This window comes from Xenococcus sp. PCC 7305, assembly GCF_000332055.1.
Lineage (GTDB): Bacteria > Cyanobacteriota > Cyanobacteriia > Cyanobacteriales > Xenococcaceae > Xenococcus.
This window is the reverse complement of record NZ_ALVZ01000181.1, coordinates 1-41121: the sequence shown is the minus strand read 5'-3', so window position 1 is coordinate 41121 and position 41121 is coordinate 1. Positions and strand designations below refer to the sequence as shown.

Here is a 41121-nt window from a genome sequence, read left to right as displayed (position 1 = left end):
CTTCAAAGAGGCACTCGTAAAGGCTTTTTTCAAGATATCCTCTCTTTGTCCAAGTATCTACTATTCCGAAGTTGGCACCATCTCCTCGACTTTATGCTCGGCGATGCGGAACCAGAACCTTTCATCCCTGCAAATACTTCTTAATTTTTGAATTTGGAATTGCTGCAATGTTCGAGAAGTATTTTTCATGATCTCGGCTGAAACTGATGAAATACTGTATATTAGTCCAGCCTACGAGCAGGTTTGGGGAAGAACTTGTGAAAGTCTTTATGAAGATCCCCAATCTTGGTTATTTGCGATTCATCCCGAAGATTCTTTTAAAGCACTTGCCACCCTAGAAACTCAATTCCGCACTGGAGATGAATTCCAGGAAGAATACCGCATTGTCCGTCCCGACGGCTCGATCCGCTGGGTATCTGTAAATGCCTTTCCAATCCGAGATAGCTCGGGTAAAGTAAATCGCTTTGTGGGGATAGCTGAAGATATTACTCAGCGCAAATTAGCTAAACTAGCAATGCGTAAAAGTGAAGAGCAATTTCGCTTGACTTTTGAAATGGCTCCTATTGGCATGGCAATTACAGCGATTAATGGTCAGTTTAAAAGAGTTAATCAAGCTTTGTGTGAAGCTCTCGGTTATGAAGAGCAAGAGTTATTAAAACTTAGCTTTGCCGATATTACCTATAGCGAAGATTTGGAGCTTCATCAGACTCAACAAGAAGCACTGCTAAAAAATAAGGGATCTGACTTTCAAATCGAGACTCGATATATTTCTCGGGATCTCCAGATCGTAGATGCTTTGCTAAAAGTCGTCATAGTTCGCGACTCTAAAGGTCAACCATTACATTTCAACAATCAGATTGTTGATATTACCGAACGAAAACATATGGAGAAGCAATTACTCCATGATGCCTTACATGATTCTCTGACTGGTTTGCCCAATCGAGCTTTGTTTATGGATCGTTTAGATCATGAGCTGAAAAGAGCCAAGGCTCATCCGGATTATGTCTTTGCTGTCTTATTCCTCGATTTAGACCGCTTTAAAGTGGTGAACGATAGTGCAGGTCATTTAGTAGGCGATCAATTACTGATAGAGATTTCTCGAAGATTGGAAAAAACCGTCAATTTCACAGATACTGTGGCCCGATTGGGAGGCGATGAATTTACAATTCTGCTGGAAAATATTCATAATATCAAAAATGCGATCGCTGTTGCCGAAAAAATTGATCTAGCTCTTGGTGTTCCTTTTAAATTAAAGGGTTATGAATTGTTTACCTCTGCGAGTATTGGCATTGCCCTATCTTCTGAAGGCTACGAAAACCCCGATGAAATTATGAGGGATGCCGATCTGACAATGTATAGCGCGAAGGAACAAGGTCGGGCAAGATATGAAATATTTAACAGTTCCTTGCATGATCGAGCAATTACCCGTTTGCAATTGGAAACAGATATGCGTCGGGGAATTGAAAGAGAAGAATTTTTAATTTATTATCAGCCGATTAACTCTTTGAAAACTGGTAAACTTGCTGGATTTGAGGCTCTAGCAAGATGGAAGCACCCCGTGAGAGGGATTGTGTCTCCCGCCGAATTTATTCCCGTGGCAGAAGAAACAGGAACGATTATTCCTCTAGGAACTTGGATCATGGAAAGGGCTTGTAACCAAATGAAATTATGGCAGGAGCTATATCCTCAAAAATGCTCTCTCCAAATCAGTGTCAACCTTTCGGGAAAACAATTAAGAGACCCCTCATTACTCGAAAAAATTGACGGAATTCTTCAAAATACGGGTTTGTCGGGTGAGTATCTCAAAATAGAGATCACGGAAAGTAGTTTGATTGAAAATATGGAAGTGGCAACTCAAACCCTATTGGATATTAAAAATAGAGGTATTAAGTTGAGTATGGATGATTTTGGCACCGGATATTCTTCTTTGTCCTATTTACATCTTTTTCCCGTGGACATTCTAAAGATAGATCGTTCCTTTGTCCAAGATATTCAAATTAATAAGGGCAATTATGCCATTGTCAAGGCGATCGTCACTCTGGCCCATGTGCTAGAGATGGAAGTGATTGCCGAAGGGATTGAAGATTCCTTTCAATTAGAACAATTAAAATTGTTGAATTGTGAATATGGACAAGGTTATTATTTTGCTAAACCGCTAAGTAAACAACAAGCAGAGGGCTTGATTGCTAATTCGATTCCCATAATAAGTACTATTTAGACAGTAGTTTATTTCTCGGTAATCTAAGTTTTGACCGCTAAAAAAAATCCTGTGGCAATCATGAGCGCCCCCGCAGTCATATTGAGTCTTCTCTTGGCTCTAGAACTCTCAAAAATAAATCTAGCTCGATTTGCCAGATAGGCATAGACAAGTTTGGACCCACCCACTGCGATCGCAGCAACAACCATAATTATCCCCACCTCAAAAACGGAAACTTGAGATAAATCTAGGAAAGCAGGAAAAAAACTCATATAAAAGAAAATTGCTTTGTGATCGGCCAAAGTAATCAACAGCCCAGTCATAAAATTGCTTAGCCAAGATAATTCTTTAATTTCTTGCCCCTCTAGCAAATGCGATCGCTGATTCCCTGAGAGCGAGACATTGCGTGATCGCCACAATTGAATTCCTAACCAAATGAGATAGGCCGCACCGAGATATTTCACGATCATAAATAAACTACCCAGGGTTTCGGCGATCGCAGATAAACCGTAAATGGCTAAGATAATGAAGATAAAATCGCCAACTACGATCCCTGCAACAGTAATCAGGCCATGAGTAAATCCAGATGAGATAGATCTTGCCACCACAGCAAAGACACTAGGACCAGGGATCATAGCCAAAACAAACATCGTGCCAAACAATGCAAAAATACTGCTCCAGGTCATAACCCTCTTTCCTCATCCCTTATCCCTCGTCCCTCATCCCTTATCCCTCATCCCTTATCCCTCGTCCCTCATCCCTTATCCCTCATCCCTTATCCCTCATCCCTCATCCCTCATCCCTCATCCCTTACTTATCCCTCATCCTTTATTAAGTCGTATTTAGTTGAATTCTAAGCTCATTTTCAGGTAATACTGGGAACTTTAGTTTGGTGAGTACAATTTTATTGATATAAAATCTCCAAACCTATGAAAATTCATAAGTATTTCAATTTAGGATTATTGATTATATTAGGACTTTTGCTGGTTGTGGCACCAGCTAATGCCCAGGAAGCAGCTAGTAGTGGAGGCTTTAATCCCCAGGACATCTTACGCAATGCCCTCGAATGGGTAGATAGTCTGGGAGCAGTTGGCGCGATCGCGTTTATGCTAATTTACATTATCGCTACGGTTGCTTTCCTCCCCGGTTCGATTCTGACTCTGGGGGCCGGAGTTGTCTTTGGGGTCGTTCTAGGTTCTATCTATGTTTTTATCGGGGCGACCATTGGTGCAGCCCTAGCTTTTCTGGTTGGTCGTTATGTTGCTAGGGGTTGGATATCAAAAAAAATTGCGGGTAATGATAAATTTGCGGCGATCGATAAAGCAGTGGGCCAAGAAGGTCTAAAAATTGTTTTATTAACTCGACTTTCCCCAATATTTCCCTTTAACCTGCTGAACTATGGCCTGGGAGTCACAGGAGTTGCTTTCAAAGATTATGTTCTCGGCTCAGTAGGTATGATTCCCGGAACGATTATGTACGTTTACCTAGGTTCTCTAGCAGGTAATATTGCCACTATTGGTGGTGCTGACCAACCAACTAATCCCACGATTACTTGGGCAATTCGCATCATTGGGTTTATTGCCACCGTTGCCGTAACCCTATACGTCACCAAAGTTGCACGTAAAGCCTTAGACGAATCTATTTCAGTGAACAGTTAACAGTGAACAGTTATCAGTAAATTTTCAATTTTCCCCTATTCGAGGACAAGCAATTTTCAATTAATTATGAATATGCAAGAACACGCTACAACAATTTCTCCTCTAGATAAGTACAATCAAGAATTACTGAGTAATGTTCATCCGTCGGATTGGCAAAATCCTCAACCAGCAGATTTATACGACTTAGTCGTGATCGGTGCAGGAACGGCGGGGCTGGTCACGGCAAAAGGTGCAGGCGGTTTAGGAATAGGGTTAAAAGTTGCCCTGATTGAAAAACATCTCATGGGAGGTGATTGTCTTAATGTCGGTTGTGTACCGTCTAAATGTCTAATTCGTTCTGCCCGAGCTGTTGCCGATATCCGTGATGCAGGCCCTTTAGGAGTTAGTTCTTCTGGGGAGACGGCAATTGATTTTCCCGCGGTGATGGAGCGGATGCGACAAGTTAGAACCAAAATTAGCCCTGTGGATTCTGCCATTAGTTCCAAAAAAGCTGGGGTTGATATGTTCTTTGGCGAAGGTCATTTTAATAGTGATCAAACCATTACCGTCGGCGGACAAAAACTTAGATTTAAAAAAGCTGTCATTGCCTCGGGTGCTAGAGCCGTCAAACCCAGAATTCCTGGTATCGAAGATGTAGGTTATTTGACCAATGAAACAGTCTTTTCCTTGACCGAAGCGCCGAAAACATTAGCGGTAATCGGTGGTGGCCCTATTGGATGTGAACTGGCTCAGGCTTTTCAGCGGTTGGGCTCTCAGGTTATTTTGTTTCATCGTGGGCATCATGTTTTAAACAAGGAAGATCGCGATGCAGCGGAAATTGTGCAAAAGGCTTTAATTAAAGATGGCATTAGATTAGTCTTATCCTGCCAAATGGAAGGTGTGGAAAAAACCCCCGAAGGCAAGGAAATTCGCTTTAATTGTGATGGTCAAACAGAATCTATTGTGGTGGATGAGATTTTGGCAGGGGCTGGCAGACAACCGAATGTGGAAAGCTTAAATCTAGAAGCTGTGGGTGTGGAATATGATCCGAAAAAAGGAGTAATTGTTAATGACAATTTACAAACCAGTAATCCGAAAATTTATGCAGCGGGGGATATTTGCATGAATTGGAAGTTTACCCATGCTGCCGATGCCGCAGCTCGGATTGTTCTCAAAAATACGCTGTTTTCTCCTTTCGGTTTTGGTAAGTATAAACTTAGTGATTTGGTTATGCCCTGGGCGACCTATACTGACCCTGAAATTGCCCATGTGGGAATGTATGAAGAAGATGCGCAGGCGAACGGAATTGATTGTAATATTATCAAAATTGACTTTGATGATGTCGATCGCGCTTTAGCAGAGGGAGAGACTGAGGGTTTTGTTAAAATTCTCCATAAGAAAGGTTCTGATGAAATTATTGGGGCGACTATTGTGGCTCGCCATGCGGGGGAAATGATTAGCGAAATTACCACGGCGATCGTGCATAAAATAGGTTTGAGTAAAATGTCGAGTGTGATTCATCCCTATCCAACTCAAGCTGAAGCCATTAAAAAAGCTGCGGATACTTACCGTCGAACTTTATTGACCCCCAAGACCAAGAAGTTATTGGGTTTGCTAACAAAATTTTCTTAAGTATTTTTTTAATGCTCACTCTAAACCAATCGTGTAATGAAAATTTCCTTCGCCAACATTCTTGGTTAAAGTCTGCATGATTTGATTTGTATTATCGTAAGGCCCTGACATAAAATAGGGCTTTCCTTCACGACCAAAAGTTAATTTTAGTTGGTTGTTCCAAGTACCTAAATGTTTTTCGGTTTTCTGGAAATCTTTATGGGGTTTTAATCCTAACCCGGCAGCATAATCGATCGCGCCATAGACAATTGCCTGTGCTTGTTCTAAGGTAATCTCTTGATAACCTTCGGGAAATCCTTGAAAGGCCATTTCAATAAATTGTCGATATTGGACATCATCCATTTTTCGTTCACCTATGGTGTCTTTTAGTCCCAAGCACCAATAATCAATCAAATAACTGCAAATCACAAAACGCTTATAGCCTGTTTTTCTTGCCACCAAAACCATTCCTAACCCGCCGATACCCTGCTCGTCAAGCTCCTGATTATTTAACAAACGCCCTGCACAGCCAGCATTGACCAAACATTCGGCAATTGGCGCTAATTCTCCTGATTTTCCCTTGGCGATCGCTATTTGTTCAGCATTTTGCTTAATCACAGAATTAACTTGGGATGCTTTTAGTCCTAATTTACGGGCAATCTGCTTGGAGGTTAAACCTTTAGTGCGTAATGCTAAAATTTCTGATTCTGATTCTGGGGTCATGGGGAAAAGTGATTTGAGGATTATGACGATAGTCGGTAAATAGTATTATGATGCCTCCGAACATTTCTTTCTCAAGGCATTTATACTTTTTAATGAGGGGAATCACTATTTTCAGGCGTGATTATTTTCTATAATAAGATTTCTGATGGGGTGACAACAAACTAGGATGTAGAGCAGGGAAAGCTTTGATGAGTTGCGATCGCTGAAAGCTCTAGTCTCAATATAAGTGAAATACTGACATCTGAAGACTCCTTGTTTCTTTGCGCGAAACTTAACTATCGCTATGATTAAATTTATTAAAATCAGTGAAGCAAATTTAAAGTTTACTTCTTATCCTAATTTAAAGTTAGTTAGTGATTTTCTTTGTTTAGTATTTTTGATTACTTGGCTGATTTGGTGTGTGTATTTTAGTTATATTGATTCTTCATTAATTTGTCACAAGACTACTTTTAATCACGTTGATTGTGTTCTACAAGAATCATCGCTAATTAATCATCATTTAACTCAAACAAGCATTAACAATCTTAGGAAGGCAAATAAGTCTTTATTTAGTAAAAGTAGTGTCATTGCTCTTCAAACTAATCCCAATTTTCCATATTTTAAAATTATTGGCTTTCAGAAAACCTATTATTATCCTAGTAGCTCTTTTGCTTTAGTTAATTTTAAATATATACTACCTCAAAATTGGTTTAAGCCATCTCAACAACTTGCCAAAATTAATCAATTCATTAAAGGTGAGCTTAAAAACAAATTTCTAGCAGTAGAGCGCAGTCTTAATTGGATAGAGTTATTAATATTGGGATTTTTTACTCTTTTTATTCCCTTATTATTAATATTCAGCATAATAAAAGGTGTTGTCACTATGCCAATGAAAACTATTTACGAATTTGATGGCATTAATAAAACTTTGTTAGTTTCTCAAAGTAAAATATTTAAACCAAATATTATTAAGGAATATGGCTTTGATCAAATAAATCAAATTAGGTTAGAGACAGATGACTCTAAAAATATTATTAATGGATATATCATCCTACAATTTAATCCAGATTATGATTATCCTATTGGAGAGTTTATCAATGTTGAATACGGACAACAAAAATTTCAAATTATTCAGGAATTTATTACTAGATATAAATAAATTGATTACCAATTTGATTACCCAAACACTTATTTTTTATTATGGGTAAAACCTGTCTAACCAACCTAGATTAATGAATTTGAAGAACCTCTCAAGAAGCACAAATATCAAGTTATTACTGGCTTAATTTATTCAGGAGAGATCAGGCGAAGCCTAATACTGCGCGATCGCAGCTAAAAGCGCGATCGCACTGCACAATCCAGTAGACGCAGGCGTAAATAAGCTATCTATCAACGAAGAGCAAAAAGCTGATGTATCAAGACTTATTACTCATTACTTATTACCTATTACTTCCGCACAGCGCTACTAGTCATATATCCTAGCTTCTAATGCACTAGGATTCTCTTCGCAATATAGTTCAAAATCACTTTTTGGACTTTCGACAAAATCGCTTTTATGCATGAGATCACTAATCGAAATAATGCCTTTTAAACCATCTTGGACCACCGGAGCACGACGAGTTCGAGTATTAGCAAACAGGCGAGCTACATATTCTACACCTAAATTTGGCTGTACTGTAATGCAAGGTTTGGTCATAATTTCAAACACTCGCATTTTCTTGGGGTCATTGCCATAGGCCGCTACTTTATAGATAATATCGGTCTCGCTGACAATACCATAGGGATCGCGATCGCTACGAGGCTCTACAATCAAAGCTCGTAATCCTTTTTCCTTCATGACTTTTACTGCTTCGGCTACAGTGGCTGAGCCGCTAATAGTTACAACATTAGTCGTCATGATATCTTGGGCTGTCATCATAATTGCCATCTCCTCAAGGTCAAAATAATTTGGGAATTAGTCTTCATAAATCCGACATTCTGGAGCATCGGGATTGGCAGCGCAATATTCTTGCAAGGAGTTGTTGGGAGTTACTTTGCTCTGGCGCTTATGGGAAGCTGCTGCTTGCAGTTCTTCTACAATGTCCCAAGCCGCAGCACATTCAGGAGAAGTTTTCCCTTTAGCCGCACATATTTCCCGCGCATCTTCTCTGGCAGCGTCAATGCGATCCTCAAGGAAAAGCTGTACTTGTTCTTCCGCAACATCACTTTTTCTGAGAATGTCACTAACGGAAACTATACCCAAAAGTTTTCCTTCAATCACAGGCGCACGACGAGTTCGAGTATTAGCAAACAGGCGAGCCGCATATTCTACTCCTAAATTTGGCTGCATTGTAATGCAAGGTTTAGTCATAATCTCAAACACTCGCATTTTCTTGGGGTCATTGCCATAGGCCGCTACTTTATAGATCACATCAGTTTCGGTGACAATGCCATAGGGATCGCGATCGCTACGAGGCTCCACAATCAAAGCTCGTAATCCTTTTTCTTTCATGACTTTTACTGCGTCCGCCACAGTGGCTGAACCACTAATAGTTACGACACTCGTCGTCATGATATCTCTTACTCTAAGCATTTAAGTCTCAGTTTTTTGGGAATTATTATTAACTTATCTCATTGTATTTATTTCTAAGAGTTCAAAGCTATAGTCTCAACTGCTTCTCTAGAGCATTGCTAAATTGTTCATAGTTTGCTCTCCCGACCACGCGATCTACTTCTTGTCCATTTTTAAAAATTAAAACTGTCGGAATACTACGAATGTTGTATTGCTTAGCATTGTCTTTGTTTTGATCTAGATCGACTTTAACTACTTGAGCTTTTCCTTGATATTCGTCTGCTAGTTGATCCATAAGAGGAGCAATCAAACGGCAAGGTCCACACCAAGTTGCTGTATAGTCAACCACAACGAGATTTCCTTGATTAATTAGCTCCTTAAGTTGAGCTCCTTGAGCATATTCCGCTTTGATAGTTGTTGACATAATTAATACCTAAATATTTTGTTAAATTGTCTTGATAATGAACAGTTTTGCGCTTCCAAATCTTTATTACCTTTTTGGTCTTGTAAGCTTTTGTGCAAAAGACAAAGAGCTAGATGTTGCGTAACATCTCTCTTATCATAAACTTTAAAGACCTCGATGTGAAGTAAATTTCTATAATCAGCTCGACTGTTGTGATTTCCCAGAGCTATTTTCTAATTACCTATTCAGTTAGAGCTTTGGTCTAAAAATTATTCGCTAAGCCTAACTTTATTTAATAATTCCTGATTTTCCCGTTCCAACTGTTGTATTGTATGCTGCAAAGATTCAATTACCGTGTACATCTCCATCGGATCAAATATTTTCAAAAGACTTGTTTGCGTTACGATTCCTAGCTCTTTTCCCCAGTTCCAAGACACAACTAATCGTCTAATTTTTTGAGATTTCATGATTTGATGGGCAGCTAATAAAGAATCTTTTGGGCCAAGCAATAATAAGGGTGAACTCATGACCTCTTTTGCCGCGATTTGATCTAAAGATAGTTGTAACGTTTGGAATTTTACAAGATCCCGTTCAGTAATGATTCCTATAGGGTGTCTAATTTCTCTTTCTGGATCTTCAGAGACAATGACAACACAACTAACCCGATTTCTCGCCATGAGTTGAGCGATTTCTTTAATCGAGTGATAGGCAGTCGCGGTGACAAGGTTGCGACTCATGACATCAGAAACTCTCCTTAATTTCAGCAAATTTGCGGGTCGCATCGCATCGCGAATTGTCGCAGGGGAAATAACCCCGAGAAGCCGATCATTGTCATCGACTAAAGGTAAGTGGCGAATTTGATAGCGACGGAATAAAAATAGTGCGGCAAAAATATCAGAAAAGTTATCTTCTTTAAGGGTGACCACCGGATGGGTCATAACTTCGGTGACGGTAAGATTGGCAAAGGAGGTCATCGAAGCTGTCAGCTTAACAATATCTCTTTCAGTTAAGATGCCCAAGATTTTTTCATCTTTGAGAATTAAGGCACAACTAGAACGTAACTGATGACCAGACTTTTCCTCTACAGACATCTCTTGGTCAGATAAAACACAGCTACTACCTTGAGCCTGACTCATGATAGCGATCGCTTCGAGTAAGGGAATTTCCGGCGTAATAATAAGAGGGTTACGGTCGATTGTCGTTTCTAAATCGGGTGTGGCAAACAAGTTGCGATTCACTTCCACAATTTCCATCCTCAAGAGAAATGTTACGAGAAAAATCCTTCATTCCATATATTATTTCACATTGAGGCATTTAGGGTTTATGATAAGAGAGATGTTACGCAATAGTAGATTGTATGGACTTGAAAACAGTGCTTTGGGTGCAACAAAGGTTATTTGAGATCTGAAGCGCTAGTAGGATTCTTGACCTGAATTCGGGGATTTTTGCCATAAAGCCGATCTAACACCCGCTTAACAGAAATCTTCTGCCAATTACTGCCACGCTTAGTCCTATAGCCGTGTTCATTGAGCCAGTTAGCGATTTTCTGCAACGATTTCCCCGATTTATGATGACGGCGAATCAACTCAATGATTTCTTGCTCAGTCGGATCGTCTACTAACTTTCCCTTAACTGCTTTCTGACCAAAGGCAGGCGAGCCATAACCCGCATAACCCCCCTGTGCTGCTTTTGCTTGTCGTCCCCTCTCTAGGCGTTCCCATACAGGGTCAATTTCTGGATTTCCTGTATTCATCTCAAAACCCAATAAACAATGATCTCATTGTATTTTATCAAGATAAACTTATAAACAATATGGCAACTTACACAGTTAAGCTAATCAATGAAGCAGAAGGCATCAATGCCACTATCGAAGTAGCTGAAGATCAGTTCATCTACGATGCAGCAGAAGAACAAGATATCGACTTGCCTATTTCTTGTCATTCTGGCTCTTGTTCTAGTTGCGCCGGAAAACTTATCGAAGGCAGTATAGATCAATCCGATCAAGCTTTTTTAGATGACGAGCAGCTAGCCGCAGGATTTGTTCTTACCTGTGTAGCTTCTCCGACCTCTGACTGTACTATTATGACTCATCAAGAAGACGAACTTTACTAATTTATCTGTCTGCACTTTGCCGGGCCTTTAAACACCCCGCCCTTACTCCTTTGAGAATTGGGACGGGGTGCCATCTTGGTTAAAAGAATTATATTGATGATTTTAGGCAATTAATGCCGAAGAAAGAAAAACTATCCCAGTAGATACAATTGCTACACCTAATATAGGAATTAAATACTTAGCTGATACAATTATGCGAGCTTTATTAGCAATAAAATATATTCCGAGAGAAATTACTAGCTGAATCATGATAAAGCCAATCAAATAAGCAAACATCGGAGTGGGTTCTGCGCCAAAAATACCTTCCCCATAGGCGAAACCGTGAAATATTCCAGCTAATCCAGCTAGTCCAGAAATTTTCAATCCATAATTAAAATTTTTCTTGCGTTGACTTTTAATAGTCAATAAGATGCCAAACAAGACCACTGAAACCGCGATAACTATTTCCGGAATAGGTAAATTAATTGATAACAAATGTATGCCAGCACCAATACCTGTGGCGAGCACAAAAGCAATAGGTATTAAAATTCCTCCTGTTATTTTCAAGGCAAGCAAACCACTAGCAATTACAAAAGCTAGATGATCGAAACCAATTACTGGATGTCCAAAACCCGACATGATGCCTTCGAAGAAATTGGCGGGAAGCCTTCCATCAAGAGGGTGATGAGCCAAAGCTGGAGCTGTTATCAATAGTTGGATAGCAATAAAAGCTAATACTACTTTGCGTAAATAAGAATTCTGCTTCAATGATTTCATGTTTTATTTCCTCTATTTCACCACTAAGTTAAACATGTTAGAAAGCCGGATAATAGCTCAGCTTCGTTGAGATTGCGGCCAATAAATACTAATTCGTTATTGCGTAATTCCGTCGGTTTCCAGGGTTTTCCCGGTCTGCCATCCAAGGTCATATGAACTCCTTGAAAGACAAATCTGCGATCTTCATCATCAACATTAAGGATGCCTTTCATGCGAAAAATATCCTGCCCGATCGCCTGAACTAATTGATTGAGCCACTTATTTAGTTTCACACCATCAACAATTCCTTCATTCGCGATCGCGACAGAAGCGACAGATTGATCATGTTCATGGGCGTCTTCATCCAAAAATTGCGGGTCGATTGTGAGGGCATTTTTAAGATCGAAAGCTCCGATTCCCAAAACAAAGTCAATGTCTATATTGCAGTTTTGAGTAGACTGAATTTTTGCGATCGCGTTGAGGCTACGAATTTTTTTGATTAACTGTTCTCTTTCTGGATCACTAACCAAATCAATCTTATTGACCAAAATGACATCTGCAAAAGCAATTTGTTCCTGAGCCTCATTGCTTTCCCAATGGTTGTGAACGTATTTTGCATCGACAACAGTGACAATAGCATCTAGTTCTGTCTGTTTATATAAAATTTCATCGACAAAAAAAGATTGAATAACTGGGGCTGGGTCGGCTAAGCCGGTAGTTTCAATGACTAAATGGTCGAAACTATCACGGCGCTCCAGTAATTTACTGATGATGCGAATTAGATCTCCCCGCACAGTACAGCAAATACAACCATTATTCATCTCCACAATTTCTTCATCGGAATCGACAACCAATTGATTATCAATCCCAATTTCACCAAATTCATTGACAATTACAGCTACTTTCTTGCCATGTTCCTGAGTCAGAATATGATTTAGCAGAGTGGTTTTCCCCGCTCCCAAATAGCCAGTTAAGACAGTTACGGGGATTTTAGTTAGTCTTTTCCTTCTCATCATCCTGTTTACAATAAATTATTTCAGCAGTGCGCTGTTCCAATTCTTTGGGATCAATCAGTTCCGATTCAATTGCCAGGCGTTCCAAAGCGATTAGCCAGCGTTGATAATAATCCCAACTGGGATCGTCACGCTCATGTTCTGATTCCCATTCTTCAATAGAAGCAATTAACTCCTGACGAAAGTCTTCCCATTCATAGTGACCTTTCTTGGCCAATGCGAGGGCCATACCAAAAGCGGTACCTTCCCAGTCACGAGCAAATTGCAACTCGCCATTATTCCTTGGGGGTGATTCTTCGCTACCGAGCAGGCTAGTTGCGGCAAAATGTTCAAATCTTAATTGCATTGTAATTAATCGATAGTAGACAATTTTTTGTAGTTTAGGCCGAAACTAGAGCTACACCCATCATGGCTTCTGGCGTTACCAGTTTAGCTAGTTCAGCTTCACTCATCCCTTCTGTTCCCTCAGGTCTGGCCGGTAGCACAAACCAACGAATCTGTGCACTACTGTCCCAAAGACTAATAGTTACGTCTTCAGGTAATTCCACACCAAATTCTTGTAGTACCGCTCTGGGTTCTCTAGCTGCTCTCGCTCGAAATGTCGGGTCTTTAAACCAATAGGGAGGTAAACCCAAGGTTGGCCAAGGATAACAGGAACAAAGAGTGCAGATGACTATGTTATGCACTTGCGCCGTATTTTCGACAACTTTCATATGCTCTCCTTCTGCTCCAGACATTCCTATGGGCAAACCAATATCGGAAATCGCCGCATTGCAGTCTTCTAACAATTTGGCTTTGAACTCAGGATCGCTCCAAGCCTTAGCCACAATTTTTGCCCCATTAAAAGGACCCATTTCCGTCTCAAAATAATTGAGAACTTTGTTTACCGTTTCTCCTGAAATAACTCCTTTTTCAATCAGGAGTGATTCTAAAGCGCGAACGCGGGCAGCACTGTAGATTTCGCGATCGCTATCGTAACCAAAACCGTCATATTTAGTCATACTAGTTTAATTGTTTATCTGTTTGATTAGTTATGCAGCTTCTAGATAAGTTTCAAATAAATCGTTGTAGTAAACGTTATTTGGCTCTGCCATCTCTCCCCATAATTCAATGGCTTCAAATTTAACGTTATAAACGGGCATCGGCTTACCCAACCCATCTGTAGTTGGGAAAAAGTAAGTATAAGGAGCATCGTAAACCACATCAATAATGCCAATCTTCCCCTGGAGATTTCCTGGCAAACGGGTATGGTCTGTTGGTGGGATACTTTTGACGCGAATCTTATCTCCTACAGCAAATTTGGGTTTAGTCGCAATATCCCTTTCCGGGGAATCGCCTTCTCTGAGGTACTTAATTACCTGCTCATCGATCGCGGGTTCCAATTTATCAGGCAAGGGTGCATTGTCCAAATTGCCATCTTCTAAATAGAGTGCAGTTTTCGCGTCTAGTTCTTCTTCGGTAATATATCCTTCTTCGATGAAAAAGCCAGAAATTCCCCCTAACCATTTTTCGTAATAGCGAAATTTGAAGTAATCAAAGGGGTTCATCCCTTCTGCTCCCATACGGAGATGTCCCCAAGTCCAGGTGCTTTTAAAAGTTGTCGGGACTGTACTTATCGAATAGTCGGGGACAGAATCGGTATCTAAATGACTACTTAAGGCCATCATCGCCACATGAATACCGAAAATTCTTTCTTCCCAAGGCATAACAAAAACTCGCTTTTGGAATTCAATTTCCCCCAGGTTTTCGATACCTGCAATATTATGCTGTATTTTCATGCTGTTTACTATCTATGCTGATTGTTGATTTTGACGTGGCAAGTCTCTTTTCGGCAAAAACCTCCTTCTGCCGTCTGCCATCTTCCTTCTGCCTTCGTTTGACTTTATAAATCCATAGCCACCCGAAAACCGATAACTCTATTTAATAAATGCTCAGGATAGCCAGAACGATGGGCTGAACGACATTGGGATGGCTTATTTGCCCAAGAACCACCTCGAAGAGTCCGCCAGGCTTGATGGCCATTTTGAGCCCAAACTTTGCTATTGTTCGGCGCACCATGATAGTTTTCATGCCAGGGATCGGCACACCATTCACAAACATTGCCATGTAAGTCATATAGGCCGAAGGCATTGGGTATAAAACTACCAACCTTTGTTGTTTCTTTGCGGTAGGCAATTCCCTCTTCCGAAGCATAGACATAGTTACTAGCATAGTCGGCCAATTCACTAGTTAAAGTCTCGCCATAGGCAAAAGGGGTTTGCGTATTTCCTCGACAGGCATATTCCCATTCCGCTTCTGTCGGTAAACGGTATTGCTTTCCTGTATGAGCAGATAGGCGATCGCAAAACTCTGTCGCCTCCAACCAAGAAATACTATCTACAGGATGATTGTCACCTTTAAAATGAGATGGATTTGATTGTAACTTGAGGTTAATTTGAGGAAGCTTCGCGACTTTGCTCCATTGGATTTGAGTTATGGGATATTCGCCAAGAAAGAATTTTGCAACTTTGACTTTATGAACAGGACGTTCGCGATCGCTACTTTCTTTTTCTTGGGCAGAGGCACCCATGATAAATTCCCCTTGGGGAATAGACACCAAAGACAAAGTTTGGAAGTCGTCTAAATTCTCTATATAGAGCCTGGCATTATGATAAGTATGTTCTTTTTCTCGACCCAGGCGATTGACTTGAATAGTCGCAAAATCAAATCTAGGCAAATCTGATATCTCAGCCTCAGGTACAGTAGCAAGAGCTTGATTTCTGTGAACTGCCGTGACGAAACCTGCTCCTCCATAACCTGCCAATTTAAAAAAGTTGCGTCTCTTTATTTTGAGCATTTTTGCAGCTGTTTAATGGTGATATGTCTTTATTTAGAATCTTGGAAAACACTCAACAAGAATTGGGGTTAATACTTTCTAAATTTCACATTTACTATCATTCAAGGTCTAGCAATACATCCTTGGGAAAAATATTTTCATGAGATGAATTGATAACTATTGATTTAGCTTAAGGAAATAAGAAAAGACCACAAACAAGTAATGGTAGTAGAAACTATCTATACCACTAGATATAAGACCGCAAGCATTGTCAATCAATTCTTGCCGACAAAGGAGTGCTTTTTTGATATATTTCAGTAAATAATGAAAATACGCGAAAATATGTACTTTATGATACATAAATGTATTTTTATGTAAAAATAATGTTATATGCAATCTATAAGGGGCGTAAACGAAAGCTAAACAAGTTAAGAAGTAGACTTTTTATGGGCACCTATTACCGTTTATCTTTGGGCGTAAATCAACAATGTAATGAAAATTTTCTGCTTCAATAATTGTCTCTTAAAGTCTGCATGATTTGAATAGTCTTGATAGTAAAGCCCTACATAGAATTAAGATTTTCCTTCACGAGCAACAGATTTTTGATAAACTAGGCGTCGATAAGTCGAGCCGTAATGTTCTGCCATTGTGTTTCTTTGGTTCAGAAAATTCAAGCATTAAAACAACAGAAAAACAATTAATGAGCAATGAGAATTTAAATCATCCTATTTTGACAAAAAGTTTTGCGCTTATAGATGCGGAAGTGGGAGAGCATGGTTTGAGTGCAGCTGAATATGCGATCGCGCGAAGAATTATTCACTCCACAGCCGATTTTGATTATCTTAATTTACTTCAATGCAGTCCTAATGCGATCGCTTCAGGAATTAAAGCCTTACAAGCGGGTGCCCCAATTGTTACTGATGTCACAATGGTGCAACAGGGAATTGCCACCTTAGTCGGTAAAACATTTCAAAATCCCATTATTGCTGCTATTAGCAAAGCCCCAGTAGCTGACCCTGGTAAAACCCGCACCGAAACAGGATTATTAAAATGTTGGGCAGAATATCCCGAAGCTATTTATGTTATTGGCAATGCCCCCACCGCATTGTTGGCCTTATGCGATCGCATGAATAATTCTGCGCAGATTCCTGCTTTAGTAATTGGAGTGCCTGTGGGTTTTGTCTCTGTCGTCGAATCGAAACAGGCATTAACCAAAGTGAATGTGCCGCAAATTCTGGTTAAAGGAAGAAAAGGAGGCTCTCCTGTGGCGGCTGCAATTATAAATGCTCTACTAATTTTAGCCCAAGAATATCTTTGATAACTGATAAATTTAAACTTTGTAAAAAAGCAGAAGACAGGACTGCTGCCCTCTGCCTTCTGCCCTCTGCCTTCTGCCCTCAAGAGCAAAGCTCGTCAAATTTCAGATTCAAAAGCAACTCCTTCATCCACAAAAGTACTGGCGAAATCATTACGAATCGACTCAGCTTCCGTGCCTGCGGCATACAGATAATTATTGGGACTATTGAGATTGCGGAAACGGGAAAACTCCGTTGCCTCTCCTGAACCCGCACCATAAACTGAAAAGGCTCGACCCTCTTCTACGAAAACAGTCGCTAAATTGGGATCATTGTTAATGCTGTTACGCTCATCCTCTCCCACATAAAGATAGGTTCCCTGTTCACTGCGGAAACGATATAAATCAATCAGACCATCTTGAGGCTTGGCAGATACGGTGAGAGCAAAACCTTCTTCGGTGAAAGTATCAGCAAAATTTGCCCGAATACTCTCAGCTTCATCACTTCCCGCATATAGATAAGATGCTTGGCCAGCGATCTCACCACGAAAACGAAATATATCAGTATCAAGTTCAGTTAGGACAGTATCTTCCCTAAAAGCAAGATTTTGAATCCGATTATCCAGTTCAAAATCACTATCTTCCAAGTTAAAAGCAGTTTCTGCAAAATTGGCAGCCAAAAACTCAGCCAAAGCATCTTGCTCTGAACCATCGGGAGCAAAAGTCGCTGCTCCAGTGCGAATTTCGGGAGTGGGATTGTCTGAATCCTCCGTGACCAAATCAACTCGATTAGCAGATTCTCCTGTGGGGAAAGGATAATCATCACCACCATCAGCAAGAAAATTTAGGGTGACAACGCGGAAAGTACGACTGCCATCGCCAACTAATTCCCCATCAGCCACTACAGTATCGATGATTGTCCCATTGTTATCTACTACGGCAAGGGAAATCACCCTGTCTCCTGCTTCGCGGGTCGCATCAAAACTAAACTTCAGGCCGCCTACTTGGGGAAAACGTCCAGGGGTTGCACCATCTTCGGTTTGGGAAACTCCATTTTCAATAACATCTAACAGTTCTTGAGCACTAAGAGTCAGTAAAGTTAACTCGTTATTGAATCGCAGACTATTAGCAATATCAAGTTGGGAAATCTCTCCTGCTTCTTTTCCGGCCAACTCATTGGCTGCTGGTGGGGCTTTGATAAAGTCATTAAGACTAGTTGCTCCAGCAGGCACAATAATCTCTCCAATGTCATCGCGAATTCCGCCGCCATTCTTAATCGAAATGACGACACTATCATCTATCTGTTGTGCTAGAGCTAAATTTGCATCAGCAGTTAAATTACCTAGGTTAGTTTCTTGTGTTCGGACATCACCACGAGTACCGTTGAGAAAGACTTCGGTACTACCAAAGATATTACCTTCAACTGCAGCGATAACCTCTGATAACTGATCGGTAATTGCCACAATTTCGGGGTCGGGCGTTCCTCCAACTGCAGCTACTCCTATTTCATCTGTGGCATAAGCTCCACTGATATTGGGGTCAATGCTTTCTGGGATAATCAAACCTTCAGCATCAAAATCTACGACTAAGCGACCGACATATTTATAGTTTCCTTCGGTATTGACTATCGCGATCGCATTGCCATCAGCAGCTTCTGTCAGAATTGGGTAAACTCCATTAGCCTCATCTCCTGCCCGCAGTCGATCTGTGTCGTCAGCAAGTAAAGTATTAGAGCCTCCCGCCACTATGATATCAACATCGGTCAGTAATTCTGCCAGTTGTTGCTCAATAGAAATTTGCTGCATATGAGCCAGCACAATCACTTTATTGATATCAGGATTCGCCGCCAACAAACCATCTACCGAAAGCTGAATTTCAGCTGCTAACGCCGCCATATCTTCGGGATTAGTCGAGTCAAACTCCAGCGGATTAATGGTGACATCCCCAGGAGAACTGATACTAGCTAAAGTTGGCGTAGTAGCCCCCACGACCCCGATGCGTTCTTCGTTGACGGTGATGATCGTATTGCCAGCAATTTGGTTGGTAATGGCACTGGCTTCTTGACCATCTGCAGTAACTAAAGGAGCCAGATTTTCATCGGTGCTAAAGTCGAGATTGGCACTTAAATAGGGAAATAAAGCACCTGCATAGTTATTTTCGGTATCTGCTTGAATTATATCGGCAACAGTTCCAGTGCCGAGGTCAAACTCATGATTTCCGAACGCGATCGCCTGAAATCCCAACTTATTTTGAATTAAAATATCACCCCTACCTTGTCCGCCAAATATAGTTTCACTGGCGGAGAAAAAAGGGCCAGGGATATAGGCATCGCCGGCAGACAAAACTAGAGTGTTATCAAAATCATCTTGCAAAGCATTGAGTACGGCACTAAAATTGGGTGCATCTTCCAAGGCAGCAATTCCAGCTTCTTGATCGGCTGTATGAAGTAGTTGTAGAGTGAAGAGTTCATCCATAAAATGTTAAAACAAAAAAATATAAATCTCTCTTAACTTACTGTTTCTTTCTCAAGCCTTTGTAAATATGAGATCAATCTTTGATTAAGAAGAATTTAAGGGAATATCATCTAATTCAATAGAATATTCCCCTAAACTAGGACTAACTTTTTGAACTTTTAAATTTCAGATTCAAAAGCAGCACCCTCATCCACAAAGGTAGTGGCGAAATCATTACGAATCGACTCAGCCTCTGCACCTGCGGCATACAAATAATTATTGGGGTTATTGAGATTGCGGAAACGAGAAAACTCCGTTGCCTCTCCTGAACCTGCACCGTAGACTGAAAAGGCTCGACCCTCTTCTGTAAAAACAGCAGCTAAGTTGGGATTATTGTTAATACTATTGCGCTCATCCTCACCTACATAAAGATAGGTTCCCTGCTCACTACGGAAACGATATAAATCAATCAAATCATCTTGGGGCTCGGCAGATACGGTAAAAGCAAAACCCTCTTCGGTAAAAGTATCAGCAAAATTTGCCCGAATACTCTCGGCTTCATCTCCACCCGCATATAGATAAGATGATTGTCCAGCGACCTCGCTGCGAAAACGGAAGATATCGGTATCAAAATCGGAAAGAACAGCTTGATAAATAGTAGTTGTATTACTGACCTCATTAGCAATCACCAAGAGCGGCTCCCCATTTGGACTATCATCAGCGGAGATAAAGGTTAACCCTTCAGGCGCAATATCAATGGCATCACCATTTTCATTCGTCGGATTAACATAATCAACAAATTCCGCATCAGTCGGATCGGAAATATCATAAATTATCACCCCGCCAATTCTTTCTAAACCAACAAAAGCATAGGGAATATCATCGATTTTCCCGATAACAAGGCCCTCTGGTTCAATACCTTTAGCATTACTGCGAGAATCAAAAGAATCAATAGTGCCTTGGGAATTAAATAAATTGGGAAATAATTGAGCGGTTATAGTTTCCAACTCATCTCCACTATCGAAAACCAAATTGCCGCGACTATCCCAGATCGTAAATGAGCGACCGCCATAGGCAAATAATTGATCATAATCACCATCACCATCGAGATCTCCATCGATCGCCGAAATTTCCAAACGACCTAAAACCGCATCATCTTGTAATTCTGCCGCATTAGGAAATACTGTGGGGTCAAGGATAATATCAGCAACTCGCACATCCTCATCCCTAGCATCTCCCTCATTGGCCGTCACATAAAAAGTTGCGCCGTCAACCTCGTAGCTAGCCACGGCATCAGGTTGAAAAAGACCAAAAATCGGATAGTTTTGGAGGTTTATGCTGCCATCTTCATCGCTAGCATCTAAAACTAGGGGATCAAATTCAATGATACCTAAAACAGTTTGAGTCGGGTCGGGATTAAAAGGAACTGAGCCATCGACGGGTATCGGCTCATCCAATAAACCAAAGTCATTGTCGTTGATAACTGCTAAAGAGCCATCATCTAATAGCGCTAGTCCTTCGGGTTTATCCCCTGCTAAATAACCAATCGAAGGTAGATTGAGAATTTTGGTTTTGCTAACAGCATTTACTCCCAGCGCCAGCAATTCATCCGCAGTTTGCCCTTCTAAGGCATTATCTGCATCAGTGGCATTTGATAACTCTGTACCCAAAATATTAGTGGCTCCAGTGAGATCGACTTCAAAGATAAATTTCTTCGAGTCGGTATCAGTTCCTGAATCGCGCTCAATAACTTGGAATTTGCCATTGCCCACATAAACCGCATCACCGATTTTATCGACTCCGGCTGAGCCTTCGAGGAAATAAACATATTCTCCTGTAGGCTGTCCGGTAGCAGGATCAAGTTCTAATATTCTCAGAACTTGGGAATTGCGAGAATTTTCATCACTTCTCAGACCCTGTTCACTAGCCTCGGTGTTAGTGATATCAGGATTGTCAATGGGACTTTGGATAAAAGCATAAAGCAGACCATTATCAGTGTTGAGCGCCATACCTTCAAAACCGCGATTAGCACGACGTTGGGCATAAACTTCTGGGATTGTTTCTGTGCCAAAAGTTCCCGCGTCTGTACCCGCTGCTGCTGTGCCAATGGGAATAAAGCGATCTATTAATACTCCATCTGCGCTGAAGTGATAAATTGCGGGACGATATTCATCAGACATCCAAAAGGTGCCATCTGGTGCCACCACAATAGATTCCATATCGGCGCCAAAGGGATCATTGTCTAAAGGATTGCCGTTGAGATCTACTGGTTCTTCATCGGTATAAGCTGAGCCGGGATCTCCTGCTTGAAGATTGGGCAATCCTGTAATAGGAGTAACACCATCTTGGCGAAATAAGTTAATCTGTTGGGTAATTGCAATCTCACCAGTTTCGCGATCTAGGGTGAAACGAACTAATCTAGCTTGATAATCGGGTAAGGGAAAAGGACGTTCATTTAGGCCATCACCGTCTACATCTGTTGGCTCCCCGTTTGGCCCGCGATCTGGTGTGGCAATAAACTGTAATTGACCATTTTCGTTGGTGCCTTCATAGAATAATCCAGAAAGACCTCCTAATAATATTTCTTGTCCAGCAGGGGTTGTCCCCAAAACTTCGCCACTCAAGTCCCAAGGATATTGAGTCAATTGGGGAGTGCCTGGACTGTAATTTTTGGTCCCTAAAGGCTGGATTTCGGTGATGGTACCTGCGGCAATATCTAAAACTGCTACAGCATTGTTTTCTTGTAAGACAATGTACGCTGTGCTGCCATCGGCGCTAACGGTAATAAATTCTGGTTCGGCATCTTCGGCGAAAGTTTTATCAGGAAAAATCCGTACTCCCCGACTGCGCAACTGCTCTGATAAACCATCAAAAGCCTCAAATCCTGCGGTAGTCACTGTGGCATTGGCTACTCCCTCAGCAAGCTCAATAATACTGATTGAACCAACTGGATCGACATCATCTCCTGGTTCTCCTTCATTAGCTACCAATACTTTGGTGCCATCGGGGGTAAAGGTCACCATGTCGGGTAACGCCCCAACGGTAACTTGTCCGAGTAGAGTTCCCGAAGTATCAAAAAAAGCAACTACTCCTGGATCTTGTGTCGGATCGCTGGCCACCGCAGCAGCGACAATGCCATTACTTACTGCAACGCTATTAATTCCTGCATCAATAGTATCTAGCTCAATAGAGGAGACTAAACTCGGATTAGTGGGATCTGCTAAGCTCAGAATATCGATCGCGTTAGTAAAAGCATTAACAACAAACAAGCTTTGGCTGTCTGGATCATAGGCAGAAATTTCGGCGCCGCCTTCTTCTCCGTCGGGAATTTCTACTTGATATCTACCAATAACATTGAGGGTATCTAGAACCATGGATTGTTAATTCTCCTGAAATTTAAAACCGTACGATCTTATTCGATAATTTATTCCAACAAGAGGTCATTGTATGACAATCAACCACAATTTAGATCGAAGGTTAAGAGGCTTAAAACCGACAAATTACTGTAATCTATTGCTGTGACAAAATCTAATCAATAATTATTTTTTCTTTAATTTTTAATGGGTTAAGTAATAATTATTTGATGTTTAATTTTAAGTTAATCAAACTAGATTAATAATCTAATAGAACTTTTCTGAGGCTTTTTAGATTGTCCAACTATAGCTATCTGAATCACATGACGGGAAATAAAGATTATCTTTTAAGAACTTACTGATAACTGATCACTGTTAACTGATAACTGAAATTGTCCATCTGCGAAACAGTTCGACAATAATGCGATATTTTCCTGCGCTTTCTTTGATGACATCGTGGCGTTCTAGAATTGCGATCGCTGCGTTTAAGTTCTCTATATCCAATCGCCTAAAACCTAGTACCAGTCTTCATGAGTATAGAAATTGCCAGATCGTGTCTTGACTGGTTGACAAATAGCATTTTCTTAAAAACTCGATATATAACTTTTCAAAATTTCGCCAATGTTAAGAACTAAAGTGCAATTTTTCAAGACTTCCTGAAAATTGATTAGAGTGGGATAATATATCCATTCATACATACTTCTCTAGGTAGCACCATGATTGATGCCATCATAATCATCATCTGTATCTTCGCAGCAATCAATATTGGATTTGATAGCCTGCAATTCCTGCCACAAGACATTTTGATGCAAGTGTCTAATATTTCTGCACTCCGTTTTACCCTCGCAGGGTTTGCCGCGATTATTGGTTTGGGAGTTGGGGTTGCGATCCAGACTACCTATCGTCGACTCGAAAAACAAGTCAGTAAAACTCCCATCGAGGTGATTATTACTAGAGCGATCGGCCTGGCTATTGGTTTGTTGATTGCTAACCTGATGTTGGCTCCCATGTTCGTGCTACCGATTCCCGAAGAATTAAGTTTCCTAAAGCCCGCGATCGCGATTATGGGCAGTGTCATGTTCTCCTATATGGGAATTAGCCTCGCTGATACTCACGGCAGAACTTTTTTACGATTGATTAATCCTGGCAGCCTAGAAAGTATTTTGGTCGCAGAAGGAACGCTAGAAGCTATTTCTAGTAAGATTTTGGACACTAGTTGCATCATTGATGGCAGAATCGAATCTTTGCTAAAAACTGGGTTTTTAGAAGGCAATATTATTGTTCCTAAGTTTGTCCTACAAGAGTTACAAAATCTGGCAGATAACAGCAACGATCAAAAACGCATTCGTGGCAGAAGAGGCTTAGATATTCTCAATCGCGTTCAAGGAGAATATCCCGAGAGAATTATTATTCGCGATACCAATTACGAAGAGCTTGATACTGTAGATGCCAAATTAGTTCTTTTGACCCAAGAAATTAACGGTATTTTATTAACTAATGATTACAACCTGAGTAAAGTTGCTAACTTACAGGGTGTGTCAGTTCTCAATGTAAATGATTTGGCTCAATCTTTGCGTCCTCTCTATTTACCAGGAGATAATTTAGATCTAAAGATCATCAAACAAGGCAAAGAACCACAACAAGGTATTGGTTATCTTGATGATGGCACGATGGTAGTTGTGGACGAAGGCCATAATTATGTTGGTGGAGAAATTCAGGTGATTGTGACTTCTTCTCTGCAAACTTCAGCAGGCAGAATGATCTTTGCGAAGCCAGGCAATGAGATGACTATTAAACATTAAACATTTTTGGCTCTACCGAACCTGCAATTTAAAATTAGTTTGTTGTTTCGGGAATAGGGAATAGGGAATAGGGAATAGGGAATAGGGAATAGGGAATAAAAGAAATAATTGTTTCTGTTTCTTTTCTCGAACATAATCCCACTCTTTCAGATAAAATCAGGTAAGTTTCTAGTTCATTTAATGAGCCTACTGATATATTGAGAAATCTTAAATATTCTTTCGTATAGCGTCTCCCGTACCCTTCCGCTATGTTGGCAGGAATAGATGCAGAACTTCTTCTAATCTGTTGAACCATCCCATACAGTTCATCTTTGGGAAAAGTCCTAGTCAAAAAATAGCACTTTTCTGCAATAACTATACCCTTTTGCCAGATTCTTAAGTCTTTAAAGTCATGAATGTCGGACATAGTAAATTAACTTTATTTCTCTTACACTGTTCCCCGTTCCCCGTTCCCTGTTCCCTATTCTCAACTGCTAGTCTAGCAAGTTAAGTTTGAGAAAGCTCCATTCTCAATTTGCTTCCCAATATTATGATGATTGAAATCATAAACGATGTTAAAGATGCCCATAGTAAATGAGCATTCTGCCAATACCAGGCAGTAGCAGATATAGGGATAAAGACACAACAAAAAGAAATTAGAGAAGAGTTGCGCAAGGTTACGCCATCTTTGATGCCAATAAAATATCCTTCTAAAATAAATGCGATCGCACTCAGAGTCAGGAGGGGTAAAAACCAAATTGTATAGTCAGTAATTGCTTGGTTAATATAATTATGATTGGTCAGAAGGGCAAAGATTGTTTGGGGAAAAAACAAAACAATCAGAGCAAAACCTAAAGATAGTAACAAGCCATGGAAAATGCCTGTGAAGACTAAAGGCATAACTCTTTTTGTATCTCCCTGACCTTGAAAATTACCAATCAAAGTTTGGACTGTCATGCCAATTCCTTGAACAGAAAATTGACTTACCAGAACAATTTGTAATAACAATCCATTCTCAGTTAAGATTTCTTTTCCCATTGTGGCACTAAGATTAGTAAAGACCGCATAGCTAGAAATCAGAATTAAAAAGCGGATAAAGATATTACCTTTCAAAACTAAAGTTGAAGTGAGGGCTTGTTTATCAGATAAGGCTTTAATCGCTTCAGGCAGATCTTGCCATTGAATAGTCAAAGCTACGGCTACCAAACCGACAAATAGAGCTAAATATTGACTCAAAGCAGTTGCTAAACCGGCTCCCATAGAACCCCAACCCCATTGGGAGATCATTACATAATCTAGTAAAACATTCGAGCTATTAGCTATCAAAGAAATCAAAAAAACCCAACCATTCTTTTCTCTTCCGAGAAACCAACCTATCAGCACAAGATTTAATAAGACAGCAGGAGCACCCCAAATTCTGCTCTTGAAATAGACAACTCCTGAAGCTTTAATTACCGGCGAACCTGCTAAGATTGCAAAGCCCAATTTTTGGATCGGATATTGTAAACCTAAAATAATTATCGCGATCGCAAGAGCAATTAAGCCACTGCGCAATAGCTGCAACAAAATCTTTTGGTTATCATTTTCTCCTACAGCTTGAGCCGTCATCGTATTGGTACTGTTACGAATAAATTTGAGAACTCGATAGAGATAATCAAATAAAAGACTTGCTAAGATTACGCCAGCTAGGTAATTAATATTTGTTAAATGGCCCAAAAATGCAGCATCAAACAAACCTGCCAAAGGAACCATGAGGTTGGATAAAATACTAACAAAAGATAAGCGATAAAATCTTGGCAGAAAACTCTGATAATTATTAGGAATAGCAAGGGTCATATTATAGATCTTCTTAAATTAGTGAGATACAGACAGCTCTGCTTTCGAGAATAGGGAATAGGGAATAGAGAGTGCACCTCATGAATCTGAGAAACGCTATATAATTGGTAATTAATAACTGATAATTTCAATATTTTATAAATAAAAATTTAATAAATTAGTCAATCTTTCATTGTCTCATAAAATGATCATATTTGAACTATTGAGATTTTAGAGTATTTATGGTTCATCAAAATATCTGGACAAACTTTCATGCGAAGTTGCATCAAACCTTACGAGATCAACCTTTATTACCACCACAAAGCCGTATTTTAGTGGCAGTTTCTGGCGGTCAAGATTCTCTGTGCCTGAGTAAATTACTCTTAGATTTGCAATCAAAATGGTATTGGCATATTGCGATCGCCCATTGCGATCATGCCTGGGCCACAGATATGGGAATTGCCGCTCATGTGGAGAAAATTAGCCAGACCTGGTCAACGCCTTTTTATCTCAAACAAGCTCATAATCTCAAGGAAACCGAAGCGGCTGCTAGACAATGGCGATATCAAGCTTTAATCGAAATTGCCCAGGAAAATGACTTTCAATATATAGTTACAGGTCATACTAAAAGCGATCGCGCAGAGACTTTTTTATACAATTTAATTCGCGGGGCCGGAGCAGATGGCTTAAGCTCCTTGGGTTGGCAAAGAAATCTCACTCCTGATATTCAATTAATTCGTCCTATTCTGAATTTTACTCGTTCCGAAACCTTTGATTTTTGCCAAAAATTTTATCTTCCTATTTGGTTTGATATTGCCAATGAAAATAATAAATATGCCAGAAATCGGATTCGAGGCTATTTGATTCCCTATTTAAAAGATAATTTTAATCCTCAGGTAGAAAATTCTCTGGTGCAAACTGCGGAATTATTGCGAGCCGATACCGAATATCTAGAAACTATCGCAACTGAGTTACTCGCTCAAGTCAAGCATCCCACGGAACATAAATTAAATCGTCAAAAACTAAAAGCGATATCTTTAGCTTTACAACGTCGCATCATTCGTCAGTTTCTTCCCCAGGTCATTCAACATCAGCCCAATTTTGAACAAATAGAAGCTGTTTGCAAATTAATCTCAGCACCCAATAAAAGTCGAACTTCTAGTTTACCGAATAATGCGATCGCAGAAGCTGAAGGGGAATGGATTGTCTTTTATAAGGGAATAGGGAACAGGGAACAGGGAACAGAAAATAGAAGATGATCAAAAGGGACGCCTTAATACTGGTTTGCGTTGAGTACCCAAACTATCGTTATCACCAGAGCTATCGTTGCGCTTAGAGCAAATAACCAAAACCAAAGATAAGTGACTTTTTTTGCTCTTGAGAACTCGGAAGCGGGTGGAACTGGGAATAGAGAAGATTAGGAACGGGTTTCCCCAAACGCAAATGTTGCTCAATAATTATTTCGGCACTGTTAATATGAACCCTACTATACCAAGTCTTTTCCGGCAGAATTAAAACCATTGGACCATTGCCACATTGCCCCAAACAACCACAACCAATGATTGTCACCCCAGGAGGAGCCTGAGCTTGAAACACCGCCAAAACTTTATCCGCCCCAGATGGGCTACAGGTATTTCCCTGACAAACCAGGACAGTTTTGGAAGCGGGATTAGATTCTAAAATCAAGTGACGCCGACAACATTATCATTTTGCTGTTAGCAAACTACCACATATTGACATTCTCTTCATAAGAAAACGTCTCTTTTTAATATTGGGGACTTTTTTTTGGAACATTGCTGTAGTATTAAAGGTGTCTCAGGGGACATGCTTGCAGAGATTGCGATCGCTGTTGTCAACAGTGACGTTATGATTCAAATAATTCCCCATCCAAGAACAAACCTGAGTAATTAATTGTTCAAAAGAATCAATTTTCCATAATTTGATCTCGCCATTCTGTCCTGTGGTTGCCAGTAAATTGCCCTCTGGGTGTAAACTAATATCTTCAATGCCAGATTTGTGAGCTTTCCAGGTTGCTAGGGTTTTTCCGGTGTCGAGATCCCATAGCCAAACAGAACCTTGATTATCACCGCTAATAATTGTCTTCCCATCAGGGCTATAAACTACAGAATTGACTTCAGCACCATAAACATGGAAAGGAGATTGAGTGGAGTTTTTGTTGACATTCCAGCGACGAATTGTGCCATCTCGGCCCGCACTGGCCAGCCATTTGCCGTCAGAACTGAAAGTGACTTCATGAACCTCTCCAATATGATCCTGAAACATATTGTGTAATCGCTGATTTTGCCAGTCCCAGGCGATGACAAGGCCATCTTCTCCCGCACTAGCCAAAAATTTACTATTAGGACTAAAAGTTAGACTATTAACTAAACCATTATGATATGTTGGTAAATCTCTTATTAATTCCCCTTGTAAGTTATAGAGTTTTATTGTTCCCTGGCTTCCCGCGATCGCAATCATCTGCTCCTCAGGATGAAAAACAATAGTAGTTATCAAATCAACTTGAGTAGCAAAAATTCCCAAAGACTCATTCTGTAAATTGGAGATGTGAACCACACCATCTTCACTGACACTAGCTACGGCATCACCATCAGAGCTAATACCAATAGTTTTGATCCCTAAGTTCTGGGAGGTAAATCTTGATAATTGTTTACCTTGTAAATCCCAAAAATGAACTATCCCATCTGTGCCACCACTGACCAATGATTTGCCGTCAGGACTAAAGGTCAGACCCTGCACCCTATTGCGATCGCCCTGCCAGGTTAGAGATGTTTGTTTCTGTAAATTCCATAAACGAGTTGTGCCATCATCTCCAGAACTAACTAGTAGTTTGCCATCCTTGCTAAAGCTAACAGTTCTCACCGGACTGGAATGGCGACTAAATTGGTCTAATTGTTGACCCCGAAAATCCCATACTCTAGCAGTTCCATCTTCCCCTGCGGTGGCAATTGATTTACTATCGGGACTAAATGCCAAATTCCAGAGTCGGGTTCTATCTCCTGGCCAAGAGGCTATTTGCTGATATTGCCGATCCCAGATCTCAATCAACCCATTATCTCCTGCACTGGCAATAAGCTGACCATCAGGACTAAATGACACCTGCCAGCTATGAACCGGAACTTGCCATAATAACTCTCCTTGAAGATTCCAGAGCCGAATCGTTTTTTCTCCCCCTGTGGTTACAACCAATTGATCATCGGGACTAAAACTCACATTCTTGGTTGGTGCTTTATGAGCCTGCCATCTTGCTAGCTGCTTTCCTTCTCGATCCCAGAGGGCGACAGTGCCATCTTCGCCTCCTGCACTGGCAATTAATTGACCATTATGACTAAAGCTGACATCTCTGAGAATCCCTGGATGACCCTGCCATTGGGCGATCAGCGTCACGAGGTCTTGTGAGCTCTGAGAATCATAGGAAGAAGCAGATTTAAACCATCTGCCCTCTGCCATCTTCCCTCTGCCTTCAAGGGCGAAGCCCGATAATATTTTGTTTTCTAAGTTCCAGAGGCGAATTTTACCGTTTTCGGAACCACTAACTAACAATTTTTGATCGGGACTAAAAGAAACAGCCCAAACTCTTTGGTTATCAGCTTGCCAATTGGCTAATTTTTCTCCTTGCAAGTTCCATAACCTAATCCAACCGTTGTCTTCGGCACTAGCTATCAGATCACCTTGGGGACTAATTACACTTCTAACTGGTACTGTAGAACCTTGCAAACGATTAACTTCTTTGACTTGGTGAATTGACCAGAGCAAAGTTCCTGTGATTTCTTTCTGTAGCTGCTTTTGGGGATTTAGGATTTTTACTAGGGGATTTTTTAACAATTTGGCAGCGCGCAGACTATCAACCATGGAATCTAGGGTATTTTTCGAAGTTAAACCAGCTTTGGCTGATTGATTAGAAGCTTTGCTTTGACCGATTTGAGCATTAGTTTCTCCAAACAAAGCGAAAATTAGACCTGTAGCGAGCAGACTCATGATTGCGATCGCACTGCCGCGACGAAAGCGCACATTAAATCTTTTTCTAGCAATACTAGAGCGCACAAATTCCGTTTCTATTTTATTAAACCAACTATCTTGAGAATGCAGGATTTGTTGAAGTAAATCTAAGCGAGGATTGGCATTCCAGAGAAAAAGCCGCGATTTTGACTTATTTTGCCAATCAACTGCCGCAGGAGTTAACAGCCGTTGCAAAGCTAAATTATCCTGTTGTTGATCTTGGGATAGCCAATCTTGTAATTTATCCCAACCTCGAACCAAGAAATCATGGGCTGGCTCATAATAGATACTATCTGTTTCGGCCTCTTTGCCAGTGACAATTAAACGAGTCTCAACGAGGGAACTTAACACCCGTGACACTCGTTGGTTTTCTGCTTCGCTAGGATAAATTAGTTCTGGCTTCAATACTCGACGTTTAACGACTTCGCCCCCTTCAATTTCCACCATTCGCAACATGACTCGGCTCATGGTTAGACGATGGGCATCATCGGGCAACTTATCATATTCTTCGTTAGCTCTTCTGGTCAGCGAACCTGCTACGCCCCCTGATTGCTCGAAGTCTTCATCTACTGTTAGGGCACGTTCTTCTTGTCCTTCTTCTAGCCAGGCTCGATGCAGTCTGACATACATTTGGCTGAGGGCAAAAGATAGTAAGGGTAGGGCTCCTGCTGTTTGCGCTACTTCATCTAGCAGGCGATCAACCAAATTTGCAGGCTCAAAATATAATGCCATTTCGGTAGCAGGTTTGACGACAGCATCTCGTAATTCATCAGAACGCATCGCCCGAACCACAAAACGAGAATTCTCCCAATCGGAAGCTAGTGCTGATTTGAGGAATCTTGGTTCAAAATCAGAACGCAGAGTAATAACTAAACTTAGTTGGGGGCATTTTTTGAGGATATCGACCAGTAAAGTGATAAATTCTTGCCATGATGCGGTTTTTTCTGCTGTAATTTGGGGAGGCTCCAGCTTGCTCAGCGGCTTTGCAGAGATAGTTTTTTGCTCTAGAGTAATTAATTCTTCAAATTGATCAATTACTAACAACAGTCTTGAATTAGGATGTTGCTGGCTCCAAGCTTTGATGGCCTTGATATACTGGCAGAGGTTATCTTGCAGTCGCTGCCCTAACATTGTCGTATTGGCAACTGGTTTGTAATATTTATCTAGTTGAGAGAAGCCTCTGGCCAAGGCAGCATGGGGATTGGTTCCTGGTCGAAGGGGATTGAGAATTAGCCATTTCTGAGCCTGCTTTTGGCGCAAATAGGGAATTAAGCCGGCTTTAACTAAACTAGATTTTCCCGAGCCAGAAATACCCAAAACTACAGTTAGTTGTTGCTGCGATCGCCCAACTTTGGCCGCTAGCTCTTGAATGACCTCTTGGCGACCAAAAAATAAGTCGGCATGTCTTTCTTCAAAGGATTCTAGACCTCGATAGGGATTGTGATTTTTGTCTAATGGTGGTGCCGGTTCTAAATCTGGTTCGAGATCCGGCAGCTTGAAAATATATTCTCCGCGATCGTGATTTTTGAGGGGGAAAAATCCTGGGGTTTGTCTTTCCTGGGAACTCAACCCGACATAATCCCTCAGATAAAGATAAAGTTCGGGAGTTGTGATTACCCCATCAGCAATTAAATCGGCCTGGCGATCGCCTAAAGCTTTAATCAATCCTTCGGCAAAGGGGGAATGTTTTTTGCTATTATCTCTATCTCGGTTGTTCAGAAAGTCCAGAGCTTCTTGGTTATGGGCTGCTGAAGTAATTACTTGCCAAGCGGGATATTTGATAAAACGATGATAATGCTCCCAATGGATTTTCTCGGGGATGGGAATGAGTTTGCGAGTACTTGCCCAACGAAACGTCCCGGCAAAACAACAATCGAGAATCACGAGCAGATGACGACAGTGCAATTGGGATAACCAATCGTGGAGATCTATCATTCTCAATAAAGAGTCTTTTTGTTTGATATCTCCATCCTGGGGCACGAGATAACCTTCTGGGCCAATGTCACTGTTGCGAGCTAGGCCATGCCCCGCAAAATATAAGAGTAGGCGATCTCGATTGGTGGGTTTTATCTGGTTTGGCAGGATATCTGTAAACAGATTTTTTAGTTGCTCCTTCTTGGCATATTCATTTAAGATTACGCCCGAATTAAAATCAGGATGAATCAAATGATATTGGTAACTTTCGCTGAGGATAGTCGCGATCGCGATCGCATCTGACACTGGAGTTTGCAAAGGTGCAATGCCATTTTGGTATTCATTGATGCCAATGACTATGGCAATACTGCGATCGAAGGATTTGGACATAGGACTTGACCCGCTCGCTACCGCCATCTATTACTCAGTTGCAAATTGATGTTTTTATGCAAAAGAAGTTTTTTTGTAATAAAACTTTAAACATTGGGAGCCAAGTTAATAATCACTTTTCTGTAATGAAATTGATATATCGCCTAATTCCTGTAAGAAGATAAAATTATAACAAGATTATTGCTTTCAAAAAGTCTACAAAGGTATTTAAATCAAGTAATATCATGACAAAAGTTTCGCATAAAAAGTCAGAAATTATTCTTACTGAAAGAGGATTAACCATTTCAGGAACTAGAATTACTCTTTATGACGTAATAGATCTATTGAAAGCTGAATATCCAAAAAAGTTAGTCCGCGATAAATTTAACCTCACAGACGAACAAATCGAGGCTGCATTATCTTACATTGAGGATCATAAAACCCAGATAGAAAAGGAATATCAAGAAGTATTGCAGACGAGAAAAGAAATTTATCAGTATTGGGCAGATAGGAATAGTCAGCATTTTGATCGCATTGCTAAAGTACCTCATAAACCAGAATCAGAGTCTCTCTGGAGAAAACTTGAAGAACAAAAAGCCAGACGAGCTTCTGAGGTTTGATGATTTTCTTGGTTGATTACAATCTTGATGGATATACTCCTGTATTTCTTGGTATTTTGACTAAACTTGGCTGGTTGGATCTCCTATCTATTCGTTTTATTACTTTAAAAGAAGCTGGATTATCTATGGACACTAGCGATCGCATTTTATGGCGTTTTGCTCAATCAAATAAGATGATAATTCTGACTGCTAATCGCAACATGAAAGGAAAAGACTCATTAGAGCAAGTCATCCGTGAAGAAAATACAACGGCTTCATTGCCTGTAGTTACTATCGGAGCTCTTGATCGTCTTGATGAGTTTAACTATCGAGAACAATGTGTAGATCGCATGATTGAAATTGTCTTGGATATTGAAAATTATAAGGGAGTAGGCCGATTATTTATTCCCTAATGTGGCGCGACACTAAGCGCGACTAACTACCTCCGCGAAGGAGGATAAACGTCTTGGAGCAAAATATCATTTTGTAATCTGATTGTGATCATTTCATTAAAAATTTTGCGAGATCAACCTCTCTCGGTAAAATTAAATAACTATATTTTATTTGTCTTTGGTATTTGCCAATAGTTTGTTTATCAAAATGAATCATAATCAGCTGCCCTCCAAACAAGGTCTATACGATCCTCAATTCGAGCATGATGCCTGTGGTGTCGGTTTTATCGTCCATATGAATGGCGAGAAGTCCCATGAGTTGGTAGAACAAGCTTTGACGATTCTGATTAACTTGGAACATCGTGGAGCTTGTGGTGCTGAAACCAATACAGGGGACGGGGCAGGGATTTTGATGCAAATACCACATAAGTTCCTCAAAAAAGTCGCAGCCCAGGAAAATATTACCCTTCCTGAAGCAGGCCATTATGGGGTTGCCATGATTTATGCTTCCCCCGACCCAGCTCTTAGGGAGCAAGGGAGAAAGGTATTTGAAAGGATTGTCACCGAAGAAGGGCAACAAGTAATCGGTTGGCGCGATGTCCCTACCGACAACTCCACCATGGGGGACACCGCAAAATCCAGTGAGCCCTTCATGCAACAAGCTTTTATCCGAAGAGCAGCTGACCTTGATGAGGCAGCTTTTGAGCGCCGACTGTTTGTCGTTCGCAAACGCAGTCACCGAGCAGTTCACGAAGAAGTCGGAGATTCATTTTGGTATGAGTCCAGTGTTTCCTGCCGCACCATTGTTTATAAAGGCATGTTGATGCCAATGCAGGTGGGAGAATATTACCCCGAACTTCACGACAAAGATGTCGAAAGTGCCCTAGCCTTGGTTCATTCTCGCTTTAGTACTAATACCTTCCCTAGTTGGGAAAGATCTCATCCCTATCGCTACATTGCCCATAATGGGGAGATCAATACTTTGCGCGGTAATATTAACTGGATGCATGCGAGGCAGTCTTTGTTTGAGTCGGAGCTATTCGGCGAAGACATGAAGAAGGTGCAAAATCTAATCAACATCAATGGCAGTGACTCCAGCATTTTTGATAATACTTTAGAACTTTTGGTCTTGGCAGGGCGATCGCTACCCCATGCGGTGATGATGATGATTCCTGAGCCCTGGACAGCTCACGAATCGATGAGTGATCAGCAAAAGGCTTTTTATGAATATCATTCCTGCTTAATGGAACCTTGGGATGGCCCGGCCTCGATCGCCTTTACCGATGGCACCATGGTCGGCGCGGTTCTAGATCGCAATGGCCTACGACCTTCTCGTTATTATGTGACCAAAGATAATTTGGTAATCATGGCCTCAGAAGCTGGGGTTTTGCCGATCGCTCCTGAGCAGGTAGCTTTGAAAGGAAGGCTCGAACCAGGGCGTATGTTCCTGGTCAATATGGAAGAGGGCCGAATTGTAGCGGATGAAGAGATTAAGCAAGCAATTGTCGCAGAACATCCCTATCGCGAATGGTTGAATAAAAACCTAGTAGATTTGGCATCTTTACCGGAGGCAAATTCTGCTAATGGCAATGGTCGAGCATCGGTTGCTGACTCCGAGGCGGCGACAATTTTGCAAAAACAAATGGCCTTCGGTTATACCTTTGAAGAGCTGCGAATGCTACTCAAACCAATGGGGCTAAATGGAGTTGAAGCCCTGGGCTCCATGGGAACTGATACGCCCTTGGCCGTACTTTCTGATCGCCCGAAACTGCTTTACGATTATTTCCAACAGCTATTTGCTCAGGTAACTAATCCCCCCATCGATTCAATTCGCGAAGAAATTGTCACCTCCCCAGTCACTACCATCGGTTCTGAAAGTAACTTGCTCGACCCGCAACCTGAGAGTTGTCATCTGATTAAGTTAAAAACTCCTGTCATTACTAATGCTGAGCTAGCTAAGCTCAAACAACTTGAGGGGGATTTTCAATCGGCGACTTTGCCAATTCTGTTTGATCCGAGCACAGGAGAAGCCGGGTTAGAAGCAGCAATTAATCAGCTTTGTGCCGATGCAGACAAGGCGATCGCAGATGGTACGAGTATTCTGATCCTGAGCGATCGAGGTGTCACGGCTGAGCAAGCTCCCATTCCTGCTTTGCTAGCAGTGGCAGGTTTACATCACCATCTGATTCGCCAAGGCACTCGCACCAGAGTGGGGATTGTTCTTGAATCGGGAGAACCTAGAGAAGTACATCATTTTGCGGTCCTACTCGGTTATGGTTGCGGTGCCATTAATCCCTATTTGGCCTTTGCCACTCTCGATGAAATGATTAACGAGAGGATTTTACTGGATGTGGATTACCAGAAAGCCTGTAAAAACTATATTAAAGCCGTAACCAAAGGCACCATTAAAATTGCCTCGAAAATTGGGATTTCCACTCTCCAAAGCTATCGCGGCGCACAAATTTTTGAAGCGATCGGGCTGAATCATTCGGTAATTGATCGCTATTTCACCTGGACAGCTTCGAGGATCGAGGGGGCAGATTTGGCTGCGATCGCCCAGGAAACCATTTTGCGTCATAATCGAGCTTTCCCCGATCGCGATGTCAATGTCCATACCCTCGATGTTGGTGGTGAATATCAATGGCGCAAAGACGGCGAAGCTCATTTATTTAGTCCCCAAACTATTCATACCTTGCAGCAGGCGGTCAAAATTGGTGATTACCAGCTTTTCAAACAATATTCCCAACTGGTCAACGATCAAAATAAGCAACGCTTTACCCTCAGAGGCTTACTCGAATATAAAGAGCGCGAAGCAATTCCCCTCGAAGAAGTAGAACCCGTCGAAGAGATTATGAAGCGGTTCAAGACCGGGGCGATGAGTTACGGCTCAATTTCCAAAGAAGCCCATGAATCCCTGGCGATCGCAATGAATCGCATTGGTGGGAGATCGAATACAGGCGAAGGCGGCGAAGATCCTGAGCGTTACACCTGGACAAACGAACAAGGGGACTCGAAAAATAGTGCCATCAAGCAAGTAGCCTCAGGGCGTTTTGGGGTGACCAGTTTGTACCTGTCCCAAGCCAAAGAGCTCCAGATCAAAATGGCTCAGGGGGCAAAACCAGGAGAAGGGGGTCAGCTGCCAGGGAAGAAAGTCTATCCTTGGATTGCCAAAGTGCGCCATTCCACCCCCGGTGTGGGCTTAATTTCACCTCCACCCCATCATGATATTTACTCCATTGAAGATTTGGCTGAGTTGATTCATGACCTGAAAAATGCCAATCGGGAAGCTCGCATTAGCGTCAAACTAGTTTCCGAGGTTGGGGTCGGCACGATCGCTGCTGGAGTGGCCAAAGCCCATGCTGATGTGGTCTTAGTTTCTGGTTTTGACGGAGGAACCGGAGCCTCGCCCCAAACTTCGATTAAACATGCGGGTTTACCTTGGGAGTTGGGCTTAGCTGAAACCCATCAAACCTTAGTTTTGAATAATCTGCGCAGTCGGATTGCTGTCGAAACCGACGGTCAAATGAAAACTGGTCGGGATGTTGCGATCGCAACTCTCTTGGGTGCGGAGGAATTTGGTTTTTCCACGGCCCCCTTGGTTACTCTCGGCTGCATTATGATGCGGGTTTGTCATATGAATACTTGTCCTGCCGGTGTGGCCACACAAGACCCCAGACTACGGAAAAACTTTATTGGTGATCCTGCTTACACTGTGAACTTCATGCGGTTTATCGCCGAAGAGGTTCGTGAGATTATGGCCAGCTTAGGGTTTCGGACTCTGAACGAAATGGTCGGGCGTACCGATGTCTTGGAAGCGAAAAAAGCAGTTGATCATTGGAAAGCAAAAGGTATTGATCTCTCGCCAATCTTGCACCAGCCGGAAGTTGCCCCAGAAGTCGGTCGTTATTGCCAAATTCCTCAAGATCACGGCTTAGATAAATCCCTGGACATTACCACCTTACTTGATCTCTGCAAACCTGCGATCGAGCAAGGAGAAAAGGTTAAAGCGACCTTGCCGATTAAAAATGTCAATCGGGTAGTAGGGACAATTTTGGGCAATGAAATCACCAAACGTCATTGGAATGGCTTGCCAGAAGATACCATTCATCTGCATTTCCAAGGCAGTGCCGGACAAAGTTTGGGAGCATTTGTGCCCAAGGGTGTGACTCTCGAATTAGAAGGAGATGCCAATGATTATCTCGGTAAGGGTTTGAGTGGTGGCAAAATAATTGTTTATCCTCCCAAGGTTTCAACCTTTGTGCCCGAGGATAATATCATCATTGGTAATGTGGCATTTTATGGCGCAACTGCGGGGGAAGCCTATATTTATGGCATCGCAGGGGAACGCTTCTGCGTTCGCAACTCTGGAGTTAACGCTGTAGTAGAGGCCGTGGGAGACCATGCTTGTGAATATATGACTGGAGGAAAGGTTGTGATTCTTGGCTCTACTGGACGGAACTTTGGTGCAGGTATGAGTGGCGGCGTGGCCTATATTCTCGATGAGGATGGGGATTTTGCGACTCGTTGCAATACCCAAATGGCAGATATTGAGCCCCTTGATGAGGAAGACCGCGAAACTATTTACCAGATGATCCAAAACCATGCTGATTATACCAATAGTCAAAAAGCAGCCAAAGTGCTATCTAATTGGCAGGAGACAGCAGCCAAATTTGTCAAGGTAATGCCCCGAGATTATAAGCGGGTGTTGCAGGCAATCAAGAATGCGATCGCAGAAGGATTAAGTGGCGACGATGCCCTAAATGCAGCCTTTGAAGCTAATGCCCGCGATGTATCCCGTATTAGCGGCAGCTGATTCAAGGGACGTAGCATCCGTGGCGGAATCCGCGTAGAGACGTAGCATGCTACGTCTCTACCATCAATAATTCATCATTCATAATTTTTTAATCGACTATGGGAAAACCAACAGGCTTTATTGAATATCTCCGCGAAGACCCTTCAGAATTACCGGCAGCAGAGCGCATCCATAATTGGGACGAATTTCATCTGCCGATGCCAGAGGACAATCTCAAAACTCAGGCGGCAAGATGTATGGATTGCGGGACACCTTTTTGTCACACGGGAATCACCATTAATCGGATGGCTAGTGGTTGCCCCATTAATAATCTAATTCCCGAATGGAATGATCTAATCTATCGCGGACTCTGGCGTGAAGCCTTAGAAAGATTACATAAAACCAATAATTTCCCAGAGTTTACTGGTCGGGTTTGCCCTGCCCCTTGTGAAGGTGCTTGTGTGTTGGGGATTCATAATCCTCCTGTAACAATTAAAAATATTGAATATTCGATTATCGAAAAAGGTTGGGAATCAGGTTGGGTAACGCCTGAACCACCAGAAAAACGCACAGGGAAAAAAGTTGCGGTCATTGGCTCTGGGCCTGCAGGGCTTTGTGCCGCTGCTCAACTCAATAAAGCAGGTCATTGGGTAAAGGTCTTTGAACGGGCAGATCGACCAGGAGGGCTGCTAATGTATGGCATCCCCAATATGAAACTGGATAAAAAAGAGATTGTGCTGCGTCGCATCGAACTATTAGAGCAAGAAGGTGTAGAATTTATCTGCAATACCGAAATTGGCAAGGATTTGCCTGCTGAGCAATTACTCAAAGAATATGATTCGGTTATTCTTTGTACTGGAGCTACCAAACCAAGAGATCTGCCAATCGAAGGTCGTGATCTAAAAGGTATTCATTTTGCCATGGAATTTCTGACAGAAAACACCCAAGCAATTCTTGAGCAAAGAGATCCTAGTATTTCTGCCCAAGGAAAAGACGTGGTAATTATTGGTGGTGGTGACACAGGAACTGACTGCGTAGGGACATCGGTACGGCATGGTTGTAGCAGCTTAGAACAACTAGAAATTATGCCCCAACCTCCCCTAGAACGTGCGGCTGATAATCCCTGGCCCGAATGGCCGAAAGTTTACCGCCTAGATTATGGACAAGAGGAAGCTGCTGCTAAATTTGGTGGTGATCCCAGAGGCTATCTGACTACAGCAACCAAGTTTGAAGGGGATGAGTCAGGACAAGTCAAAGCAGTTCATACGGTGCAGATTCAGTGGGCAAAAGATGAGAATGGTCGCTTTACTCCGCAACATGTTCCTGGCACCGAAAAAGTTGTACCGGCACAATTAGTATTGCTCGCTATGGGTTTCTTGGGGCCCGAACAACCACTCCTTGATTCTTTGGGGCTCGATCGCGATGGTCGTAGTAATATCAAAGCCGAATATAACCAATACAATACGAGTATTCCTGGAGTTTTTGCTGCAGGAGATTGTCGTCGGGGTCAAAGTCTAGTGGTTTGGGCATTCGATGAGGGTCGCGGGGTAGCTCGTGAATGCGATCGCTATTTAATGGGGAGTACGGATTTGCCCTAACCTGAGTTCGATTCGTACAAAATTTACTAGTTCTGAATTGGGATTTGGGGATTTGGGGATTTGGGGAAAATTTTTGTTCCCTGTTCCCTGTTCCCTGTTCCCTAAAACTTAAATTTGTAACACCTCACGAGCCAAAAAATTGCTATCAATTATTAATTGGCAAAACGCGATCGCAGACAAATAAGGTTCCCGAGGCAACACATAGGGGAATCGTAAATAAATTAACTAAAGGAATACTAATTAAAAAGAAACAAACTAGAGCAAAACTAGCACTAGCAGGAAAACTTTGAATAACTAAATTTAACTTTTTACGGAACTTTAAGCGTCTTCTCTCAAGGGCAGAGTCCATAAAATCAAGACCAATAATCGTCGTGCTCAGAGTAAACCAACTTGCGGTGACAATCAAGGTTCCAATACCGGGGAATAAGTTGATGATTAATAAAGGAATCCCAATCCCAATCATCAAAACAATCTTTTTTAACTCGTATAAAATTGCCCTACCAAGATCTGTTGCGAGACTAACTTCGACAATTTCTACATTGCCTGTGCGAATTTTCTCCAACTTTTCTGAAAGTTGTCCATACCAAGGTGCTCCTAACAAAACACCGAACTGAGTCAAAATAAATCCTGTGACAAAAAACAGAACAATAGTTAATAAAAGTTTCAGTAACAAGATTAATCCCGATACTCCATAGTTGAGAATTGAGAGCCATGCAGGAAGCTCGGCAATAAATTGACTCAATCTTGTGGAAATATCAACTTGGATTTCTGTGATTAAATCTAAGCCGAAAAATAGTAATCCCCCATAAATTGCGATCGCGATAATCAGATTCAGAATAATTGGAATCACAATATATCCTATTAGTTTAGGATGACGGATAAATAATATTAAAGCTCTAAAAGGATAGGTTGCCCCCGCAACAGTCCCAAATCCACCTAAAACTTTTTTAATCATGCAAAAAGGCCAA

The 41121-nt window shown here is 41.5% G+C and carries 32 protein-coding genes and 1 pseudogene; 12 read left to right on the top strand and 21 right to left on the bottom strand.

Translation table 11 applies throughout. The features are described 5' to 3' along the window. Positions 1-187: 187 nt before the first annotated feature. Positions 188-2218, top strand: a complete 2031-nt coding sequence (locus XEN7305_RS13560; protein WP_006510017.1) for a bifunctional diguanylate cyclase/phosphodiesterase — start codon at positions 188-190, stop codon at positions 2216-2218. 23 nt (positions 2219-2241) lie between these two features. Here XEN7305_RS13560 and XEN7305_RS13555 read toward each other — a convergent pair whose 3' ends face one another. Further along, positions 2242-2883 carry a LysE family translocator gene (locus XEN7305_RS13555; RefSeq protein ID WP_006510016.1) on the bottom strand — a complete coding sequence of 214 codons (642 nt, stop codon included), beginning with the start codon at positions 2881-2883 and terminating at the stop codon, positions 2242-2244. Positions 2884-3126: 243 nt separating this feature from the next. Here XEN7305_RS13555 and XEN7305_RS13550 point away from each other — a divergent pair, with 243 nt between their 5' ends. Next, complete coding sequence (locus XEN7305_RS13550) at positions 3127-3855, top strand: TVP38/TMEM64 family protein (protein ID WP_006510015.1); 729 nt, start codon at positions 3127-3129, stop codon at positions 3853-3855. Positions 3856-3921: 66 nt separating this feature from the next. Beyond that, entirely contained in the window at positions 3922-5466 is a 1545-nt protein-coding gene (locus XEN7305_RS13545; RefSeq protein WP_006510014.1) for a mercuric reductase, read from the top strand. 15 nt (positions 5467-5481) lie between these two features. On the opposite strand, the gene XEN7305_RS13540 is transcribed toward XEN7305_RS13545, so the two are convergent. Then, the gene (locus XEN7305_RS13540; RefSeq protein ID WP_006510013.1) at positions 5482-6168 is read right to left on the bottom strand and encodes a hypothetical protein; all 687 of its coding nucleotides are present in this window, start codon (positions 6166-6168) and stop codon (positions 5482-5484) included. Positions 6169-6451: 283 nt separating this feature from the next. Between XEN7305_RS13540 and XEN7305_RS13535 the strand changes: the two genes are divergently transcribed. Next, positions 6452-7306, top strand: coding sequence for a hypothetical protein (locus XEN7305_RS13535; RefSeq protein ID WP_006510012.1), 855 nt, complete (start codon positions 6452-6454; stop codon positions 7304-7306). A gap of 306 nt (positions 7307-7612) precedes the next feature. Here the strand turns inward: XEN7305_RS13535 and XEN7305_RS13530 are convergent, their stop codons facing one another. From XEN7305_RS13530 to XEN7305_RS13510, 5 genes are all read right to left on the bottom strand, one after another. Beyond that, positions 7613-8065: a CBS domain-containing protein gene (locus XEN7305_RS13530; protein WP_006510011.1), complete on the bottom strand. Its 453-nt coding sequence runs from the start codon at positions 8063-8065 to the stop codon at positions 7613-7615. Between the two features lie 36 nt (positions 8066-8101). Further along, on the bottom strand, positions 8102-8719 hold the full coding sequence (locus tag XEN7305_RS13525; protein ID WP_006510010.1) for a CP12 domain-containing protein: 618 nt from the start codon (positions 8717-8719) through the stop codon (positions 8102-8104). Between the two features lie 67 nt (positions 8720-8786). Further along, the gene (gene trxA, locus XEN7305_RS13520) at positions 8787-9122 is read right to left on the bottom strand and encodes a thioredoxin (RefSeq protein WP_006510009.1); all 336 of its coding nucleotides are present in this window, start codon (positions 9120-9122) and stop codon (positions 8787-8789) included. Positions 9123-9370: 248 nt separating this feature from the next. Continuing rightward, positions 9371-10354: a CBS domain-containing protein gene (locus XEN7305_RS13515; RefSeq protein WP_006510008.1), complete on the bottom strand. Its 984-nt coding sequence runs from the start codon at positions 10352-10354 to the stop codon at positions 9371-9373. Between the two features lie 140 nt (positions 10355-10494). Continuing rightward, positions 10495-10854: a recombinase family protein gene (locus XEN7305_RS13510; RefSeq protein WP_006510007.1), complete on the bottom strand. Its 360-nt coding sequence runs from the start codon at positions 10852-10854 to the stop codon at positions 10495-10497. A gap of 59 nt (positions 10855-10913) precedes the next feature. Between XEN7305_RS13510 and XEN7305_RS13505 the strand changes: the two genes are divergently transcribed. Next, the gene (locus XEN7305_RS13505) at positions 10914-11213 is read left to right on the top strand and encodes a 2Fe-2S iron-sulfur cluster-binding protein (protein WP_006510006.1); all 300 of its coding nucleotides are present in this window, start codon (positions 10914-10916) and stop codon (positions 11211-11213) included. Between the two features lie 102 nt (positions 11214-11315). On the opposite strand, the gene XEN7305_RS13500 is transcribed toward XEN7305_RS13505, so the two are convergent. From XEN7305_RS13500 to XEN7305_RS13475, 6 genes are all read right to left on the bottom strand, one after another. Next, positions 11316-11969, bottom strand: coding sequence for a HupE/UreJ family protein (locus XEN7305_RS13500; protein ID WP_006510005.1), 654 nt, complete (start codon positions 11967-11969; stop codon positions 11316-11318). A gap of 23 nt (positions 11970-11992) precedes the next feature. Continuing rightward, the gene (locus XEN7305_RS13495) at positions 11993-12961 is read right to left on the bottom strand and encodes a GTP-binding protein (RefSeq protein ID WP_006510004.1); all 969 of its coding nucleotides are present in this window, start codon (positions 12959-12961) and stop codon (positions 11993-11995) included. Next, positions 12939-13307 (bottom strand): nitrile hydratase accessory protein, encoded by a 369-nt coding sequence (locus tag XEN7305_RS13490; protein WP_006510003.1) that lies wholly within the window; start codon positions 13305-13307, stop codon positions 12939-12941. The genes XEN7305_RS13495 and XEN7305_RS13490 overlap by 23 nt, the downstream gene beginning before the upstream one ends. Before the next feature lie 34 nt (positions 13308-13341). Further along, positions 13342-13962, bottom strand: coding sequence for a nitrile hydratase subunit alpha (nthA, locus tag XEN7305_RS13485; protein WP_006510002.1), 621 nt, complete (start codon positions 13960-13962; stop codon positions 13342-13344). A 30-nt stretch (positions 13963-13992) separates the two neighbouring features. Then, positions 13993-14739 carry a nitrile hydratase subunit beta gene (gene nthB, locus XEN7305_RS13480; RefSeq protein ID WP_006510001.1) on the bottom strand — a complete coding sequence of 249 codons (747 nt, stop codon included), beginning with the start codon at positions 14737-14739 and terminating at the stop codon, positions 13993-13995. A gap of 104 nt (positions 14740-14843) precedes the next feature. Beyond that, complete coding sequence (locus tag XEN7305_RS13475) at positions 14844-15797, bottom strand: formylglycine-generating enzyme family protein (RefSeq protein ID WP_006510000.1); 954 nt, start codon at positions 15795-15797, stop codon at positions 14844-14846. A 679-nt stretch (positions 15798-16476) separates the two neighbouring features. On the opposite strand from XEN7305_RS13475, the gene XEN7305_RS13470 reads away from it, so the two are divergent. Next, positions 16477-17094, top strand: coding sequence for a cobalt-precorrin-8X methylmutase (locus XEN7305_RS13470; RefSeq protein ID WP_006509999.1), 618 nt, complete (start codon positions 16477-16479; stop codon positions 17092-17094). Between the two features lie 95 nt (positions 17095-17189). On the opposite strand, the pseudogene XEN7305_RS13465 reads toward XEN7305_RS13470, so the two are convergent. The 3 genes and pseudogenes from XEN7305_RS13465 to XEN7305_RS30035 form a co-directional block, all read right to left on the bottom strand. Beyond that, positions 17190-19532, bottom strand: a pseudogene (locus XEN7305_RS13465) (bifunctional metallophosphatase/5'-nucleotidase); the annotation flags it as partial. Between the two features lie 170 nt (positions 19533-19702). Then, a complete protein-coding gene (locus XEN7305_RS13460; protein ID WP_006509997.1) occupies positions 19703-22897 on the bottom strand; it encodes an esterase-like activity of phytase family protein in 3195 nt (1064 codons plus the stop codon). A gap of 354 nt (positions 22898-23251) precedes the next feature. Beyond that, positions 23252-23380 (bottom strand): hypothetical protein, encoded by a 129-nt coding sequence (locus XEN7305_RS30035; protein WP_255325061.1) that lies wholly within the window; start codon positions 23378-23380, stop codon positions 23252-23254. A 212-nt stretch (positions 23381-23592) separates the two neighbouring features. Between XEN7305_RS30035 and XEN7305_RS13455 the strand changes: the two genes are divergently transcribed. After that, the gene (locus XEN7305_RS13455; RefSeq protein ID WP_006509996.1) at positions 23593-24678 is read left to right on the top strand and encodes a PIN/TRAM domain-containing protein; all 1086 of its coding nucleotides are present in this window, start codon (positions 23593-23595) and stop codon (positions 24676-24678) included. Positions 24679-24712: 34 nt separating this feature from the next. Here the strand turns inward: XEN7305_RS13455 and XEN7305_RS13450 are convergent, their stop codons facing one another. Both XEN7305_RS13450 and gntT read right to left on the bottom strand, forming a co-directional pair. Further along, positions 24713-25084 (bottom strand): four helix bundle protein, encoded by a 372-nt coding sequence (locus tag XEN7305_RS13450; protein ID WP_006509995.1) that lies wholly within the window; start codon positions 25082-25084, stop codon positions 24713-24715. A gap of 80 nt (positions 25085-25164) precedes the next feature. Then, entirely contained in the window at positions 25165-26493 is a 1329-nt protein-coding gene (gene gntT / locus XEN7305_RS13445) for a guanitoxin biosynthesis MATE family efflux transporter GntT (protein ID WP_006509994.1), read from the bottom strand. Between the two features lie 221 nt (positions 26494-26714). Here gntT and tilS point away from each other — a divergent pair, with 221 nt between their 5' ends. Beyond that, positions 26715-27731: a tRNA lysidine(34) synthetase TilS gene (tilS, locus tag XEN7305_RS13440; RefSeq protein ID WP_006509993.1), complete on the top strand. Its 1017-nt coding sequence runs from the start codon at positions 26715-26717 to the stop codon at positions 27729-27731. A 73-nt stretch (positions 27732-27804) separates the two neighbouring features. Here the strand turns inward: tilS and XEN7305_RS13435 are convergent, their stop codons facing one another. Continuing rightward, positions 27805-28158: a ferredoxin gene (locus XEN7305_RS13435; RefSeq protein ID WP_006509992.1), complete on the bottom strand. Its 354-nt coding sequence runs from the start codon at positions 28156-28158 to the stop codon at positions 27805-27807. A gap of 129 nt (positions 28159-28287) precedes the next feature. Then, entirely contained in the window at positions 28288-32793 is a 4506-nt protein-coding gene (locus XEN7305_RS26675; RefSeq protein WP_144053268.1) for a caspase family protein, read from the bottom strand. 224 nt (positions 32794-33017) lie between these two features. On the opposite strand from XEN7305_RS26675, the gene XEN7305_RS13425 reads away from it, so the two are divergent. The 4 genes from XEN7305_RS13425 to gltD all read left to right on the top strand — a co-directional run bounded on the left by XEN7305_RS13425 (position 33018) and on the right by gltD (position 40153). Continuing rightward, positions 33018-33392 carry a DUF433 domain-containing protein gene (locus tag XEN7305_RS13425; protein WP_006509990.1) on the top strand — a complete coding sequence of 125 codons (375 nt, stop codon included), beginning with the start codon at positions 33018-33020 and terminating at the stop codon, positions 33390-33392. Beyond that, positions 33392-33784 (top strand): hypothetical protein, encoded by a 393-nt coding sequence (locus tag XEN7305_RS13420; RefSeq protein WP_006509989.1) that lies wholly within the window; start codon positions 33392-33394, stop codon positions 33782-33784. The genes XEN7305_RS13425 and XEN7305_RS13420 overlap by 1 nt, the downstream gene beginning before the upstream one ends. Before the next feature lie 187 nt (positions 33785-33971). Further along, positions 33972-38576: a glutamate synthase large subunit gene (gene gltB / locus XEN7305_RS13415; protein WP_006509988.1), complete on the top strand. Its 4605-nt coding sequence runs from the start codon at positions 33972-33974 to the stop codon at positions 38574-38576. Between the two features lie 98 nt (positions 38577-38674). Then, complete coding sequence (gltD, locus tag XEN7305_RS13410; protein WP_006509987.1) at positions 38675-40153, top strand: glutamate synthase small subunit; 1479 nt, start codon at positions 38675-38677, stop codon at positions 40151-40153. A 145-nt stretch (positions 40154-40298) separates the two neighbouring features. Here gltD and XEN7305_RS13405 read toward each other — a convergent pair. Then, on the bottom strand, positions 40299-41121 hold an 823-nt coding region (locus tag XEN7305_RS13405; protein ID WP_006509986.1), incomplete at its 5' end, for an EI24 domain-containing protein.

Excerpts from the sequence above, each read along its gene's own strand:
- XEN7305_RS13560 (WP_006510017.1), top strand. The coding sequence starts at position 188 with ATGATCTCGGCTGAAACTGATGAAATACTGTATATTAGTCCAGCCTAC.
- XEN7305_RS13555 (WP_006510016.1), bottom strand. The coding sequence starts at position 2,883 with ATGACCTGGAGCAGTATTTTTGCATTGTTTGGCACGATGTTTGTTTTG.
- XEN7305_RS13550 (WP_006510015.1), top strand. The coding sequence starts at position 3,127 with ATGAAAATTCATAAGTATTTCAATTTAGGATTATTGATTATATTAGGA.
- XEN7305_RS13545 (WP_006510014.1), top strand. The coding sequence starts at position 3,922 with ATGAATATGCAAGAACACGCTACAACAATTTCTCCTCTAGATAAGTAC.
- XEN7305_RS13540 (WP_006510013.1), bottom strand. The coding sequence starts at position 6,168 with ATGACCCCAGAATCAGAATCAGAAATTTTAGCATTACGCACTAAAGGT.
- XEN7305_RS13535 (WP_006510012.1), top strand. The coding sequence starts at position 6,452 with ATGATTAAATTTATTAAAATCAGTGAAGCAAATTTAAAGTTTACTTCT.
- XEN7305_RS13530 (WP_006510011.1), bottom strand. The coding sequence starts at position 8,065 with ATGATGACAGCCCAAGATATCATGACGACTAATGTTGTAACTATTAGC.
- XEN7305_RS13525 (WP_006510010.1), bottom strand. The coding sequence starts at position 8,719 with ATGCTTAGAGTAAGAGATATCATGACGACGAGTGTCGTAACTATTAGT.
- trxA (WP_006510009.1), bottom strand. The coding sequence starts at position 9,122 with ATGTCAACAACTATCAAAGCGGAATATGCTCAAGGAGCTCAACTTAAG.
- XEN7305_RS13515 (WP_006510008.1), bottom strand. The coding sequence starts at position 10,354 with ATGGAAATTGTGGAAGTGAATCGCAACTTGTTTGCCACACCCGATTTA.
- XEN7305_RS13510 (WP_006510007.1), bottom strand. The coding sequence starts at position 10,854 with ATGAATACAGGAAATCCAGAAATTGACCCTGTATGGGAACGCCTAGAG.
- XEN7305_RS13505 (WP_006510006.1), top strand. The coding sequence starts at position 10,914 with ATGGCAACTTACACAGTTAAGCTAATCAATGAAGCAGAAGGCATCAAT.
- XEN7305_RS13500 (WP_006510005.1), bottom strand. The coding sequence starts at position 11,969 with ATGAAATCATTGAAGCAGAATTCTTATTTACGCAAAGTAGTATTAGCT.
- XEN7305_RS13495 (WP_006510004.1), bottom strand. The coding sequence starts at position 12,961 with ATGAGAAGGAAAAGACTAACTAAAATCCCCGTAACTGTCTTAACTGGC.
- XEN7305_RS13490 (WP_006510003.1), bottom strand. The coding sequence starts at position 13,307 with ATGCAATTAAGATTTGAACATTTTGCCGCAACTAGCCTGCTCGGTAGC.
- nthA (WP_006510002.1), bottom strand. The coding sequence starts at position 13,962 with ATGACTAAATATGACGGTTTTGGTTACGATAGCGATCGCGAAATCTAC.
- nthB (WP_006510001.1), bottom strand. The coding sequence starts at position 14,739 with ATGAAAATACAGCATAATATTGCAGGTATCGAAAACCTGGGGGAAATT.
- XEN7305_RS13475 (WP_006510000.1), bottom strand. The coding sequence starts at position 15,797 with ATGCTCAAAATAAAGAGACGCAACTTTTTTAAATTGGCAGGTTATGGA.
- XEN7305_RS13470 (WP_006509999.1), top strand. The coding sequence starts at position 16,477 with ATGAGCAATGAGAATTTAAATCATCCTATTTTGACAAAAAGTTTTGCG.
- XEN7305_RS13460 (WP_006509997.1), bottom strand. The coding sequence starts at position 22,897 with ATGGTTCTAGATACCCTCAATGTTATTGGTAGATATCAAGTAGAAATT.
- XEN7305_RS13455 (WP_006509996.1), top strand. The coding sequence starts at position 23,593 with ATGATTGATGCCATCATAATCATCATCTGTATCTTCGCAGCAATCAAT.
- XEN7305_RS13450 (WP_006509995.1), bottom strand. The coding sequence starts at position 25,084 with ATGTCCGACATTCATGACTTTAAAGACTTAAGAATCTGGCAAAAGGGT.
- gntT (WP_006509994.1), bottom strand. The coding sequence starts at position 26,493 with ATGACCCTTGCTATTCCTAATAATTATCAGAGTTTTCTGCCAAGATTT.
- tilS (WP_006509993.1), top strand. The coding sequence starts at position 26,715 with ATGGTTCATCAAAATATCTGGACAAACTTTCATGCGAAGTTGCATCAA.
- XEN7305_RS26675 (WP_144053268.1), bottom strand. The coding sequence starts at position 32,793 with ATGTCCAAATCCTTCGATCGCAGTATTGCCATAGTCATTGGCATCAAT.
- XEN7305_RS13425 (WP_006509990.1), top strand. The coding sequence starts at position 33,018 with ATGACAAAAGTTTCGCATAAAAAGTCAGAAATTATTCTTACTGAAAGA.
- XEN7305_RS13420 (WP_006509989.1), top strand. The coding sequence starts at position 33,392 with ATGATTTTCTTGGTTGATTACAATCTTGATGGATATACTCCTGTATTT.
- gltB (WP_006509988.1), top strand. The coding sequence starts at position 33,972 with ATGAATCATAATCAGCTGCCCTCCAAACAAGGTCTATACGATCCTCAA.
- gltD (WP_006509987.1), top strand. The coding sequence starts at position 38,675 with ATGGGAAAACCAACAGGCTTTATTGAATATCTCCGCGAAGACCCTTCA.